Genomic DNA, 57671 nt, shown 5'->3' on the forward strand with positions numbered 1-57671 from the left:
TTGAGTACCGTTGCCGTTGAGGTCATTAAATTTCAGACCACTGATGGTCATGTCCTGGAAGTTGCCGAAGTTGACGGCGGTGGTACCAAAGAGATCCGTAGTACCAATGGTAGGCACAGTGGTAGGGGAAGTTTGCGTCCAAGTGGCTTGTGGTGTTTCTGCGATCGCAGTATTTGCCTTAGTATCGGTGAGGGTGTATTGACCCAAAGTTGCAGCAACCGCAGAGCTAACAGCAGTCTTAGTTCCTGCGGTAATAGTCCATCCACCTAAACCTGGATCTGTCGCAGCTTTAACGCCGTCGCCGTTGAGATCGTTGAATTTCTGACCCTGAACAACTGGCCCGTACTCGTAAGCACCGATGTCAACATTGGGTTTGGCAACGAGAGTATTGTCAATTTTGCGAGGGAAACCAGCGCCGCGTTGGTCGAAAGTAGTAGCGCCCACTGCCGTTGTGGTTGGGTCGCCTCCACCAATGGCAGGGTTGCTGCTGGTAGTTACGGGGCTATTGTCAACTAGGGCAAGGGTCAAAGGCCCGGCTGTTGCGCCGTTTAGTGCGGCAGCGGCGGCTGGTGCTAATACATTTGCGATAGGAACTGCTAATTGCTCAGTAGCCGCAAAACCTGTACTCCCGGTGATAACTCCAATCAGGTTGTTGTTCCCTGTGAATGCTCCTGTAACATCGGTGTTGGTAGCAGCAGTGTTGCCAGCGACGATCGTATTCTTGACCGTGACAGTACCACCGTTGTCAATTCCTCCGGATCTAGCAATCAGACTAGCCGGTGCGCCAACAGTAGCCGCTGTAGCAGAGTTATAGGCGATCGTGTTGTTAGTCAGCGTAGCTGCTGCACCTAAGTTAACGAAAATTGCACCGCCTGCCGCTGTACCCGCACCTGCGGTAGCATCACCAGCATTTCCACCCGTGACTGTATTGCTATACAAGGTGCTGTTGGTCAAGGTCAAGCTGCCGCCACCGACAAAAATCGCACCACCCAAACCAGCACCGCCACCACCTGCGGTAGTGCTACCAGCACCGCCGCCAACACCGCCAGCACCACCAGTGCTACCAGCACCACCGCCACCGCCCAAGCCACCAGCACCGCCAACACCACCAGCACCGCCAGCACCGCCAGCACCGCCACCGCCGCCAACACCGCCAGCACCACCAGCACCGCCCAGGCCAGCAGCACCAGCAACACCAGGAGGACCAGCAGCAGCACCGCCAGCACCGCCAGCACCACCGCCACCACCACCGCCGCCGAAGATTCCGGCACCGCCAATCCCACCAGGACTGCCAGGCCCACCACTGCCGGCGGTGGCTCCACCAGTACCACCAGTACCACCAATGCCACCAGTGCCACCAGGGAAGCCAGGGCTACCATTTCCAGCGGTGCCACCAGTGCCGCCAACGCCATTAGGAACACCACCAACACCACCGATCCCGGCCGCACCAGGAGTGCCACCAGCAACACCAGTGTTTAAGTCGCTGTTGCCACCAACGCCACCGCTGCCAAGAGTACCGTTACCGCCGATCGCCTGGTTGTTCGAGAAAGTCACTCTGTCAACAATTACGCTGCCAGTATTGATAAAAAGTGCGCCGCCTAAACCACCAGCGCCGCCACCACCACCAACTGGTGCGTTGCCACCTAATGCTCTTGCAGAATCAATGGTGAGGTTGGAGATGTTGACTGGGTTTGCACCGCTATCAACTACGAAGGCGCGGAAATTACTACCGCCCCTGATGGCAAAACCTCCGCCAATGATATTGGTGTTGTCACTAATTTTTGGCAGCAGCCCCGCGAGGGTGATATCCGCAGTCAGGGTAATTGTGTCAATCCCAGCATTGATGTTGGCAACATTGATGGCATTTTGCAGTGCGCCAAAGTCGCCAGCACTCTGGTTTAAGTCAGCTAGCACCCCACTATAAGCTTCTCTCGCTTCTTGGGAAAATGCCAATGCCGTCTCGATCTTCCCCGTAGTCACTTCGAGTTCCCAGTCTCCACCGAGGGCTGCACTACCGGTCAAGTTATCCGAAGCCGCAACTTCCGCCCCGGTTAGCTGGCTCAGCCTTTCTACGAAGGCCACACCGGCTTCTGTGGCGGCAACGTTGCAACCGTAAAGCAGAATTTCGGGTTTAGCTGTAGTTGAATAGTTCGAGGTTGCCGAGGCCGCTGGTAAAGCAAACCATGTTTCTAAATAATTGCGGTAGCTTTCAATATTGTTGAGATTGAGTTCTGTGGTTCCCAGTTGCAAGCTGGCTGCTGCGCCGTGAGACAAAATGTGGACGGCTGCAATGTTTTGCCACTGTTTGAGTGTTTCAGCGATTTGCTCGATGCCGTCCCGATCGCCCTTGAGAATAATAACTTCTGTATCTGGATTTACAGTTTCTGTTAAACTTGCCCAATCTGTAACTTGTGAATCTGCAAAAACTATCTGGTGTTTCGGTTCTTTATAAAATTCCACGCTTAAATTCCTCTGGTACACGCACACATCAAATTCATATCACAAACCCCGCACACCAGCGATCGAGCTTTTTCCTGCGCTGGTGTCTATCGTTAGCGAAGCCCGCCTCTACGGGGACTGCGCCAACTAACAGGATAGCCCTTAATTTTTATCAATCAAATAGATATTGACAAAAACTTTATTTTATGCTTTGCCAGCATAAAATGACTTAGTTTGATTGTTTAGAAGTTTTAAACGGGGATATTGTTCCGGCTGTTACAAAAATCTTGGAAAAGAGCGGCGTGCTATTTTTGGATTTTCCCGAGATAGGAACTATACCAAATTTGATAAAAATTGTCAATCTAATAATTAACTGAGGGCGATCGATATTTGTTTGTTAGTCAAGATTCATCAGTCACGGCGATTAGCTGTAAAGTGATGTTACCATAATTTTTTGCGGCTGAAAGATATGGATGCGCGATCGAACAACGGCGATAAAATTGGTTTGTAGTGAGAACCCACAGTTCTAGTTTTATGAGGACTCAAGTCCCCACTACAAACCTTTACCAAGTTTCTTGATCGGGATGATTGGAATTGCTCCATATTTCCACATCTAAATCGTTGAGATAAAACAGAGCACTTTCAATCTGTTGACTTGTACCGTTAAGTTCCAAATCAAACCAACCGTCATCCGAAGTTTTGACACCCAACAAAGCCGCATTAAAATTCACCGTCAAACCGTATTGCGAAATCAGGTTAGAAATAACAGGTTCCTGATGATATTCTTTAGGAACACGAATCCGAATGCGGGTTTGAGTTAATCTGGTGTCTCGTGAATCAGCGTGGGGGATATCTGATTCTTTGGTTTTGTGAAAATTGTCGATCGATTCAAATTGAAAATCGCTATTATTCTGGCTTAACATTTGAGGCTCCTAATGTTTATTTCCGAGGTAAGGTGCGTAGTGTGCACCTACATTTACTGAGAGTTGCGATTGGTTGGCGATCGCAAAAACACATCATTATATTTGATTACTCAACCTCCTTAATGCTAGTTTTCTTTTCCAAAACCTCCTGAAGCACGAGAGTAACAACTGCTAACAATCCGAGAACTACCGCCGCAGAAAAAGCCGATTGCGTCGCATATTGCTTGTAAGCATCTTCTACAAATAAAGGCAAAGTTTGGGTTTTTTTAGCAATATTTCCCGACACCACAGAGACGGCTCCAAATTCTCCCATCGCTCTAGCATTGGTCAAAATTACTCCGTAAAGTAAGCCCCAACGAATGTTCGGTAGCGTGACATTCCAGAAGATTTGCCAATCATTTGCTCCTAACGTTTTCGCCGCTTCTTCTTGATCGGTTCCCACTTCTTCCAAAACAGGAATTACTTCGCGGGCGACAAAAGGTAAAGTGACAAAAGCAGTTGCTAGTACCATTCCGGGGAAAGCAAAGATAACCTTAATTCCGGCACTCTCCAGCAACGGGCCGAACCATCCCAAGCGACCGTAAAGCAGTACAATCATTAAACCTGCTACTACGGGAGATACGGCAAATGGTACGTCTAAAATGCTGATTAAGAGTGTGCGTCCCGGAAATTTGTTGCGGCCGATAACCCAAGCTGCACACAAACCGAATACCGTATTTACAGGTACAACAATCAGAGTAATCAGCAGGGTGAGTTGTGCTGCTGACAGAAAATCTGGTGAGGTTAAGTTGCTCAAAAACGGATCTACTCCCTTTTTGAAAGCTTGGTAAAAAACGTTGAGAGCTGGAACAAATAAGATGAGGCCGAGATAGACGATCGCAATTCCGATCAAAGTTGGTTTTACCCAAGTTTTTTCTTTTTTCCGAGCTGAACCACCTGGTGGAAAGTTGTACTCTTTCGATAAATTAAGATTAGCCGTCATAGCGTCTTCTCCATGATTGTAAGAAATTTATAGCGAATAACATTGTCAGGGAAATACCTAACATGAAAGTGCCAATCACCGTGGCTCCTGCATAGTCGTACTGCTCTAATCGCTGGAAAATTAAGACCGGGGCGATTAAATCTTTAAACGGTATATTAGAAGCTACTATTACAGTAGAACCGTACTCGCCCACCGCTCGCGAAAATCCGAGGGCAACTCCGGTTAAAATTGACGGAAACAGTGGCGGCAAAACTACTCGCCAGAAGGTTTGAAATTGAGAAGCACCCAAGCACCAAGCTGCTTCTTCGATGTCTTTTTCCATTTCGTTTAAAACTGGCTGTACAGTCCGCACGATGAATGGTAAGGAAATAAATATCATGGCTACGCCTACGCCTAAGCGAGTGAATGAAATCTTGATTCCTAACGGTGCAAACAGCCCGCCGATCCAGCCGTTATCGCTGTAAACTGTGGCGAGGGTTAAACCTGCGACTGATGTCGGCAATGCAAAGGGTAAATCTACTGCTGCATCGACAATCCGTTTTAAGGGAAAGTCGTAGCGGACTAATACCCAGGCAATTAATGTGCCGAATACTCCGTTAATTAATGCGGCAATTAATGCGGTAAAAAACGTGACGTTGTAGGCGGAAAGGGCGATCGGGCTGGTGGCAATTTTCCAAAATTCGGCGGGGTTTGCTGTGCTGGCTTTTACCAGCATGGCTGTGACTGGGAGAAATAGCATGAGGCTGAGGTAGCCTATGGTGATTCCCCAAGGTAGGGTGATTTTGCCGATCGCTCTTTTGATGTTGGCGATCGCAGATTGAGGGTTGGTTGCTGGAGATGATACTGTCATAGGGTAATTTTTAACCGCAGATGAACGCTTATTTACTTGCTTCCAGGCAGAGCCTGGGAATGCCGATCTCAAGGCTCTGCCTTGCTTTTTGACGAAACAGCAAGTGAGGAAGATCGGAAAGCTTTACAGGGAGGCAGAGCCTCTGGATATGCGTTTCCAGGCAGAGCCTGGAAACGAGTAAATTCTGATTTGCTTAGCGTTTAATTGAACCTTGGATTTTGTCAAAAGCTGCTCCGTCATCAAAGAATTGCTTCTGAATTTCTCCCCAACCTCCTAAGTCTTGAGCTGTAAATAGGGTTTTGACGGGGGGATATTTTTGGGCAAATTCGGGTTCTTTGGCTACCGTGGCATCTATGGGCCGAAAACCTGCTTTAGCAAATTCTCGCTGGGCTTCTGGGGTGTAGAGAAACTTGACAAATGCTTCGGCGACTTCGCGGGTGCCGTGTTTGTCCACGTTTTTATCCACGATGGCGATCGGATTGTCGATCGACACATTCACGTCGGGAATAGTATAAGTCGGTTTTTCGCCTTTCTGACCTGCCAGAATAATCTCGTTTTCGTAGTTAATTAAGGCGTCACCTTGGCCTTGTTTGAAAAATACGTCGGTGGCTTCGCGGGCATCTTTGGTCAGGATGGGAACGTTTTTGTAGACTTTGCTCGTAAAATCTAATGCTTTGGTTTCGTCTCCTCCGGTTTTGACAACTGAGCCCCAAAGTGCTAGGAAATTCCAGCGAGCCACGCCTGATGTTTTGGGATCGGCGGTAATCAATTTCACTCCGTCTTTGGCTAAGTCTTCCCAATTTTTGATGTTTTTGGGATTGCCTTCGCGGGTGACGATTCCGGCTACGGATTTGCTGACGATGCCTTCGTTGGGCACTTCTTTTTCCCACCCGGGCGCAATGAGTCCGGCTTTTTCGATTTTGGCGGTGTCGAGGGCGAGGGCTAGGTGTACGATGTCGGCTTCTAATCCGTCAATTACGGCTCGGGTTTGGGAACCTGAACCGCCGTAGCTTTGGTTGAAGCTGACGGTTTGCCCTTTTTCTTTTTGCCACTGTTCTACAAATTTGGGAATTATCGCTTCGTGGGCGGCTTTGGTGACGGCGAAGGAAACGAGGGTTAGTTCTATGTTGCCTTTGTTGGCTGCTGGGTTAGCACCGCCAGTGGCTGCGGGGTTGCTGGGGGTTCCCTGCTGGCAGGATACAACGGCCAGACTTAAAGTTATTCCTACTAAAAATAGGGACAGGAATCTTTTGAGTGAAGTCAACGATCGATTTTTGGCTGCTGGTGGCTGTGGCGATCGGTGAAATTGTTGAGTTGGGTGTTGCTGGTGGCTCATTCTATTGGTTCCTATAGGGAAACTACGGTTTTTGGGTCGGAATACCGTAATTATGTTTGTGAAGTACGATTATAAACAGGCGCAAGTAAAAATAGCAACAAAAAAAATGAATTGGGGGAATTCGGGGTCGATCGACTATTCTCAAGTCTTACGCTCGGTGGTTTTGACTCAGATTCGCGGTAAAATGTAAACCGTATAAATACCATGATTGAGTCAAGGTGCTAAGCCTGCACGATACGCCTTACGGATGCGCTGGCTGCTCTCCCAAATAAGCGCGATCGCGGTAAGAGTCCAGCCTTGGCGAATATGCCTCACTCGCGCGATCGCCCTTGAGTTAAAAAAGTTTTGACTGATATGTCCTTACCCCGCCCCCTCTCAGACACGATAATTGAACTGTTGAAGCCTGTAGCTAGCGAATTGGGAGAAAGATTGGGAGCAAGCGCTGTTAACGAACGCTATGCAGAAATTGAGCCTTCGGCTGCTTCTTCGGCTTTGAACCAGCAAATCAAAAAAGACCCCCGCTGGATTAAAGCACAAGTGAAATATTTGCAGCGACAGCACAGCCGCGAACAAGAATTAATCGCGATCGCCAGCATAGAAGAAGAATGGGTAAAGGAAGAACGCGCCAATCGAGTTAAGGCACAAGAATTGAGAGATAAGCGGGCGATTAGCCGGCTTTGCCGCGAGTTAATGCGGGAGTTTCAATCAGAAGCAATTCGAGTTAAGCTGAGCGAAATTCAAACTATTTGGGACAAAGACAACTGGTTTTCTAATTTGAGCAGACAGGAAACCGAACAGATTTTGCAGCAGCAACAGCACCGATTGCTGCTGTTGGTTGCTCCCGCAAAAATTAGCCAAGATTGCCCGGATTCGTTTCGCAACAATCTAAATATCGAGCTGCCGGCTAAGTTGAGATCTTTTTTGAATCAGCACTACCCCCATCACGGAGAATCTTGTCCGGTTCAATTTTACGGAGACTATTTTAAAAAGGCGATTTCTGATATTGATGTGGAGCGGTTGCAGACTGTTTTGTCTCCCGTGCCGACAGCTATATTGTACAGCGATATCAGCGATTATGAAGTCAATTTTCATCTTGGTTTTTGGGGAATCATCAATCAGAGCGTTTCTCTAGTGGCGATGCACCCTTGGAATTGGGAAGAGGTTTATCAGCAGTTGGAAGCTGAGGGCAAAGATGAAAAGGTGAGCCTGCGGATTATTCGGCAAATAATTGTCACAATTCACAAGTTATTAGCGGCTTTTTTAGCGGATTTGTATTATTTAAATATTGATTTTACCCACGAACCTCAGCTATTCAAATTAGAGGCGGAATTTACTCAAGAATGGTTTTCTAAAGATTGGGCTCAACCGTATATTGAAACTCTTAAAGAAATTCAGGAACAGCAGCGAATAGTCTATAAAGGAGAGATGCGGCGGTTGGCGCTGCGAGAGGCGAAAGCTAGGGCAGAAAGGAAGCGTTTGGAGGATCAGGAACTCAAGCACAGAGAGGAAACTGAGGAGGCATCTAAACGAGCGAAGGAATTAGTTCACCAATTAAAAAATCTGAAATGGCGGTGCGTATATACGTTGCCGGGACATTCATCGTTTGTGAATTCTCTGGCGATTAGTCCTGATAGTAAAATTCTGGCTAGCGGTAGTTGGGATAAAACTATTAAGATTTGGAATTTAGAAAAAGGGGAATTAATTGGTACTTTGACGGGACATTCCGATCGCGTAAATTCTGTTGCTATTAGCTATGACGGAAAAATGTTGGTCAGCGGCAGTTCGGATGAAACAATTAAGTTTTGGAATTTGTACAACGGCGATTTGTTGTGTACTTTTCCGGGACATTCTATGGAAGTGAATTCGGTGGCGATTAACCCGAAGGGGCAGATAATTGCTAGCTGCGGCGGGGCAGATAATACGATTAAGCTTTGGAATTTGCGGACTGGTGAGTTGCTGCGGACTTTGAGGGGTCATTCTAACAATGTGAATGCGGTGGTTTTTAGCCCGGATGGTAAGATATTGGCGAGCGGTAGTTCGGATGCGACTAGCAAGGTTTGGGATGTGGAAAGCGGTAAGTTGCTGCGGACTCTTTCGGGGGTGAATGTGGGGGTGAATTCTGTGGCGATCGCGCCGGATGGTCAAATTCTCGCTAGCGTCAGCAATGATTATACGATTAAGCTGCGGAATTTGCATACGGGCAGTTTGTTGCGAATTTTCAATTCTCATTCTGCAAGGGGAAAGGGTGTAGCGAATTTAGGGATGAATGAGGCGCTACATATTTTGCAGAATTATGTAAGTAGGGGCGATTCGGTTGCTATCAGTCGGGACGGTTTGACTTTGGCTAGTGGCTGCGATGATAATACGATTAATCTTTGGAATTTGCATACGGGGGAGCTATTGAGCACTCTTAAGGGACATTCGGGTACTGTATACTCGGTGGCGATCGCACCTTCGGGCAATTTGCTAGCCAGCGGCAGCGCGGATGAGACAATTAAGATTTGGCGCTGCGATTAGTCATTAGTCAGTTGTTTGTTGGCAGTTGGCAGTTGTTTGTTGGCAGTGGGCTGTTGGCTTCGGTAAATTAACCAATAGTCATTAGTCATTAGTCATTAGTCAGTAGTTTAGACGATCTGCTGTGGCTGGGAGTCCGCCCTGTCGCGGCGAGAAGTTCAACAACATTTACCTACCGGGGCGAGAAACCGGGTTTCTGCGACAAATAGGGTTGAGTAACGAGAAATATCGGAAGAAACCCGGTTTCTGAGGTGTGGCTGCGCTCAAAAGACGATAATTTCGGTTTTGTCCTTGCGGGCAGGGGTTTTGGGCGAATTTGAAAAAAAAATGGCTGGGGGGGTTGCGCTAATGACTATAAGTTTGCTATATTAAGTTTCACTGCTGGTGTAACTCAGTTGGTAGAGTAGCTGATTTGTAATCAGCCTGTCGCAAGTTCGAGTCTTGTCACCAGCTTATTTAATGAAATAAAGGCTAGATAAAACTTCTAGCCTTTATTTTTTTGCATCGTGGGCGATCAACTCTTCATACGCTTGTCACCCGCCTCAGCAATTTTGATTATTAACGTAATCTTTTTTCTAAAAATAGAAATATTTAGAGCTATATTGAATCTGGCGATCGCCAACTTGAACATCTGATTATCAAGTTTGATTAAATGTTAGCAGCTAAGGTGAGCAAGCTATTCTAAACTAAATTTGTCAGCACTGTAGCGGAGCAGCGAAATGTCCCCTTGGGTAAAAGATCCACATTCAGGCGGAGTTAAAATCCCTCCGGCAGTTCAAGAACGGGTGAAGCAGCGTATTCTAGATTATGCTGCTGCTAACTACGCTGGTAAGTACACTCGCCTAGGCATCCGCTTTCGCAGTCAGTTTTGTTACATTGATGCCTATACAGAACCTGATGTCCCCGTAGATTTTCCGAGCAAAGAGCTTCGCATATCTCGTGAAGAATATTTAGAACGAAGGCGAAATACCCCCCTTCACCTGTGTCGGCTGCGTTACTTTAGTGATGAAGAAGCTTGGAGTCTGGGGTTTTACGCCTATAGCAGTGAAAAATACGAGCCTTGTATGTTCAGAAATGGCAGTTTCTACGGTACACCTGAAGAAGCCTTTAAGATCTCTTCTATGTACTTGCAATAACCCAAAATGAGCGAATATCAATATTACGAGTTTCAAAGCGTCGATCGACGTTTGACTCAATCCGAACAAGAAGCACTCAGCCAACTCTCTAGTCGCGCGCAAATCAGCTCTAGTAGAGCTATTTTTGTTTATAACTATGGAGACTTACCGGGCCAAGAAAAACAATTATTAATCAAATATTTCGATGCTATGTTTTACATAGCTAATTGGGGATCGTTACAGCTAATGTTTCGTTTTCCCAAAGGTTTGATTGATATCGAACTGATGCGGCAATATTGCGTTGAAGATATAGTTGAGGTTTCGGAAATTAATAATTTTGTCATTTTAGAGATTTCTATTAACGAGGAAGGAGGTTTTGATGGGTGGATAGAGGGAGAAGGAAATTTATCCTCTTTGATAGGTTTGCGCCAGGAAATTTTGCAGGGAGATTATCGTTTACTTTATTTGGCTTGGCTGAAAGGGATTACCTATCTTGATGAATTCGACGAAGATGAAGATGAGCGAGATGATGATGATGAAAAGGACGATGATGAAAATGATGATCGAGAAGGACTAGAGCCACCTGTTCCTCCTAATTTCGGTAAGTTCTCTTCATCGTTACAGGCTTTTATCGATATTTTTGAAGTGGATGAGCATCTACTGAAAACTGCAATCAGTGCGAGTGTTACTAAAGATTCAATTCCCGAAAGTAGCATCAAAAAAGCTATCAAAAAACTTGAACGTTCTGAAGTCGATACTTTTTTACTGCGGTTACTTAAAGGAGAATCTAATCTCTCTATTGAGTTGGGTAAGAAATTATCAGGAATGATAGAAGTTAGGCAAGAGCAAAATCCCGGCAAACGAACAATTCGTCAGCTTTTAGCAAGCGCAAAAAAGGAAGAAAAAAAGGAAGAATACAGAATAGAACAGGAAGCTAAAGCTGCACGAATCAGAGATTTAGAAGCTTTGGCTAAGCGAGAAACGGCTGCTTGGGAAGAGATAGACGCTCTTATTCAAAAAGGAACTTCTAACTCTTACGACCAAGTAGTGCCGTTACTTTTAAAACTGCGAGATTTGGCGGATTATCAAAAGCAGCAAATTAAGTTTTTAACACGGCTTCAAGAACTGCATAATAAATATAGCAGTCGCTCTGGATTGAAAAGACGTTTGCTTAAGGTGGATTTATAATCCAATAGGCTGGGGAGAGGACTATTTCTTGCTCGGAAATCCCCCTAAATTTTCCTGAAAAAGGGGAGTAGGGGTTGACTTTGATGCAGCTATTTTCCCGCCTTTTTAAGGGGGATCTGGCTTAACTGAACCTATTGAATTTTACCTAACGCAGCGCAGGCGGTTTTCAACCATTCAATTGTTGCTGCATTGAGTACGGGTGAGAGTTTCTCGATTACGGAGGCGTGATAGTTGTTCAACCATTGTAGTTGAGTTGTTGACAGCCGATCGACATTTATCAATTTTTGCTCAAACGGAATATACGTCAGCGGTTCAAATCCGTACCAAACCGTAGCGTTTTTTGACGGCATTTCCCTGACAACATAGAGATTTTCGAGGCGAATTCCGCCCCATCCCGGTTCGTAATATCCCGGTTCGATACTTGTTACCATTCCCGCTTCTAGGGGATATTGGACAAATTTGCTGATACCGTTGGGGCCTTCGTGACCGGCTAAAAATGCGCCGACTCCGTGCCCGGTGCCGTGTCCGTAGTCTAGCTGTTGTTGCCATAATACCGCACGGGCGATCGCATCTAATTGCGATCCGGTTGTACCTTTGGGAAATTGCTGCAGCGCACAGTTGATATGCGCGATTAAGACGGTTGTGTAGTGTTCGATTTGCAGCGCCGTCGGTTCCCCGACAATCATGGTTCTCGTATCGTCGGTTGTTCCTGCTAAATACTGCGCGCCTGAGTCCAGCAGCAGCAATTCTCCGGGTTTTAAGGTGATTTCGGGGCTTGGGGTTCCGTAATGTACGATCGAGCTATTTGCACCCGCACCGGCGATCGTTCTAAACGTTAAAGTCTGAAAATCCGTTTCTTGCTGATAAAAACTTTCGATGCTTTCTTTAACATCAAACTCAGTCAAAACCTTACCACTTTCTAGCTGCTCTGTCAACCACATTAAAGTCAGAACTTTCGCTCGACTTGCCTTAAAATTGGCTGATTTCATCTGCTCGATTTCCACAGGATTTTTCCGAGCTTTCATCCCTTCCACCGGATTCGGAGCAAAAACTATTTCAATCTTATTTTCAGTTGTTTGTTGACCTAAAATCAACTTGTACGTGCCTGCTGTGCTGTGCTTCGAGTCTAATAGCACCCGAACTTTATTCGGCAAATTGACGCACGATTCTAAGATTGACGGATAGTCTGCATAGGGAAGCACAGTTACAGCAGGCGACAATTCTTGCTTGATTTCTGCTGAAATGCGATCGAGATTGGTAAACAAAAACGCAGCATCTGCGGTGACAATCGCATAGGATATAAAAATCGGAATGTGGGGAATATCCGAACCTCGGAGATTGAACAGCCACGCTATTTGATTCAGGTTGCTAATTGGTAGCACGTCGATGTTTGCAGTTTGCATCGCTTCCCTGACTCGGACTAACTTTTGAGCAGCGGTTTCTCCCGTCAGAGATACTGGTAAACTAAATATCGGAGATTCGTCAATTGCGGGTAAAATTTCTGTAGTTTGTCGAACTTTGTCTGCTAAATTCTCCGATATCGCTACGAGTTCAATTCCAGCAGTTGCAAATTTTCTGATCCAGTTTTGATATTGCTCTGTCGCGACAGTAAACGGGTCAAAACCAAATCTAATTTTAGTTGACTTTTGGGCAGATTCTACCGCGATTTTTTCTAAGGTTTCAATTAAACTTAAATTTCCTTCTAAGCCGAGTTTCGATATTTGAATCAGTGCAGCATCCACTTGCAATTCCGCTTGTTCGTAATAGCGGGAATCCACAAACAACCAAGCAGCATCTTTCCCAACCAACAAATCGCCGGCCGAACCAGTAAAACCGGAAATCCAAGCTCGCCGCTGCTTGGCTGCTGGAACTGATAAATTTAAGTGTTCGTCAACCGCTGGAATTAAATAGCAATCTAAGTCGTAACTTGCCATCAACTCGCGCAAGTCTTTAAGCTTAGCAGCGGGTAACATTTTAATATTTTTATCTGTTATTAAATTAGTTGTAACCATTTTTTACATCCTATTTTACTTGTTTAAAATTGCCTTTAAACCTTTGACCAACCTGCTAATTCCTGCGGCCGCTGTTTCAGTTTCCAGAGCACCGTAAGCAACGCGCAAATAGCAGCCGCTATCCATGCCGAAAGTTGTACCGGGAAGCACTGCTACGCGATATTCGCGAATTAATTGTTCTACTAATTCCATTGTATCGAGTTCTGTGTCAACTTTTAAGAAAAAGTAGAAAGCTCCGCAGGCTGGGGAAATTGTACACAGATTTTGGATGGTATTGAGTTCGTTTAATACGAGTTGTCGCACGGATGCGATCGCGCTTACATAATTATCGCAGTAAGCTCTACCAACTTGCAAGGCTCCCAAGGCTGCATATTGAGAAATTACCGGCGGACAAATTAAGATAGTATCCTGAATCTTTCTCACGGAAACCAGCAAATGTTCTGGGATTACCATATACCCGATGCGCCAACTCGCAAAACCGTAGGCTTTAGAAAGGCTAAACAGGGAAATTGTATGTTCGCTGCTGTGGGGAAAAGCTGCGGGAGAACAGTGTTTAACGCCGTTATAGGTGAAATATTCATAAGCTTCGTCGCTGATGTGATAAATGTTGTGCTGGCGGCAAATTTCGTTTACTTCGCGCAGTGATTCAAAATCATAAACTACGCCTGTTGGGTTGTTGGGTGAAATGGTGACAATTGCTCGCGTTTTGTGAGTAATTGCTTTTTTGATCGCATCGATATCGAGTTGATAGTTAGCGTCGGTTTCTACTATGACTGGGCGGCAATTTGCCATGATTGCTGCCATTTCGTGGTTGAAATAATAAGGTGATTGGATAATAATTTCGTCTCCCGCCGAGGTGATGGCAAGAATGGCGTTGGTAAATCCCATGTTGCTGCCGGCGGTGACAACAATGCAGTTTTTGTTGTTAATTTCTATGCCGTTATCTGTCTTTAGTTTGGCTGCTATTGCATCTTGTAATTGGGGAATTCCTTCGACGGCTTTGTATTTGTGATTGTCGGGGTTTGCGAGGAATTCGGGGATTTTGTTAAATGATTCTTGGGGCGAATTGTAGTAAACTACGCCTTGTCCTAATGATATTGTTCCCGGATTTTGGCGGATTAGTTCGCCTACTACTGGAATTATTGGCGATTGTACCGATTGCATTCGAGTTTGGTGATTGTTCATTTAATTTAACTCGGTTTTAAGGATTAAATTTGTTTGTAGACGGCGGTTGAAACCGCGCCTACAAAAGGGAAGTCCGCCTTCGCGGACTGAATAAAATAACTGAAAAAAACAGCGTAATTTTAACTGCCTAATCTTCAACCCGCGCACCATCCGGGTTTTGTTTGTGTAGACGCAGTTTGAACCGCCCTGGATTCTAAACTCTTTCAACTTCTATTCTAGAACCTTGGGGCGACTTGAAAACTTTAACTTGGGCGGGCAATCTTTCGCCCAATCCTCGAACGTGGGTAATCACTCCAATTAGCCTTTCTCGCTGCCGCAAAGATTCTAAAATTTGAGTAACGCTTTCGAGAGTTTCTGCGTCTAAGGTACCGAATCCTTCATCGAGAAATAAGCTGCCCAATTGGGCTCCTTGAGATAGTTTTTCTGATAAAGCTAAAGCCATTGATAGGGAAGTTGCAAAGGTTTCGCCGCCGGAAAGGGTGCGGACTCGTCTCGCTTCGCCGCCGTTCCAATTATCTGTTACCCAGTATTCGCCTTCTTGGTTTTTTAGCTGGTAGCGATTGTCGGTTAATTCTTGCAAAATTACGGTGGCGCTGCCGACTAATTCTGCTTCTAAATGTTCTAAAATGTAGGATTGAAATTCGTTGGATTTCAGATTTTGCGCTAATGTGTGGTAGGTTTGCTCTTGTTCTGCGAAATTTGTGATTTGCTGCGACAGTCTTTCGGATTGTTCGAGGGTTTGCGCTGCTACTTGTACCCACGCTAAAAGCTCGGTGCGGTTGTTGTTGGCTTGTTTGAGGTTCTCTTGGGCGGTTTGTTTTGCCGATCGCACTTGTGCTAAAGTATCTTCATCGGTAGTCCGACCCGCGATCGCCTCGCTCAAATCTTTCGCCCGCGTCTCTAGCTGAATTTTTGACTCGCGCACGGATCGAATCGCATTTTCCCACTGCAATTGTTCGTTAACTAATGTCACCGCTGCTAAAAAAGTCTCTTCGGTGAAATCAGCCGCTGTTAATTTTGCCAACCAATCCAGATTTAGCTGCTGTTTTTCCGCCTGAATTCGTGCAAAAACCTCTCCCGCTTGTTGCTCTCTTTCTGCTGCTTGAATAGCAATATTTTGAGCAAGTTGATAAGATTTTTCGGCAATTCTCAGCCGATCCTTTAACTCTTGCTTGTCTGTTTCTAAAGCCTGTGCTAAATTAACATAAGGTTGATATTCGGTAATTTGATAGAGCGCGTTTACACAACTTTGTAACTGCTGCTGTCGGCGGTCAGATTCGGCGATCGCCTCTTGATATTCCTGCTGTTTAGCAGCTTTTGTCGTCGCTGCAAAATTTAATCTTTCTTCGTAATTATTATATTCCAAGGATGCGATTTGGAATTGCTGCTCAATTTCTCGGTATTGGCGATCGCTCTCTTTAAGAATTGCCAACTCCTGCTGTAACTGCGACACTTCCCATTCTCGCTCCTCCAGAATTTCCGATATTTGCTGCTGCAATTCGCCAACTCTTTTCGCCGTCAATTCTAACATTTGAGCAATTTCCGACTGTTTTTGCTCGCAGGATGAAACTGCACTTTTTCCCTCAGCCACGGCCATTTGAGCTGATTGAAAAAACTGATTTGCTGTCGCCAGTTTCCGGCGCAAACCGGCAACATCTACAATCTTAGAAATCGGTAAAGGAGGGAGCAAATCGCTCTCAGGATGCACCCCGCCGCACACCGGACAAGTATCGCCAGAATTCAGCGACATTCTGACAGCAGCAACAGTCTCTAAACGCGCCGCTTCCGCATTAGCAGTTTCCGCCGCTTCTAACTCGTCGCTGCACTCTTTGAGCCGGATTTCTGCCGCTGTTAAATTAGTGACAACTTCGACATAATTCTGTTGAGCGCTTTCTTTTTCTGCCAGAGACTTACCCAACATTTCCTGCTGACTTTTTCCCTGCTTGGCAATAAGCTGAAGTTCCACCAATAAAGGTGCAATTTCCTGCAACTGCTCTAAACGCTTTCCTCCCGGCGAAGACTGTTCGAGCAGTACCGCTGCTCTAGTAACTCGAAAACCCGCATTCTGAATTTTAATGTTAGTAGCTTGCAATTCTTTTTCTGCCGCTTGGAAAAAGCGGAGTTTTTCCTGTTGTCTTTTTTGGGCGATTGCCACTTCTTTTTCTAATTGAGCGCGCTGTTCTTCATATACTTTCGCAGCAGCCAGAGCATCTTCACGAGCCTTAAATTGTGGTGCTAGTGCCTCTGCTTTGGCTTGAACCGCGTCAAGTTGCTGTTGCTCTGCTGCTAGCTCGCAGCGAGCTTTAATTAATTTTTCCCGCGCTGATTTAGCGGCTTTTTCGGCAGTTTCATTTTGACTGCGAGCCGATCGCACTAAAGCCCAATCTCCCTGTAAATGATTGGCAGCTTGCGCTCTTTCCAAACGCTGTGCTAAAATTTCAATCTCGGCGGAACTAGCATTTAACTCAGCCAATTTTTGTTGTAATTCTTGCCAGCGAGCGATTTGTGAAAATAGCTGTTCCTCTTCGTCTAACGTTTTCTGAGCTTTCATCACGGCGCGCTCGAACTCAGGTAACTGCTGCTCTAAAATCCCAAGTTGCGATCGCTTTCCGGCCACCTCATCCGCCGTCGGCGCGCTCAAGTCAGCTAACTGCCTTTCCACCATTTCCCGTTCCTGTTTCAGCAACTTTGCGAGCTCGTTTGCTTCCTTCCGCATCTGCTCAAAAATCTCAAATCCTGCTAGCTGCCGCAAAATTTCTCGGCGCTTAGAAGCATCCCCTTTAATAAACTCATCAAACTTTCCTTGAGGCAGAATAATTGCTCGTGTAAAAGTATCAAAATCCATTCCTAAAATTTGTTCGATCGTATTTTGCACTGCAACAATACTCGTTCCCAAAGTTTCCCACTCGCCGTTTTGCCAGCAGTCCAAAATCACCTTATTTTCAGGAGTTTTTGGACGAAAACGCCATGTCCGCGTCACCCGATACTGGGCAGAACCCACAGTAAAACGTAACTGTACCTTTAAATTTTTACTACCTTGACTTGCTAAATCGCCTACTTGTTTGCCGCTGCGAGTTGTCGTACCAAAAAGCGCGTAAGTCATGGCATCTAGCAGCGAAGATTTGCCCGCACCCGTAGCACCAGTAATTGCAAACAAATCGAGTTGAGAAAAATCTAAACGCTGTTCCCGGCGGAAGCTGGTAAATCCTTCGAGTAAAAGTTCTAGTGGACGCATAAAAGATTTTAGATTTTAGATTTTGGATTTTAGATTTTGGAATTTTTACAATGATGTTTTTCCGAGTGCTATGGCACTTATCAAGTCCATTCGGCATCGGGAGTAATGGCAAAGAATTACCAATTACCAATTACCAATTTAACTATTAACTGTTTCCTTAAACTTCTTGTACAAATCCTGAAATCCCTCCAATACAGCGGGTTGTGGTGTCGTTCCCAAGCGGTTTTGGTAATAGTTGCAGAACTCTGCCGCCGGATCGAAATTGTTGGGATCGATATTAGTCATTTCCGTGGCTTCTAGCGGTGCATCTCGATAGCGCGGTTCAATCAACAACGCTTGAGAACAGATTTGCCGCACGCGATCGGCTAATCCGATTTGCGGGCTGTCTAGATCGACAATTACCTTTAAGAAACCAGGATGATATTGATGAGCTTTTAAAACAGCATCAAGATTGTCATTATCACATTGAAGCACTTTTAACGGTTTGTTGCAAGCCACAGGTTTAAATTCTACTTTTGCCTGACTTCCCGGCTCAACTTCTATCAAACAAAATCCTTTTTCCTGTTCGGCTTCTCCGAAATCTAACTGAATTAAAGAACCGGAATAATAAGCGAGGGAATTCTTAGCAATGCGCTGGTGGATGTGGATGTGTCCGAGGGCGATATACTGGGCTTCTGCTGGCAGAGTTTGCGATGAAAGCAAGTATTTTTCTCGCGTGTAATAAGCGACTTCGGATTTGGCCAAGCGAGCGCCGTCAATGCTCATGTGTCCCATCAGCATATTTACAGTATTGTCGCGAAAATCTGTAGTTAAATCTTGCAGTAAATCTGCTACAAGTTCGCGGTAATCTTGGCGGATTTTGGCATCGCCGGAGTGCCAGATAGCATTAGCATCTAACAGTCTTTGTTCGGAAGCAAAAGGCATCGCTCCCACGCAGAGTTTACCGCTTTTTGTATTAAGAATAATGCTGCCGCCGTCGGCGGAACGCTTGGGTTTGCCTAGGGCGCGAACGCCGGCGAGGGAGAGCAATTGGGCGATGCTGTCGATGCGGGATGCGGAATCGTGATTGCCGGCGATCGCAATTGCGGGAATTCCGGCAGCTTGGAGCTCGCAGAAAAAGTGATAGGCAACGCGCTCAGCGTAAGCTGGAGGGTTGGGAACGTCAAAAATGTCGCCGGCGACGAGCACGGCATCGACATCGAGCTCTTTGGCTTGTTTCAAAATCTGTTCGAGGGCGATCGCAATTTCGGAAGTGCGATCTATCCCTCGAAAACGCCGCCCCAAATGCCAGTCAGCAGTATGAATTATTCGCATAGTAAGAAGAAGGAAGATGGAAGAAGGAAGAAGGAAGAAGGAAGATGGAAGATGGAAGATGGAAGAAGGAAGATGGAAGATGGAAGAAGTCATTAGTCATCAGTCATCAGTGCTGTCGCCTCCGAGCTTTCCGTACAACGTCATCAGGAAGATGGAATATGGAATATGGAATATGGAATATGAAATAAAAGATGCACAGAAAGCTTTTAGGAGAGCCGTATTTTATGTTTAATTAGGTAAATTGATAGTGGATTTATTTGTCAAGTGTGCAAGTTCATTTCATACTCGATGTATTCTATCACTTATCTTCAACCGATGGGCGGTTAACTCGAATCAGCATCCCTCTCAAAGTTTCTAGATTAGAAATAGCCTCATTAATCCGCGCAGCCTGCCGCTCCCTATTTGAATCATCTTTACAAACAATGATACCAGCATGGTCTGGTTGTAATGTATGCAGCTTGATAAAATGACGGCGATTGAGTGTTAAAATAGCGCGGTCAATACTCAATGCAAAAGCTAATACTTCATCATCAGGAATTTTTTGATTAGCATTTCCTGCTTCCTGTACTGTCAGGACATCGTGACCTAAAGTCCTTAGAAATTCCACAACTCGCTTTGGATATTGTTCATCTGCATAAAAAGATGCCACTTTTCAATCATCCTCATTTTCTTGAATTGCTGTTTCAATCTCGTCAGGATAGGCCTCAGCATAAGCCCAAGCATTCGCCAAGTCAGCAGCGCGCAGAGTCGGATAATCTTCTAACAGTTCAGATTCCGAAATACCTAAACGACGAGCATTCACGAGCACCCAAACAGGAATCCGCGTTTGTCTGATGCAAGCATCGCCACCACATACGCCAGGAGTCTTTTGAATTCCAGACCAAAAGTTGGTTAAACTTTGGGCGAGTAATTGTATAGCTTGAGTCTTTTCCTCGGGACTTAACGCTAGGAGTTGCGGTTGCAATTCTTTCAGTGTCATATTCGCAGCTATTGAGTTCATAAATATTAGCTTATTTTGGCATACAAGTATTCTAGCAGTGACTAAATCAAAATTTTCATAGCACTCCTGGATCGATACCAAAGAAACCGGGTTTTTATGGAAATTCAAGGTGGGAAAGCCATATTTTGCACCAAACCCGGTTTCGACGCACTCGCGGGTAAATTTTGTCTCATTCAATAGGTTTCACATCGTGAAACCGAGTATAATCAACCACCCGCCTGCCATCCGGCGTTCTCAAAATAATATCTACAAACCGCATATTCCACATAATTTCCGACGCTATAAAAGAATGTCGCGCGTTAATAGTTTGCGAAACTGTTTCATCAATTCCCGTGAGCGTAATTACAATTTCCGCTTGTTGCTCCATCAAGTCTTTAGCAGTAATTTGGTACAAAGGACTGCTCTCATCAATTGCGTGCATTACCGTCCAAGTTAAGGAAAAAATACGAGATTGATTCCGCATTAATTGCAAATCGTAAAAACGCCGCATAAATTCTCCTTCCGATGTTACTTCGTCGCGGATCAAAGTAACTCCCTGCTGGGCTTCTAAAATTTGATTGAAGCGCTGATTTCCCGCGCGATACATCAGAGTGGGAACGCCGTTGAAAGGAGCGATTACTGCTACGCGGCTGAAGATAACTCTAGCGCTTGGCCGGGAAAATTTTGAAAAAGCTAGTCCCGTCACCATCGCCACTCCCCACAAACCCAAAAACGCTTCGAGCGCGACTATAATATTAGCGTAATCGGTGCGGGGAAACATTGCGCCGTAGCCGATCGTCGCCATTGTTTGCACGCTGAAATAAAAGGCATCTTTCAAAGAACCAGGCCGAGCATTAGCAATGCAATCTCCTCCCGCCAAGTAAGCTAAGGCAAATAAACCATTCATGACTAAATACGAAAGACAAATCAGAATGAAAAATTGCGGCCAAGAAAGAGTTAGCAGCTTGTGGTAGAGGTCGGCAAAATGCAGGCGAGGTATTCCCAACTTCACAATATTTAAGGTGGATTTTTCTTTTCGGCCGACTAAACGAGACGGTTGCGGGCGGTTGCGGTGCATTTTCATTGCGATTTGTAACTGCTGCTGTTTCAATTTGTAACTATTGCTGGAAGCGGGAAAACTTATCCCTTAGACTGATTTTTAATTTCAAAAATTCAGATCGCAGCGGAGTTGAAAATGGTTGAGCTTAACTGGCGTGACTGTGTGGTGATGGTTTCTTTTATGGCTTCAATTGCAGGTCTGCTGTTGCTGGGCGATAAGCGTGAGTCGAAGCTGGCGGGCGATCGTGCTTTAAGCGAAGAAATGCTGATTGAGATGAGCTTTACTTACTGGATAGTGTACTGCATTTCTGTCTTCGGGCTGAAACTTCATTTACCAGAGGATAGCTGGTTATTGCTCAGTTTGAAGCTGACTACTGTTCTTTCTTACTTGTTGACTGCTTCTAGCATCCTCAGCCTGCCGCTGCAACGCATGGCTGTCAGACGAGTTGAAGATTGAAAACTACGGGTTATATCATTTCCGGTGACACCGGAATGATGTTAACTGTTGACTGTTGACTGTTCACTGTCAACCGTCAACAGTCAACTCAAATTTACTATTCTGATGAAGAGAGGATTTGATATTAGTTATTGAGGATTTGAGTTTTTACCGATTGGATTTCAGAAGAAATGAAGTCCTCACTACTAACTTATTTGAGTGATATTATTGCTAGCTGTTAGTTGGATTTAAGAAGGAATGAAGTCCTCACTATAGCCCAATACGGTTTACTTAAGACGATCTCCCTGGCACACCCCTTAAAAAGGGGGGAACAAGAATCCCCTCAAAGTCAACCCCTACTCCCCTTCTTAAGGGGGATGCGAGGGGGATCTCAGGGGCATAAATATTTTAAGTGAACCGTATTGCACTATAGCCTTTCTTAAAAAAGTGAGGTATGCCCTATGCCCTATGCCGCATAGTACCTCATAATATGAGAGCACAGAAAGGCTATACTAACCTATGTTAGCGATATTATTCGCTGAGAACTTGTTTATTTGTTGGTGAGGTGAGGAAGGCTGACGTAACGCGCCCAAAAGGGATCGAGTAGATCGCCCTCGCCCTTGATATTATCTTTTTTCTCCTGCTTTCCTAGGGCTGCGGAAATCGTAGAAAATATCCTTAAACTACCGGTAATCAGGCCTTGGGGATTTCGCAGCGGTAAACTTGAGACACAGACATCGATTAATGAACCGTCTTTGCGCTGCCGCTGGCACTGCTTGGCAACTGGCGCTTTTCCTGCCAATTCTGACTGAAGCATAGCGCTAAAGTCGAGAATTTCATCGCTCGGGACGATCGGCAAAATCTTCCCCAAAACCTCAGATTCTTCCCAGCCCAAAATTTGCTCCGCCGCCGGATTCCACAGCGTCACCGAAGCCGACGCATCGACAGCAATAACCGCCACCGGCAAAGCTTCAATTAACCCTTCTAAAACTTGATTGGTTTCGCACAATTTAGCCTCTACTAACTTGTGTTCGGTGATGTCCTGACAAGCACCGTAAACACCTACAGCGCGATTCTCGGCTTCATCCCACACAACTTGCCGGCAATCCCACAGCCAGCGGATTTCACCGGATTTTGTGACAATTCGATATTCGCTGACTTCCTTGCTGCTGCTGCAGGAGCGAGACTGCATTTGTTCCTGCAGCATTTCTCGATCTTCGGGATGAATGTAGTTGCATTCGGGCCAACCGGAATTTGCGATTTCTGATGCACTATAACCTGTAATCCGAGTAAAAGCTTCAGTCATCCACTCGCAGGCCCATGTTCGATCGGGCAATAGGTTAAAAGAATAGGCAAAATCTGAGGTAATTTCCGAGAGAATGCGATACCGGGATTCTGATTCCCGCAAAGCTGCTTCGGCTGTTTTAAGTTCGGTAATGTCTCTATTTGTAACGAGAACTGCTTCGATGCTACCCTCCGCATTTGCGATCGGGCTAAAAATGTAACTGCAATAATTCCTGCGCCCGGTGCGCGGATTAATAAACTCTGTTTCTGTTGTTAAACTTTCTCCTGTGGCTAGTATATTTTTCCAGCAATTATTGTGGAGTTCGATCAGTTCTGGCGGCCAGCCAATTTCTCCTACTGATTTGCCTAAAATGCAGGTTTTTGACAGCGGAGTTAACTCTAATCCGGCGCGATTGATATAAGTTAACCGCCCTGCGCGATCGAACATCAAAAGTCGGCCCGGTGTATTTGAGAGGACACTATGGAGCAGGTTGGTTTGCTGTAGGAGCTGAGAGTGGATTTTTTGCAGCGCATCTTCTTGGTTTTTGCGAGCCGTGATATTTTGAAAGAACACAGATAAACCTTCTTCCGACGGATAAGCCTCGATTTCCAACCAGATATTTTGCTGCTCGTAATACCATTCAAATTTAACAGCAACATTACGGGAGACGGCATTGTGAAGTTCCTTAAAAAAAATCGTCTTTGCGCTTTCTGGAAACTGCTCCCAAATATTTTTACCTAAAAGCTCTTGACGCTTTCTGTACCAGCAATCTTCTGCTTTCTGGTTGATGTAAGTAAACTGCCAATGGCGGTTGAGCGTATAAAAGCCCTCTGTGATGTTTTCTAAGATATTAACGATTTGCTGTTGCGATTTTTCTAACGCTGCTGCTGAGAGCTTCCGCTCTGTGATATCGCGAGAATTGATTACTATGCCGTTGATGCTGGAATCGTGCAGCAAATTGTTAGCAATGCTTTCTAAATATACCCAGTCACCGTTAGCGTGGCGTTTGCGATATTCTATGGGCGGTGCAATCCCCGGTTGTTTGAGCAAGTTGGCAAAATATTCCTGCCAAGCAGGGGCATCATCTGGGTGGATTAAATCATTATATAATTTACCGATTTTTTGTTCTGGTTTGTAGCCTAAAATCCGCTCTAGCGCCAGCGAAGTTTCGTCTCCTATCCGCCCGTCAGCTTCAATAATTGTGATTAAATCGGAAGAATTTGCGAGGAGAGTGTGCAATCTTACTTCTGCTTTTGTCAGCACCTGAGTCACTTTTTTGTACTGCGCCTGACTTTCGTCTAACTGCTGCTCTAAATTTCTGATTCGAGCACCTTGGTGAGATACTTTAAGTTCTAAAATGTGGTTGATTTTTTCTGATTTAGTTTGCTTTTCTTTTGTTGATAAAATTTGCTGAGTTTCGACTGAAAATTCCTGCAAAGAGCAGGATAAATTGTTAATATTACTGGGAAAATTTTCTTTTTGTTCTAGAGGTAATGGATCGATATGTTGCTGTAATTCATTGAAATGCTTAAATACTTGTGTGTTCATTGTAGTAAGCGCTCAAATTTGCGACTATAAAGTTTTTTAATTTGTTTGTTCATTGTAACACTCGATTCATGTCAAGTGTCAAAAGTAATAAATTTTAAAGTTTAGCGGTATAGCTTGAATGGCGATGCTAGTTCCCTGTGGCGCAGTCGATCGCTAATTTGAGAAAGTTTGAAAAAATATTGGACTAAGTAATATCACTGAAAATAGTTGTATATTTTTTATTTTAAAATTAGTTGGTGATACTTAGTGCTGCCGAATTTGAATGAAAGTTCGATCGAGCTTTGAGTTTGTACCGACTTCGGGTAGGAGTTGAAACCTTGTGATTATCCACATCTCCTGCAAACCCTCACAGCAGTTATACCGCTAGGGAATCAATTCCCTAGCGGTATAGCGTCAGTCGGTTTTAACCGACTAATACCGTTGAGAAAACAATATTGTTTTTAGTCGATCGCCATAAATAAGGTTCATAGCGCAGACTTAAGGATCGAAAACTTAATAACTTAAAAACCTCCTACAGTCTTCTCTCCTGTAAGTTGCCAGATCGAAGGAGGCTCTTCCTCGCCTATCTGCATTACCAGGCATAGCCCGAAGCCCGATGCCCGATGCCCGATACCCGATGCCCGATTCCCGATTCCCGATTCCCATCTTAAATTATTGCCAATTCCCCACGAGTATGAAAGGTGCCCAGTAATAGGGATTTTTATATTCTTGGTTTTGCAGCAAGGTTAATTGAGCGTTGCGGAGGGCTTCAGCTTTGCTGGTTTTAGAAGCAGCAAGCTGCCGATAAAACTCAGTCATAAAGATAGCAGTAGATTCGTCGTTGACTTGCCAAAGCGTGGCGACTGTGCTCCGGGCACCCGATCGAATTGCCGCCCCGGCCAAACCCAAAGCCGCGCGATTGTCGCCCGAAGCTGTTTCGCAAGCACTCAAGACTAAAAGCTCGATCGGCTGTTGGTTATCCCCAGTGCGCGATCGCAGCAGTCGATCGAACTCCTTGACATTCACTTTCTCATCCCAAGTCACAATAAAAGTATCCGCCGCATTCGAGCTAAACTGACCGTGAGTTGCCAAATGGACGATCGGGTAAGACAAAGACTTAATTCGTTCCTGCAACCGCCCGCTAACAAAATCTTCATTCAGCAGGTCAGTAGCGGGAATCTGAGCAGAAATTTGTTGAATTTCTCGTTTCACCCCCGGCAAAGCCGAGAAGCCTTGACGCGCTTCTGAGAGGGCAGCCGCGAGCACTCTTAACTTAACTTCCCTCAGCGGTTTGGGTGTCAGCAATTGCAGTCCTGGTGCCAAAGCAATACTGTACTTTTCTAGCAAAAACTTTTCGCCGTCGTGCAGCACCGCCATCGGCAGATTTCGCAAATAACCGTCGAGTACAAATACCAGAGTTTTAATTCCGCTGGCAGTCAAATCAGCCTCTGCGGGGCGAATTAACCAGTCGTAAACCTGTTGGACGGCGGGCAACCTGTCGCGGGGAAAAGCAGCAGGCCGGATCGTATTTTTGGCTAGTCTGAAGGCTGTTTCTAACTCGGCTTGAGACTTATTGGTAGTGTAGCGGCGCAGTGGTTTGCCGGGAATTGATAAAATCACCTCCAAACGATCGCTCAAAATAATCGGATAAATTACCGCAGCAGCAGGATCGATTTGCTCGATCGACTGTGGTTTAGCATCAGCGCAAGCATCCCGAAAAAAGTTATCCAATTCCGCCAACTGCAAAGATTCCACCGTTTGGCGCGCCAGTTTCAATTTAGCTTGACTCGGAGATTCCTCTGCCAAAAGCAGTCCGACTAATTCCCGATAAACCGGTTCGGCGCTTTCCCGAAACGAAAATTGTACTTCGGGATTCACTGTCACCAAATCGCCCCGCAGAGAAGACAATACATTTACAGCTTGAGTATATTGGGCGATCGCCCCTTCTGTATTTCCCTGAGCTTTCCGAATCCGTCCGAGTTGCCACAATAATTGATAGGCAATATCGGGAGATTCAAACACTGGTGCCAAACTCAAAGCCTGATTTGTCAAACTTTCCGCCTGCTGATGCTGCTGCTGCAATTCCGAAAGTTTGCCCCTAGCTGCCAGAATGTAAGCTTGTATGCGTTTGTCGCCCAAACTATTTGCCGGTGCTGCTGAGCGTTCGAGCATTTTGTCAACATCGCTTAAGCTCAAAGTTTTTGCAGGCGACTGAGCTAATTTCATCAAGCTTTGAGCTAGGTTAATTCGAGCGTAAAGTCCCGCACGATTTGAAGCCAATTCAGCGGTTTGAGGTTCGATGGAACGCCACAAAACCTCTGCTTCCGACCAGTTTGTGCGATCGACCAACAGACTTAATTTGTTCAACTGCGCCTGAATTTGTAGAGGCGTTGCGACTGCGATTGCCGCCGAGCGATCGTAATATTCTAGAGCCGAGGCTTCCAAGTCAGCCTGCTGTCGGGTGTTCAAACCCGGTTTATTACTTTTCGCCCGCGCCGTATTTCCCAGATTGAGATAAATTGCCGCTTCATCTTGTTTGATACCTAATTTTTGGGCTGCTGTCAGTGCCTCTAATAGCAAATTTTGGGAGTTTTCCAGTTGTCCCAAAACCCGCAGCACCCGCCCTAAAGCATGAACTGCCCGGACTTTTTCGGCAGAAATAGGCTGATTTTTTAAAGTTGCCAAATCTGCAGTCGAAACTGCACAAGTTTGGTTTTCCAACATCAAGGAAGTTAACAGAATTTTGCAAGCTCTTGGGTAAAGTCCGAGAGTTTCCCAAGCCCGACTTTGATTGATTTGAACTTGAAAAAGTTGGTTTTTGCGATCGATTTGCTCGAATATTTTAGCGCTTAAGTCGAAGTTATCGATCGCATTTTGAGTCTGTCCCCGTTCGAGTTGCAACTGTCCTTGAATGTTGAGAGTTTCAGCCAAAATCCGCTGCTGTTCGGCAGTTTTGGGTTCGGTTCGCACCACCGACAAACTCGAATTCACAGCTTGTTCTGCTTGTTCCCAAAGTGCTAACTGCCCGTAGGTTGCAGCTAAATTGCTCAAGGCTGTGGCGAGAGGGAGATTTTCGCCTGTTTTCTCAAACTGTACCGCCGCTTGCTGCAAGAGCGGTACAGCTTCGGAAAAACGTTTTTCTTCCCACAGAGTGCGAGCTTGTCGGACAAGCTGCACAGCAGGCGGTGACTGAATCTGAGCAACTGCGGGAGGAATTGCAACGGATAGCAAACAGGAGATCAGAAATAACAGAATTGCTTTTCGGAGCGATCGGGCAAACTTCATATATATAATTCAAGCTGGGTAATTCCACCAGCACGCTGATGGGAGTTTTCTGCCGGTAAGTCATATCATCAAATATGGTTTGGATCATCCACTAGACATCTGGCACTAATTCACTTTCAATTATGGAATTATCTGCGTCCATCTGTGTGTATCCGCTTGACATCTGCGGTTAACCAATCAATCCAATATTTACGCAACTAAAGTCTACTCTTTTTTTTTCCTCTTATTAACGAGCTGGCGGCAGCATTTCCGGCTTACCAAAAAACATTTTCTTAACTCCGTGGAAGCTGTCGCCCTCGATTCTTTCGAGTTTACCTTGTATCTCGCGCCAGACTTTCTCTGGTTGTCAGCACCCTAAATAAGCTGTTGTGCAAATAAACATTGTAGATTTTGATGACAATCAAAAATTGTCAAATTCTCTCACCCTCTCCCCCTCAATTGCCATACACAATCTATATGAGCAACAGCTTACTAAGTAGTGGAGTGTCGTTTTTGATGCCACTGCCAAGCGTGAATTAAAATATCCTTAATGTCGGGATATTCTGGACACCAACCCAAAATTTTGATAGCTTTTTCGCTGCTACCAACTAAGGCTGCTGGGTCTCCCGGACGGCGATCGCACTCAACCGCTTTAATCTCTTTTCCAGTCACTTCGCGAGCCGTTTGTATCACTTCTTTTACCGAAAATCCGCCGCCATTTCCCAAATTAAAGAAATCAGATTTGCCGTCATTTAACAAATATTCCAATCCTAAAATGTGAGCCGATGCCAAATCGTTAACGTGAATGTAATCGCGAATGCAACTACCGTCGGGAGTATCGTAATCTGTGCCAAAAATTGCGATCGAATCCCGCTTACCCAAAGCAGCAAACAACACCAACGGAATCAGGTGACTTTCTGGATTGTGATCTTCTCCTAACAACCCGTTCGGATCTGCCCCAGCCGCGTTAAAATAGCGGAAACAAACTGATTTAAAATTGTACGCAACATCAAAATCGGACAAAATTCGTTCTACCATTAACTTAGTAGCGCCGTAGGGATTTATCGGATTTTGCGGGTGGTCTTCTGTGAGCGGAATTTTATGCGGTACACCGTAAGTCGCGCAGGTTGAAGAAAACACAAATTTTTTCACTCCCGCAGCGATCATTGCTTCCAAAAGTGTAATTGTGCCGATGACGTTGTTGCGGTAATATTTAGCTGGATCAGTAACAGATTCGCCCACGTAAGCATAGGCTGCAAAGTGCATTACTGCTGCAATTTCGTGAGTAGCGAACAGGTTGTCGAGCAAGGCGCGATCGTTCGTATCGCCCACCACCAACTTTACTTGCAAAACCCGGTCTACTAAATCTTGGTGTCCGTAAACTAAATTGTCCAAAATTATCACGTCGTAACCAGCTTTTTTCAGTGCTAATACTGCGTGAGAGCCAATATATCCAGCTCCGCCTGTTACCAAAATTGTTGGTTTTTTTGTGATCATTTTATTCTGCTTTGTTTTTTGTAGTTGGATAGTCGATTGTATTATTTTAGGGTTGGGTTAAGTCTGTTTTTTTGTCAACTGTCAACTATCAACTGTAAACTAAAAAGTTTAATCGATAAACTTAAGGCGGCCAATTTGAATATAATCAAAGATGCGATTGATTTGGTGCCGGTCTTCTTCAGAAATTTTATCATCAGATAGGATAGTGGAAGTCAAAACTAAATGTTCGCGGCGAGCGATTTTGCCAGACGCTACAATCCGATCGACCATTTGAGAAATTGTCAAGTTCGATTTGTTGGGAGATGTTCGCATTTATTCGATCGCCTTTATGTCAGAATAGTTAAAGATGCTGGGAATTCTTAACTCAGAAATGATGCAAATCGATTTGTGGAACAGCAGAAATAATCTATCATATCATGTCCGCTCGATTACGATAACAAAAATGGTTGCTAGTACGGACTCGCATTCCGCACTACGAACCCGTCGCGCCTGCGGTTAATCGATCGGACACAAGATCGAGGTTATACTCCCAAAGATAGATGCGGGGAGTCGAGAATTCTGAAATAACCCTGCGTCTGAAGTGCGATCGCACTAAGTTTAATTCTATAATAATTTTTATCCAGAGGCAATTTTCTATGCAGGTCGATCGAATTCCGGTACTGTCCGACAATTACATTTTCTTGCTGCACGACCCCGATCGCCAGACAGCAGCAGTCGTCGATCCAGCCCGAGCAGAACCGGTCTTGCAGCAACTGAGCTCGCTCGGAGCCGAATTAACAGCAATTTTCAACACGCACCACCACAACGACCACATAGGCGGCAACCAGCAACTGATCGATCGCTTTCCCCAAATTAAAGTTTACGGCGGCGCACAAGATAGAGGCAGAATTCCTGGACAGCAAGTGTTTTTGCAAGCGGGCGATCGAGTAGAATTTGCCGGCAGAACCGCCGAAGTCTTCTTCGTACCAGGCCACACAAAAGCTCACATAGCCTACTATTTCCCCGCGCGCAACCAAGGCGAAACCGGCGAATTGTTCTGTGGGGACACTTTATTCGCTGGAGGCTGCGGCAGACTGAAAGAAGGCAATCCCGCTCAAATGCTAGCTTCTCTAGAACAATTGCGAAACTTGCCGGACAGTACCAGAGTTTGGTGCGCCCACGAATACACGCTGCAAAATTTGCAATTTGCCCTGACTGTGGATGGAGACAATCCCGATCTGCAGCAGCGCTTAGCCGAAGTTAAAGAAGCACGCAGCCGATCGCAACCTACCATACCATCCTCGATCGGCATCGAGAAAAAGACCAACCCATTTTTGCGCTGGGATTTTCCCAACCTCCAACGGGCCGCCAACACCCGCGAACCCGTCCAAACCTTCGCTCAATTGCGCGCCATGAAAGACCGATTTTGACAATAGCAACGTCAGCCTTACATACCTGCATCACATCAAATGTTTGTAACGAGCCACAGCCGTTGATAATATGCAGCCACCAAGAAAACTGATCGGGCTTACCCCTCCTTTGAAACAGCCAAAAAACTACCTTTGGCCTTTGCTCTGTGGCGGCAACTGGTTAAGCTCAGGGACTGTGCGATACAATAAATTGTGGCGATATCAACATTCCAGCAGGACGATCGACATCCCTCTTAAGTTTGAATTGTAACCCTGTTTAAAGTAATACTTCCTCGGAATGATTTCCGTATAATTATTTAACGATCGCGATTGGCTTAGCCAAAACTCAAACCGTTGTTAGAAATTGATGAAAAATCTAGGCAGCAATACTGAACCCCAACAGCACATCGACCCCTGTGTTTCAACGTATTCTAACAACGCGCTTTACCCGGGCGCGCCTTTACCAACAGATATAGGCATGGTTTTGCAATTGGCAGACGGTAGCATTCAGGGGTGCAATGCTCGCGCCGAAAAACTGTTGGGGATGACAGCACAACAAATGCAGGGCAACTCTTCGATAAACTGTCCGTGGCAGACTGTGCGTCAAGATGGCTCGGATTTTCCCGGCGAGATGCACCCGCCGATGGTGGCGCTTTCAACCGGGCAGCCAAGCTCAAATGTTATTATGGGCTTTTATCAACCGCAGGGAGAATTGATTTGGTTGAATCTCAATTCTCAACCTTTATTTCAGGGAGATCGATCGACTCCCTACGCGGTAGTTACAACCTTCACCGAAATTGCTCAACCTCAACCGGAAGTAGTATCTGACACCCTTGCGCCACAACTCTCAGACACCCTAGAAAGCATTTCCGACGGGTTCTTTGCTTTGGATCGAGACTGGCGATTTACCTACCTCAATTCTCAAGCGGCGCAGTGGCTGAATCGACTCCCGCAAGAGCTGATTGGTAACAGCGTTTGGGAAGAATTTCCAGGCTCTGCGGGCAGTTTGTTCGAGCAGGAATACCTGCGCTGCGCCAGAGAGCAAGTTACGGTTAGTTTTGAATCTTTTTATGAGCCGCTCAATGCTTGGTATGCAGTACGAGCTTATCCGATCGCCTCGGGAATTGCGGTTTATTTTCAAGATGTCACCCAGCAGAAAGCGGATCGGGCTGCTTTTATTCAACAAGCCCAAACTGCGCGGCAACAACTTGCAGAAATTGAGGCGATTTATGCTAGCGCGCCGATCGGACTTTGCTTTATCGATACCGAATTGCGATTTGTCCGCATTAACGATCGCCTAGCAGAAATTAACGGAATTCCAGCCGCCACCCACATCGGTAAAACATTGCGCGAAATCTTGCCAGAAATGGCAGATAATTTAGAGCCGCTTTACAGACAAGTTATTGAAACTAAAATTCCGATCGCGCAGATCGAAGTTCGCGGGAAAAATGCAGCACAGCCGGGAGCAGATCGCGCTTGGCTGTTGAGTCTCTATCCGCTCTCGGCCCAGGACGATCGCGTTTTGGGCGTGAATGTGACGGTACACGAAATTACCGATCGCCAAGCTAGCAAAAAAGAAATTCAACGGCTCAACCAGGAACTAGAGGGACGAGTTAACGAACTGCAATCAATTCTTGATGCTGTACCTATTGGCATTACGATCGCCCGCGACCCAGAATGTAAAGTAATTCGCGCTAACAGATTTGGTGAGTCGATGCTCGCAGTACCGCCGGATGCCAATGTTTCTGCAACCGGAGAGCAAGCCGAAATCCTTCCGTTCAGACAACTGAGCAACGGAAAGGAAATCCCGCCAGAACAACTCCCAATGCAGCGGGCTGCGGCTTCGGGTGTCGAAGTGCGGGATGTGGAAATTCAAATGGTGCGATCGGACGGCGCGGCCTTTGATTGGTTGGTGAATGCGGTGCCGTTATTTGACGAACAGGGCGCAGTTCGCGGCTGTGTGGGAGTGTTTGTGGATATTAGCGATCGCAAACAAGCAGAAGAAGCTTTGCGCCGATCCGAAGAACGCTACCGCACTTTGTTTGAATCCCTAGACGAAGGTTTTTGCGTCATCGAAATGCTGTTTGACGAAAACGAAAAGCCGATCGACTACCGCTTTTTGGAAGTCAATCCCGCCTTCGAGAAACAAACTGGACTCGTAGAGGCTGTGGGGAAAACCGCGCGCGAGATGCTCCCAGACCTCGAAAATTATTGGTTTGAGATGTACGGGAAAGTGGCGCTGACAGGGGAACCGCTGCGCTTTGAACACGGCTCGGAAGTGATGAACCGCTGGTTTGAGGTTTCGGCGTTCCGCACTCCAGAGCCGCAGAGCCGCAAAGTCGCCTTGCTTTTCAAAGAAATCAGCGATCGCAAACATTCGGAAAATCTTTTGCGCGAACACTACAGCAAGTTGCGGCTGTTTGTCAAACATTCGCCTGTGGGGGTGGCGATGTTTGACCGCCAGATGTGCTATATGCTGGTGAGCGATCGCTGGCTGGCTAATTACGGGCTCGGTACTCAAAACATTATCGGCCGATCGCACTACGATATATTGCCAGATTTGCCCGATCGTTGGAAACAAATCCACCAGCGCTGTCTGGGGGGAGCAGTCGAAATCTGCCCAGAAGAACAGTTTCCCCGCGCTGATGGCTCGATCGACTGGGTGCGCTGGGAAATTCACCCTTGGCAAACCCACAGCGGTGAGATTGGCGGGATCATGATTTTTTCTGAAGTAATCACCGATCGCAAAAACGCTGAACTCGCCATCGCCGAGGCCAATCAGCAAGTCACTAATATTCTAGAAAGTATTACCGATGCCTTTATGGCGATCGATTCACAATGGCGCTATACCTACGTTAATGCGACTGCTGAAAAACTGCTGGATCGATCGAGAGCCGACTTGCTAGGTCGATCGATCTGGGAGCAATTCTCCGCCGAGTCAGAATCCAATTCGAGGCTGTATCAAGAATTTCATCGAGTCGTTTCCGAACAAGTTTCTGTCAAGTTTGAAAAGTTTTCGCCGTCGCTGCAAATGTATGTAGAAGTCAGCGCCTATCCCGCAGCCGAAGGACTTACGGCTTATTGGAGCGATATTAGCGATCGCAAACGCACAGAAGAAGAACTGCGACAAAAGAATGCGATTTTGAATCTAATTAATGAGTCAGTACCCACCCCAATTTTTGTCAAAGATCGAGAAGGACGGATTATTTATGCAAATCCAGCCACGCTGGACGTACTGGGAAAACCTGCTGCTGAAGTAATTGGCCGGCGCGATATCGATTTATACCCAGTAGTAGAACTTGCAGTCACAGTCACGGAAAACGATCGGCGCATTATGGAATCTGGACAAACAGAAGTCCTCGAAGAATCTCACGATGGCATTCGGACATTTCTGGTAATGAAAGCTCCCTACCGCAATCAGGCGGGAGAAGTGATCGGCTTGATTGGCATCTCCAGCGACATCACAAATCGCAAACGAGCAGAAATCGAGCGGCAAGAACAAACAAAGTTACTACAAGTAATTATTGACAGCATTGGTGACGGTTTAATTCTTGCCAACCAACAAGGGGAGTTTGTGCTGTTTAACCGAGCCGCCGAGGGGATATTCGGTCAGCTATCGAATGAAAAATCCCCTGAGGAATGGTCGAGCACCTACGGGCTATTTATGACTGACAAAAAAAACCTCTTTCCCGACGCTGAACTACCTCTAGCCAGAGCAATCAAAGGTGAATATGTCAATGATGTAGAGGTATTTGTCCGCCGCGAAAATTCCGAAGATCGCTGGATCAGTATCAGCGGTTATCCGGTAGTTGATGCTAGCAGCGAAATCAAAGGCGGAGTGATTGTCTGTCGGGATATCACAGAACGCAAACAAGCAGAAGCAGCGATGCAAGAAAGCGAAGAACGATTCCGCAATATGGCTAACAATGCTCCATTTATGGTATGGGTAACAAACTCCACAGGCTATTGCACTTTCTTGAGCAAAAGCTGGTACGACTTCACAGGTCAAACTGAGGAAATAGGTTTGGGATTGGGTTGGGTAAACGCACTGCATCCAGAAGACCGAGAACAGGCCAAGAAAGGATTTTTGACCGCCAACGAACGCCAGGAATCTTTCCGCGTGGAATATCGCATCGGGCGTAAGGATGGCGGATATTCTTGGGCAATAGATGCGGCTGCTCCCAGATTTTCCGAAAGCGGACAATTTGAGGGTTATATCGGTTCTGTCATCGACATTACAGATCGCAAACAAGTGGAAATCGAGCGCGAGATGGTTCTGGAATTGGAACAAACTGCCCGCGCGGAAGCCGAGCGAGCTAACCGGATTAAAGACGAGTTTCTGGCGGTGCTTTCTCACGAGTTGCGATCGCCCCTAAATCCGATTTTAGGCTGGTCGCAACTGCTGCTAGCAGGCAAGCTGAGCCCGACTCAAACAGCCAAAGCGTTGGAGACAATCGAGCGCAACGCCAGACTGCAATCTCAATTAATCGAAGACTTGCTAGATGTATCTAGAATTCTGCAAGGTAAACTCAGATTGACTGTGGCTCCGGTGAATGTGGGAATGATTATTTTGTCTGCTTTGGAAACGGTGCAATTAGCAGCCGAAGCTAAAAAAATTCAAATCGAAACAATTTTAAATCCCGATGTCGGACTCGTTCTCGGCGATACCAGTCGCTTGCAGCAAGTTGTGTGGAATTTGTTATCGAATGCGGTAAAATTTACGCCCGAAGGCGGTAGAGTTGAAGTTAGATTAGCGCAAGTCGGGCGCGAAGAAGTGGAAATTCAAGTCGCCGACACGGGTAAAGGTATTATTCCCGATTTCTTGCCCTATGTTTTCGAGCATTTCCGACAAGAAGACGGCGCGACTACTCGCAAATTTGGGGGTTTGGGATTGGGATTGGCGATCGTCCGCCAACTGATTGAACTGCACGGCGGGACGGTATTTGTAGAAAGCGCTGGAGAAGGTCAAGGAGCGACGTTTACGGTGAGATTACCGCTATTAAATGATGATTCTAGAGCGCAGCGGTTAGAAGCGGTCAATTCGTCTGGTAGTTGCGATATTTCATCTTTCCCGCTCTCGGGATTGAGAATTTTGGTGGTAGATGATGAGCTCGACTCGCGCGATTTTGTCGCCTTCGTCCTCGGCCAAGGGGGTGCAAAGGTGATTGCGCTGTCTTCTGCTGCTGAGGCGCTGCAGTCGATCGCCCAAACTGCACCGGATTTGCTCGTCAGCGACATCGGAATGCCCGAGATGGACGGATATATGCTGATACGTCACATCCGCACTCAGCTTGCGCCAGAGTATCGAGATTTGGTGGCGATCGCCCTAACGGCCTATGCTGGAGAAGCGAACGAGCGCCAAATTTTGCAAGCCGGATTTGACCAACATTTATCTAAGCCGATCGATCCGAGTGAGTTATTGGCCGCTGTAGGGCGATTGATGAGCCAAAAGCTAAAAAATCCATAACAGGTTCGCAGTCAGTTGACAGTTGACAGTTGACAGTTGACAGTTGACAGTTGACAGTTGAAGGATGAGAGATCATTTTTGGTGGGTTCATCCGTCTACAGCGAACGTGGTGCAGAAATCGGAGAGGACTCTTCGTCCTTACTAAGCTGCTACGCATCTAAATTGAATACAGAGACGGGTTGTCCTGCCCATCCCACAATAATTGTATAAAAATTGACTGTTAAATTAGATGCAAAGCAGCTTACGAACCTGATTAAGAAGGATTCTTCGCCCTGTCAACCGTCAACTGCTCACTTTCAACTGCCCACTGCCCACTGCCCACTGCCCACTGCCCACTGCCCACTGCCCACTGCCCACTGCCCACTGCCCACTGTCAACTCTTCCTTCTTCCTTCTCCCTTGCGATCGTCCTTCAAACTTCGCTATTATAGAAAGTTGCAATTAAAACCCCACAAGCAACGATCATGGCCAAGCGCGTCCAATTAGTATTAAACAAAGATGTCAGCAAACTCGGCAAAGCTGGCGACGTAGTAGAAGTAGCCCCAGGCTACGCCCGCAACTACCTAGTACCCCAAGGAATGGGATTTAGAGCCACTCCGGGCATTCTCAAGCAAGCAGAGCGCCGCCGTGAAGAAGAAAGACTGCGCCAGTTAGAACTCAAGCAGCAAGCTGAAGTCCGCAAAACCGCCTTGGAAGCAGCCGGGCCTTTCATCATCTCCAAGCAAGTCGGCGAAGGAGACGCGATTTTTGGTACTGTCACCAACCAAGAAGTAGCAGAACTGATTTTCAACTCTACCAGTCAAGAAGTCGATCGGCGCGGCATCACCCTACCCGAAATTCGCGAAACTGGTACATACAAAGCTGAAATCAAACTTCACGCGGAAGTTACCGCCGAAGTTAATATTCAAGTTGTCCCGATGTAATTAAAAGTTGTCAGTTGGCAGGAAAGTTGTTGGCAGTTGGCTATTATTTGTTATTTGTTATTTGTTATTTGTTGGTTCTAATTCCGAATCACCCATTTCTACTGACAACTAACAACTCACAATTCACAATTGTAGCAATCCTCGCATCAGTTGTACAAATATCTAACGGTAGTGCCTTTCTTTGCCTACCTCCGATAGCGAGGATATTCAGGATAGGGACAGCTACCCTTCGGGAACGCTTCGCGAACGCACGGGCGTGGGGAAATTGCCCCTACAATAAATTATACAATTCATTTAGGATTGCTATAAAAACTAACAACTGCTGCCAACCGACAACTGCAAACTGACTGAGGACTATTGACTAATGAGCGATTTGATGCCGACAAATATAGAGGCAGAAGAAGCAATTTTAGGCGGGATTTTAATTGACCCCGAAGCGATTTCCCGAATTGCCGAACTTCTGCGACCGGAGTTTTTTGCCATCACCGCTCATCAAGTCATTTATCGATCGGCATTAGGGCTATTTTTGCAAGGCCAACCGACAGATTTAATGACGGTGACAACTTGGTTGACAGATCGCAACCAGTTAGAACAAGTCGGAGGATTAACTAAATTAGCACAATTAGTCGATCGCACAGTTTCAGCAGTCAACATCGACCAATATGCAGCCTTAGTTGAAGACAAATATCAGCGCCGCCGATTGATCGAAGCTGGCAACAACATAGTACAATTAGGTTACGAGACAGCAGCACCGCTAGAAACAGTATTAGACCGCGCCGAACAAGAAGTTTTTGGCATCACTCAAGACCGCCCGCAACAGGATTTAGTATCGATCGGCGAAACCCTAAACCAAACATTTCAAGACTTAGAAAATCGCAATGAAGGCCTCACGCTTCCCGGTATTCCCTGCGGTTTTTATGATTTAGATGCCATGACAGGAGGCTTTCAGCGATCGGATTTAATCATCGTTGCTGCTAGACCGGCGATGGGGAAGACGGCCTTTTGTACCAACATCGCCCACCACATCGCTGCTGGACAGCAAAAATTGCCGGTTGCCGTTTTTAGCTTAGAAATGTCTAAAGAACAGCTAGTGCAGCGTATCTTGTCCAGTGAAGCCAAAATAGAAAGTAACAGGTTGCGATCGGGCAGAATCAGTCAAAACGAATGGGAACCAATCAGTACAGCCATAGGTAACTTATCAGAATTGCCGCTGTTTATTGATGATACTCCTAATATTACCGTGATGGAGATTCGCTCCAAAGCCCGCCGCCTTCAAGCGGAACAAGGCGGATCTCTCGGATTAATCTTGCTAGATTATCTGCAATTAATGGAAGGTAGCAGCGACAACCGCGTGCAAGAATTATCTCGAATTACTAGAGGCCTTAAAGGTTTAGCCCGCGAACTCAACGTGCCGATTATTGCTTTGTCTCAGTTGAGTCGCAGTGTGGAAGCGAGGACAAATAAGCGGCCGATGATGTCTGATTTACGCGAAAGTGGCTGCTTAACAGGTGATAGTTTAGTTACGCTGGCGGATACTGGTATGCGCGTACCAATTCGTGAATTAGTAGGAAAATCTGGCTTCACAGTTTGGGCGCTCAATGAAGCCACTATGCAGTTAGAAAAAGCCGTTGTTAGCAATGCCTTTGCTACAGGTGTTAAGCCTGTACTACGACTGCAAACTCGTTTGGGACGGGCAATTAGAGCCACTGGCAATCATAAGTTCTTAACCATTCACGGCTGGCGACGATTGGATGAGTTAAAAATGGGCGATCGCATTGCCCTACCTAGATACGTATCAAGTTCCTTGATCCAATCGATGGACAATGCCGAAATAGCCTTGCTAGGACACATGATTGGAGACGGATGTACTCTACCTAGACACGTTATTCAATACACTACTAGAGAGGAAGATTTAGCCAATACTGTTGCAAACCTTGCCATAGAAGTATTTGGAGAGCGAATCATACCTCGTATTTGTAAAGAACGTGATTGGTATCAAGTTTATCTTCCTGCCGCCTATCATCTGACACATAATGTGAGGAATCCTGTAACTAAATGGCTAGATGCTTTAGGTGTTTTTGGTCTGCGTTCTTACCAGAAGTTTGTCCCCAATCAAATATTTGAGCAGCCTCAAGAAGCAATATCTTTATTTTTACGCCATCTTTGGTGTACTGATGGTTGCATAAAAACAGGTAGGGGTAAATGTCATTACCCTAGTGTTTATTATGCTTCCAGTAGTGAAAAATTGGCAAGAGATGTTCAGTCACTCTTACTCAGACTTGGTATCAATGCCCGCTTATTTTTAAGCCCCCAGCCAGGGAAAGGGCGAGATCAACATCAAGTTTGGGTAACAGGAAGACCTGATTTAGATAAGTTTATTCATTTGATTGGTGCAGTAGGTAACTACAAACAGCAAGCTCTAACAGAAATTGCAGAATACATTGAAATTCGTTCTAGCAATACTAATAGAGATGTCATACCGCGTGATGTGTGGAAAATGTATGCTGTTCCTGCTATGCAGCAATTTGGTTTAACTACACGCCAGATGCAAGCACAGCTAGGCAACTTATATTGTGGTACAACCCTTTACAAACACAACCTTGGTCGGGAACCAGCATTCAGATTAGCTACAATTGTTAAATCTGATGAACTTGCGCTCTTATCTAAAAGCGATATTTACTGGGATGAAATCGCCTCAATAGAAGTTGATGGTGAAGCTGAGGTTTACGATTTAACAGTGCCTGCACTGCATAATTTTGTCGCTAATGACATCATAGTTCACAACTCGATCGAGCAGGACGCCGATTTAGTCATTATGCTGTACCGAGATGAATATTACAACCCCGATTCGCCCGATCGCGGAATTGCCGAAGTCATCATCACCAAACACCGAAACGGCCCCACAGGCATCATCAAACTATTATTCGATGCCCAATTTACCTCATTCCGCAATCTAGCATCTCCAAAGCGCTCTTAAGAAGGAAGAAGGAAGAAGGAAGAAGGAAGTTCGGCAACGAGCAATGTACGGGATGTAACGGATGTAAGTCCGTCGGAAGAGGGAAGAGGGAAGAAGGAAGGAGGAAGAAGGAAGAAGCAAGAAGGAAGAAGGAACACACAGCAAGCTTTTTCGCGATCCGTATTTTACGTTTAATTAGGTCGATGTACTTAAATGAACCAAGACTTACGCAGAAACCCGGTTTCTTAATAAAAAAACCGGGTTTCTAAACAGCGTAAAAGTTTAACACTTAGTTAGGTTGAGCTACCTAGCCAGCAATTTTCAATAATTCCACATCAAAAATCAGCGTAGCATTAGGAGGAATCACCCCGCCCGCACCGCGAGCACCATAACCTAATTCAGGGGGAATAATCAACTTGCGGCGTTCTCCAACTTTCATTGTACCGACACCTTCATCCCAACCCTTAATTACTTGGCCTACACCAATTTTGAACTGAAATGGAGAATTGCGATCGCGCGAACTATCAAACTTCGTGCCATCCTCCAAAGTGCCAGTGTAGTGCACCACAACCGTCTGACCAGTTTTTGGAGTCGCCCCATCACCTTCTTTCAATTCAACATATTTCAAACCTGAAGCTGTGGTGACAGTTTTCTCAGTATTATCAGTCATGTTATTGCCAGCGATAGTAGCTGGTTCCTCCGGTAAATTAGCATCAGCTACGAGCAAGCTATCTTCAGTGAAAGACTTCGCTGAGAGGATCTCAAGCGCAGCATCGGTTAAAGGATTATTCACTTCGGAGGCAACTGCTTTGGGCACATAACCGCTCATTTGAGCAACTATCAAAAACACAAAGCAAACCAGCATTACCCCCAAGCTGACCAGAATTCCTTGCAAAATTAATCCTCCTGATACTTTTTGTAACCGCGATATCTCAGATATCTAAGACATCTTGTACAACAAGAACTACAAAATTTTATCTGAACTTTTCCGCCAAAAATGGCGGATGCCAGTTAATTTTAAACGCAAAAGAAACTTTGAAGTCAGAATGTTTGTAATTCTAGCTTCTGCTTTCTACATAAGTGCCTTATTGAGCCTTCTGCGTTCGGGTGACAATTTTATCACAAGATAGCAGCAAGCGCGCGATCGCCCGCGAGCGCGAAACTTGCAGAAAAGGATCGTGCTCAGCGCCAGTTACGGTTTTCTAAATCGCGCATCTGACGTTCGAGACGATCGAGCCTGCCGCGCAACTCATCCATTTCCGACTGTCGGGGAACGCCCATATCTTGCAGAATATTCCGCAGTTGGCGCTGGAACTGAGTATCCCAACTTCCCTGCTCCGACTTCAGGTGCTCTGTCATGTCATCGACAAAAGTTTTGGCTTGCTCGGGGTTGATTTTGCCATCTTTAACCCATTGCTCGCTGACTTCCTGCAATTTCTCCGCCACCAAGGAGGTAGTACCAATGCCCAGCATCACCAGTTGTTTGAGTAAGTTGCTATTGTTATCCATAGATTTTTCCTACTGTTTGGCACAAAATAGCCGATCGGCTCAGGTCGCCTGCTGTCGCTGCGAAACCATCTGTACAATTTAAGTTACATCAGCGCTGACCTACCTTTCTATTTTGGAGCATTCAGCCGCCTGATGGCGTTCGGAAAACCCGCTAATGAGCTTACCGACAACATTACCCTATCACCCAGCCGTCAATGCCTGATTGCCCCCGCTGTCACAAACCTGTAGACGCGCGAGCCATCGCCTGTCCGCAGTGCAAAATCCCTCTCAAAGCTTTCGGTCATCCGGGTATCCCCCTTTATCGATCGCCATCTGCAGAATTTCTGTGTACAACCTGTATTTACCACGAAGACGACACCTGCAACTACCCGCAGCGTCCCTTGGCGAAAGAATGCACGCTTTATCACGACAAAGCCGAGCCGCTAGTGCCACAGACGAGCCGTTACATCAGCGGCGGCCTGCCACAATCCATCAAAAATTGGTGTCAGCGCAATGTTATTTGGTTGGCTTTATTTGGTTTAATTATTATTAGCATTGCTCTGTCTGTTTGAAAGAATTGTAGGGAGCATCTCAAAAAATGCAAAAAGTATTATTTTAACGTCTGGGGAGCGTCCCCGCTCGCTTGGCGACAAGGTTTCGCCCATCTTGTATGAGATTTTTAGGCTGGCGAGACCACAATACTTTAAATAAAAATTACTGTACAAATTAGATGCACGCCAGCACAGCCGCATTGTGTCCCATCCGTCAAGATATTAGTTGACAACATACAATACAAATTAAAAATTTTGCCATGACTTACGTATTCGGCATAGACGGCGGCGGCACTAAAACTATTTGCGTTTTAATGGACGAAAACAACGTTGTTTTGGGACGCGGGGAAGCAGGGCCTTCAAATTATCAAACGCTGGGAATTGAGCAAGCAAAAGAATCGATTCAATTGGCGATCGAACGAGCAGTTTTTTCCGCGAACATCGATCCAAATATCAATCTGAAGATAGAAGCAATTTGTCTGGGACTAGCAGGCGTGGGGCGTGCCAAAGATATTGAAATAGTACAATTTGTAGTGCAGAATTTGGAGTTGGCGAATACTTTACCCGTAACCCGATCGCTCTTGCCGCGAAATATCGTAATTTGTAGCGATTGCGCGATCGCACTGGTTGGCGGTACTGGCCATCCAGTTGGTATCGCGGTTATTGCAGGAACTGGTTCGATTGTTTTCGGGCAAAACCGTCAAGGGGAAACTAAACGAGTCGGCGGTTGGGGATATATTTTAGGCGATGAAGGCAGCGGATATGACATCGCTGTTGAAGGTTTGCAAGCTGCTTTGAAGTTCTATGACGGACGAGGAGACGTTACCGCGCTGGCGGAAAAATTTCAAGGGCATTTAGGCTTAAATAACCTAGAAGAATTGGTAGAAGTTGTTTACCGGCGCGGTTGGGGAGTCAAAGAAATTGCGGCTTTAGCGCCGATTGTCGATCGAGCCGCAGCAGAGGGCGATCGCGTCGCTGACGGCATTATTGACAATGCTGTGGCAAAATTAACATTTTCAACAAAAATAGCCATTTCAGCGCTATTTAAGCCCACAGAAGAATTTGAAATTGTGACGGTGGGAGGTGTGTGGGGCGGTGATGCAAATTTTCGGGGTCGGTTTGAAACTGCCATAGGTGCGATCGCGCCAAAAGCTCAGCTAATTTCGCCCCGATACGAACCAGCTTTCGGTGCAGCGTTGTTAGCCTTAAACTCATTCAACCATTAATATCGTTGAGAGAGTGCTTCCCGCTAGGACTTCATCTTCATGACTAAGGCAAAAAATGGCTTGACGCACTATTTATGGGCGCACCCTATCTGTAGAGGTTTTGCAATTGCAGACTGTTTATCTTCCTTATCTTCCCGATCGCCCCAGTCCGGTCGATTTCTCAATTTGGCAAAATGTGAAAATTCTTGATTATCTACCTTATCTTCCCAACTTGTCTAATTCTCGCCTGCCATAATGAAAACATCAAATGAATGCAAAACTAGAAACAAATTTAGCAGTAGTGCGTTCCTAAGTAAAACAAAACCGAAAGAAGGAGACAAAATATATGATTACTTCTCAAAAATTGCGATCGGCAACAGCAGCAATCCTCTCACTGGGCATTACACTCGGAACCAGCGCGCCCCTGGTAGTAGCAGCGCCCGCATCAGCTCAACAACGAATTTCACAATTTGATAGCATCCGAATTCCGTCCGGTAGTGTAATTCCAGTTAGCTATGAAAAAAACAAAATTGTTGTCACGCCCGATGAAACTTCACCTTTAACATTAACAGTAGCGCGAGACGTCCGCACGGCTCAAGGCAGAGTATTAATCCCCGCAGGCAGCCAGATTGTCGGGGAATTGCGACCTGTCAAAAGGGGCAATCAAAGGGGTACTCAATTTGTTGCCAGCGAGTTAATTGTCAGCCGCCGCCAACGCTATAGGATTGATGGTTCTTCGGGAATTATTACCAGAACCGAAAAAGTTCAAAAAGGTGCTGGAACAGGTTCAGTAGCGCAAGGTGCAGCATTGGGCGCGGCAGCAGCAGCAGCGCTAGCAGGCATTACCGGCGACAAGGCGATCGCCACTGAAGAAGTATTGGGCGGTGCTGGAATCGGTGCATTAGCCGGAGTATTGTTGGGGCGGCGCAGCGTTGACGTGATCGTGATTCGCCCGGAACAAGATTTGGCAGTGAGATTGCGATCGGACATCGTGCTGCGGTAGTATTGGAATCTCGCGATTAATTATTTGCCGTAAAACATTGTCGATCGATAACTTGTGGTCTCCCGATAATTGGCTGGGCATACTGTTGAGGTTGTGTCTGGCCATGTTCGTGGGCGGAATGATTGGATGGGAGCGCCAACTCAAAAACAAACCAGCGGGATTGAGGACTCATATGTTAGTAAGTATGGGTGCTGCAATGTTTGTTTTAATTCCGCTGGCAATAGGTAAAAATGAAAACGGACGAGATGGTGTAGAGCGCGTAATTCAAGGCATTGCTGCCGGGATAGGATTTTTGGGGGGCGGAGAAATCCTGCGCGAATATCAGCAGGAAATCGGCAAACCAAAAGTTCACGGGCTCACGTCGGCCGCTGCTATTTGGTTGTCAGCAGCTTTAGGAAGTGCGGCCGGATGCGGGTTGTGGCAACTTGCATTAATTGGTGCTTTCATGTCGCTGTTTGTTCTGAGAGTTATCAAAGAGTTAGAGCGTCGGAGTCGGAAATAGTCGATCGCGAAGGTTTTATATAATTAATATTGAGCTAAATTAGACGTGCTACTTATGACGATAAGGTGCGGTGTTCCCACCCGACCTCTCAAGGTTTTACATCATTAAATGTTTAATAAATTAATCTAGATTAAATTCACAGCAAGCAATAATATTAGAATTACTAGACAATAAGCAGGGTAGATTAAATTATTATTTTAAATTTTACATAAACGCAAATAGATCTTTATATCGCCCAAGAAACCAATCAAAATGATTAATTTTGTTCCGAAAGATTCGGCGAATTTATCGATTCCAAAGACTCTTGCCTTACGCGACCAGCCATCGCGGCTAACTGCAAGCTCATAAAAGCATTTAAATCTTCCAAATCGCACTTCGCCGAGGCAAAAATATCCTGCATTTGATTTTCGGCTTCCCAACTCAGATATCCCGTGGCAATAGCTTGATTTACAACTTCACGAATGACCATAATTTAAATTTCCTTACTAAATTTGAAATAATTAAAAAGCTACTAATTATTAACAGGGAATTTCCGTGGCTGTCTCGCCAAAAATTTCCAATTCTTTTACAATGCGAGACTCTTGTTTCACCAAACCGGACATGGCTGCTAGTTGCAAAGTCATAAAAGCATTTAAGTCTTCCAAGTCATAGTTGGTGGTAGTTAACATCTGCCGCAGTTGATTTTCAGATTCTAGAGTTAAATAACCTAGGGTCAGAGCTTGTTGGGCGAGGTCGCGAATAAGTACCATAATATTTTTGGGTTTTATTACTTGAATATCCTCAGTATCGACGGTTTTAACTGACTCCGCAGTGACGGCTATTGCTCGGTTTGTGTGACATTTTTAGGGGTAGCCTGTGACAGCCTGACTCGCAGAGTGTGACTCAGTGTTTGCACGGATGTGACGAGGATCACTGGGGCGAGGAGGAGATGCCGAGGGTGGGAGATGCCGAGGGTGGGAGATTCCGAGGGTGAGAGATTCCGAGGGTGGGAGATCGGAAAATATTCCCTCTTCCCTCTTCCCTCTTCCCTCTTCCTTCTTCCTTCTTCCCTCTTCCTTCTTCCTTCTTCCCTCTTCCCTCTTCCTTCAGAAGCCTTCTACCTTCAGAAGACGCTCAACGTCTATAATCAGCAAGTTAAATATTTACTGCAAGACCTATGGAAGCAACACATAAAGATTTGTTACAACAGATAGCCCAACTATCGGAAACTTATGGTAATTTAGCCGATCGACTCTCCCAAGCCGCCAAACAACTGCAAGACTCCGGGCTTCCTCCCTCTGACAGCTTACTGCAAGAAATTGCCAGCTACAGCCGCAACTTTGCAGAGGTCCAAAAACAAGCTCTCCAAGTCAACAAATCCGCCCTCGCCCCCGGAGAAATTACTTCCCTCAAAGATATTCAAAACTTAGTCGAGACTGCAGCAGCTTCCGAAGGTAAAGCAGAAATTCGCGACGCAGCTTTGAAAGTGCTCGATCGAGTATTGGCGATCGCCCACCGCGAACAAAGCGACTTCGCCCCCTTACAATCAGTGCATGGCAAAGCCCGCGAACTCCAGCGCGCCATTTCCGAATCAACCGCAACTCAACTGCATTCCGACGCAGAATCCCTAGTAAGTGGCAAACACCCCGTTGCCGCAGTGCTAGCCCTCGTGGAACAGCAAGACAAATTAAACGACGAAGAGTGGGTAATCCTCGAAGAAACAGTCAGCGCCGCTTTTGGCAAACAAATAGCCGTCGCCATTTCCAGAGGCAAATTAACCGTTGTCCAGATAGTAAAAGCAGAACCTGCAAAAATCCAATCCGTAATTAAAACAGCGCCAGAACCAAAAATGGGCGCCGAACCTCTACCCGAAGTGATTATCATCCCGTCGGGGAATGTGGCACCGAAACAAGTTACAGTTGCACCGCAAATCAAAATTTTGGAATTCCCCGCTGCGACGGCCCCCATGCACGAAGTGATTATCGTTCCTAGCGTGGAAGTACCTAAATCTCTCCCAAAAACAGGCTCTGGGAACATTGTTTTTGGGGCACCTCGCGAGATTCAACAAGCGCCTGTAGAGGGCGGTTTGGGATTGAAAGTTTTGGCGCACATTCAAGGAATAGGCGATCGAACTTTCGGTGCTGGAGAATACGCCGGTACTAAAGCGCGCGGGCTGCGCGTCGAAGGTTTTCAAATTAATATCGAGCCACCAATTCCCGGCTTAAAAGTTGAGTACATGGCTCACGTCGAAGGTGTTGGGGATACTCCTTGGATCGGCGAAGGAGAATTGGCTGGTTTTCGGGGTCAAGCGAAACGAATTGAAGGATTTGCCGTGCGGTTGAGCGGGCCGCAAGCTGATAAGTATGACGTATTTTATAACGCTCACATCCAAAATATCGGCGACACCGATGTGTCTTCCAACGGCGATTATTGCGGCACTCGCGGCAAAGCTTTGAGAATAGAAGGCATCAAAGTTTGGATCGCACCGTCTGCGAATTCTCAAGTTGCGGCGGCTGTGGGTTTAAAAGTTTTGGCGCACATTCAAGGAATTGGCGATCGCACTTTTAGCGGTAAAGAATACGCCGGTACGAAAGCTCAAGGCCGCCGCGTCGAAGGTTTTGAAATTAAAATAGAGCCTTCGGTTCCCGGTTTAAATTTGGAGTACATGGCTCACGTTGAAGGAGTTGGTGATACTCCTTGGATCGGCGAAGGGGAACTGGCAGGTTTCCGGGGGAAAGCCAAGCGCATTGAAGGATTTGCCGCGCGGCTGACTGGGCCGCAAGCTGATAAGTACGATGTATTTTACACAGCTCACATTCAGAATGTAGGCGATACTCCTGTTGCTTCTAACGGTCAATATTGCGGCACTCGCGGCAAAGGTTTGAGGGTTGAAGGCATGACTGTTTGGGTTGAGCCTAAAGCGTAAATATTCAGGTTTCTGGTCGCCCAAGGAATTTGAGAAACCGGGTTTCTTCCTAAATTTTTGGTACTAACCGAAATTTCTCGCAGAAACCCGGTTTATGGCTAATTTCTGTCTGTCCAACGAATTCAATAAACCCGGTTTCTTCCTAAATTTTTGGTATTAACCGAAATTTGTTGCAGAAACCCGGTTTCTGTCTGTCCAACGAATTCAATAAACCCGGTTTCTTCCTAAATTTTTGGTATTAACCGAAATTTGTCGCAGTAACCCGGTTTCTGGCCACCTAACGAATTTGAAAAACCGGGCTTAGCAGGTAATTGAAAACTTTACAAAACTTACCATCGGTTACAAAAAACACCGACATCGAATCAATCGACAATAAATCGCCAATAATAGGTCTCAACTTGTGAAATTGATGTTTTTGCTGTGGCTGTATTCTCTGTAATTACACGGTTGCGGAACGGTAAACGATCGGCATAGAATATATTCGTAGGTTGGATATGTGTGAGTTGACAGGAGGGTATAATTTGAGTTAGCCTCGCCTCGTAGGATAAAAATTTACAGCAAAAAACACAACATTCAGATGCTGGCGATCGCGCTTTAGCCTGAATTGTTAATTAAAAGAAGTCTTAAAAATCCGGTAACACTTGCTCAAAAGTTTTTAGTTCAATAGTCGCAGGTAAGTATGTCTTTGCAAGCAGCAGACCATCCCCAATCTGTAGCAACTGATAGCGAATCTTCCTATCAACTTTCACCGATCCAGCAGGGGATGTTGTTCGAGGGCCTTTCGGGTCAACAGTCAGGGGTAGATATCGAACAGGTACTGTGCAGCCTGGGCGAAGAATTGAATGTTTCAGCTTTTGTCGATGCTTGGCGCCAAAATGTCGATCGATATCCAGTTTTGAGAACGAGTTTTAGTTGGTTGGATCGAGAGGTGCCGGTGCAAACTGTACACCAAAAAGTCGAAGTACCAATTGTAGAGGGAGACTGGCGTTGTTTTTCCCAGGGCGATCGCACCCGCCAACTCGCAACATTTTTACAAGCCGATCGCCTGCAAGGATTTGACCTAACTCAACCGCCGCTGATGCGTTTGGCTTTGTTCCGAGTTGCGGAAACCGAATACAAACTCATCTGGACTTATCACCATATTTTGCTTGACAGTACCTCGGCAATAACTGTTTTGCAAGCAGTTTTTACCTTGTACGAAGCCCTGACTGGCGATCGACAATTAGAATTAACACCGCCCAGTGGCGATCGAGATCCCAGCCATCGAATGCAGCAAGATATCTCAAAAACAGAAGCATTTTGGAGGCAATACTTAAGCGGTTTGGGCGATCGTACCCCTTTGGTTGGCGGTGTTTCCCCGGTAGGGAAGATAGCAAACCCGCAAGAAAATTTATCATCACCAGAAATCCGGCTTTCTAGCAGTGTTACCGCAGCTTTAAACTCTCTAATTCAAGAACAACAACTAACCCTGAATACCCTGCTGCAAGGAGTCTGGGCTTTACTTTTGAGCCGCTGTTCGGGTTCGCAAGATGTAGTATTTGGATCTATTTGCAACAGCCGATCGCCAAATAGAGAAAAAATAGAACCAGCAGTAGGATTGTTCATCAATACTTTGCCACTGAGAGTAATTGTCACTCCAGAAATGCCAGCCATCGATTGGCTGAAACAACTACAAAATCAAGGGAATGCGCTGCAAGAATACAGTAACGTACCGCTGGCCAAAACTCAAGAATGGAGCGAAATCCCCCGCAGCAGCGCTTTATTTGAAAGCTTGCTAGTCGTTGAAAAGTGCCAGTTCAATTCTGCCCTGCAATCTCTAGGCGATGACTGGAAAAACCGAGAATTTCAGCTTTTAGAACAGACGAGTTTTCCCCTAACCGTTTACGGCTACGGGGGAGACGAACTGCTGCTGAAAATTGCGGGCGATCGCCAGCGGTTCGATGAAAACGCCCTTACCCGAATGTTGGGACACCTGCAAACTTTGCTCGAAAGTATAGCCGCGAATCCCCAGCAGAAAATTAGCAAATTGTCAATGCTGACAGCAGCCGAAATTTCGCAGTTGCAGCAGTGGAATCAAACTGAGGCAAATTATCCCGACAACAAATGCGTTCACCAATTATTTGAAGCGCAAGTCGATCGATCGCCCGATGCCATTGCCGCCGTTTTTCCCCACAATTCCCGACAGCAGCTTACCTACCGCGAACTCAATTCGCGATCGAATCAACTAGCCCATTACTTGCAGCAATTAGGAGTCGGGCCCGATGTTTTAGTCGCGATTTGCATGGAACGTTCCTTAGAAATTGCGATCGCCGTTTTAGGCATTCTCAAAACAGGCGCAGCTTACGTGCCGATCGATCCAGCTTATCCCAAAGAAAGGCTGACTTTCATGTTAGCCGACACCAAAACTCCCGTTATACTCACACAATCTCACCTAGTGTCCGGCTTGCCGGAACATCAAGCGCGAACCGTTTGTTTGGACGCAAACTGGCAAGAAATAGCCAATTACAGCACCGAAAACCCCGCCAGCACCGTATCTCCCGACAACTTAACCTATACAATATATACATCCGGTTCCACCGGCAAACCCAAAGGAGTTCTCCTCCCGCACCGCGCCCTAGTCAACCTAATTGCGTGGCAACTGCAAAACTCCACCTTGGAAGACGCAGCCAAAACCCTGCAATTTGCCTCCCTCAGCTTCGATGTCTCATTTCAAGAAATGTTTTGTACTTGGTGTGCGGGCGGCACTCTCGTTTTCATCACCGAAGAAATGCGGCGAGATGCGCGGAGTTTGTTGCAGCTAATCGACACAGAAAAGATTCAAAGATTGTTTCTCCCTTTCATCGCCCTGCAACACTTAGCCGAAGCCGCCGATAGCTATCAGCTAGTACCAAAATCGCTGCGCGAAGTAGTCACCGCCGGCGAACAGTTGCAAGTCAACCGTTACATTACCAGCTTCTTTCAGCAGCTAGAAAATTGCACCCTGCACAATCAATACGGCCCCTCCGAGAGCCACGTTGTCACAGCTTATACCCTCAGCGGCCCGCCGGAAAATTGGCCCGCACTGCCTGCGATCGGCCGCCCTATTGCCAACACGCAGATATATCTGTTACAAAAAGATGGTGAGCCTATACCTTTAGGAGTAGAGGGAGAACTATACATCGGGGGTATCTGTTTGGCCCGGGGCTATCTCAACCGCCCGGACTTGACTGCTGAAAAATTTATTCCTAATCCTTTTAAACACAATGAAATAAGCACGATCGAGGATAAAGAAGATCGCCTTTACAAAACTGGAGATTTAGCCCGCTACCTGCCCGACGGTAATATCGAGTACATCGGACGGATTGACGGCCAAGTCAAAATTCGCGGCTTCCGCATCGAGTTGGGAGAAATTGAAACTGCACTCGCAAAACATCCGGCAATTAAACAAGCTGTGGTGCTAGCGCGGGAAGACACACCGGGGGACAAACGATTGGTGGCTTATTTAGCAGTCAATCCACAAGAGCAACTAACAATTGCTGACCTCCGCGTCCAATTGCAAGGACAACTCCCCGATTACATGGTGCCTGCGGTGTTTGTGACTGTGGAGGCGATGCCGAAGACACCCAGCGGCAAAATTGACCGCCGCGCCCTGCCGCCACCTGACTCACAGCGACAAGAACTGTCCCAGGGTTACGCGGCGCCGCAAGGCGAGTTGGAGAAAGTGCTAGCGGGCATTTGGTCTAAGTTGCTGAAGCTCGATCGCGTGGGGATTCATGACAATTTCTTCGAGATTGGAGGTAATTCTCTGATGACTCTGCAAATTGCCGTGCAAGTGCGGGCTCTATTAGAAAAAGACTTGCCAGTTGTCAAATTGTTCCAGCATCCGACGATCGCCCAATTGGCCAATTATTTAAACCAAGGAGAGAGCACGAATCAGTCTAGTAATAAATTTCAAGATAGGGCCGATCGACAAAAAGCTGCTTTTGGTCGATCGAAGCAGTTTACAAAAAGACGGTAGTTAGTAGTTATTGGTTAGTAGTTATTGGTTAGTAGTTATTGGTTAGTAGTTATTAATTGTTTGTTTTAGTTGTTTAAAAGAGGAGGATAGACAGAATAAAAATGTAACGAGCTGTTGAATATTAGGTATTTTAGGTTTAATTATAGGAGCTTACTTATGACTAATTCACAGGAAAACTTAGAACTTGACGGGATTGCAATTATTGGCATGGCCGGTCGCTTTCCCGGTGCTGCAAGTGTCGATGAATTGTGGCAGAATTTGTGCGGCGGAGTCGAGTCCACAACGCTGTTCAGCGACGCAGAACTAGACCCCAGTATTGACCCCAATCTCAGACAAGATCCGAATTACGTCAAAGCTAGAGGAATTATTGACGGGGCCGATCGCTTTGATGCAGCATTTTTCGGCGTGAGTCCCCGCGAAGCCGAAATTACCGACCCGCAGCAGCGCGTTTTTTTAGAAATAGCTTGGGCCGCCCTAGAAAATGCCGGCTGCGATCCGAATACTTTTAACGGTTCGATCGGAGTTTACGCCGGCACGGGCAACAATACCTATTTTCCCAACAACATCGCCGGACGATCGGACATAATTTCCCGCGCGGGCGAGTTTCAGGTAATGGTAGGAAATGAAAAAGACTACATTGCTACCCGCACTTCTTACAAACTCAATCTCAAAGGGCCCAGCGTCAGCGTCCATACCGCTTGCTCTACATCATTGGTTGCAGTTTGTCAAGCTTTTTATGCCTTAATGAGCTATCAATGCGATTTAGCTCTCGCCGGCGGAATTTCAATTACAGCTCCCCAAAATAGCGGTTATTTGTATCAAGAAGGGGGGATGTTTTCCAGCGACGGACACTGCAAACCTTTTGATGCTAAGGCTGAAGGAACCGTATTCGGCAACGCAGGCGGGGCTGTGGTACTGAAGCGTTTGGAAGAAGCGATCGCTGACAGAGATACAATTTATGCCGTAATTCGCGGCGTCGGCCTCAACAACGACGGGGCAGCCAAAGTCAGCTTCGCAGCGCCCAGCGTAGACGGGCAAGCAGACGCGATCGCGATGGCGCAGGCGATGGCAGGCGTAGATCCAGAAACCATATCCTACGTCGAAACCCACGGCACGGCAACTCCCCTCGGCGATCCGATCGAAATTGCAGCTTTGACACAAGCCTTTGCCCTCAAAACCTCAGCCAAACAATTTTGCGCGATCGGCTCCATCAAAAGCAACTTCGGACACACGATCGCCGCCGCCGGAGTCACGGGGCTGATTAAAACAGCTTTAGCCCTCAAACACCAACAAATACCCGCCACTCTCCACTACCAAACACCGAATCCGGCGATCGATTTTGCCAACAGCCCCTTCTACGTCAACGCTGAACTTGCGGAATGGAAAGCAGGCACAACGCCCAGAAGAGCCGGAGTCAGTTCCTTTGGAGTCGGCGGTACCAACGCTCACGTCGTCCTCGAAGAAGCCCCCGCGCTGGCACCGTCAAGTCCTTCTCGCCCCAGACAGTTGCTGCTGCTGTCGGCAAAAACTCCATCTGCTTTAGACGCAGCTACCGCAAATTTGCGATCGCACTTCGCCGAAAACCCAGAACTCGATCTCGCCGATGCTGCTTACACCTTGCAAACCGGGCGGCAAGCCTTTAATTACCGCCGCTTCGCCGTTTGCAGCGATCGCGCCGATGCCGTGCAGCTACTCGAATCGCTGCCGCCGCTGCGTACAGCAACCCGCTGCACCGAAGCCAGAAATCCGGCGGTAATCTTCATGTTTCCCGGACAAGGCGCGCAATACGTCAATATGGGCTTGAATTTGTACGAATCTGAGCCTTTATTCCGCGAAACGGTCGATCGCTGCGCCGAAATTTTGCAGCCGCACCTCGGCCGAGATTTGCGCGAAGTGCTGTATCCCGGTAGCGATGAAGCGACAGCCGCCGAGTCGCTGCGCCAAACTTTCTTGACTCAGCCTGCGATATTTACCGTAGAGTACGCGCTGGCTCAACTGTGGCAGAGTTGGGGCGTAACTCCCCAAGGTGCGATCGGGCACAGCATCGGCGAATTTGTCGCGGCAACTATCGCCGGCGTGTTTTCCCTGGAAGATGCCTTGATGCTGGTGGCTGCGAGGGGGCGCTTGATGCAAGATTTGCCCGGTGGTTCGATGCTGTCGGTACGGTTGCCGGCGACGCAAGTCGAAGGGCGTTTGAGTGGGGATTTGGCAGTGGCTGCGGTGAATGCGCCGGATTTGTGCGTGGTTTCTGGGCCGACAGATGCGATCGCACTTTTTGAACAGCAATTAACCAGCGAAAAGATTGTTTGCAAACACTTGCACACTTCCCACGCTTTTCATTCGCCGATGGTAGATTCGATCGTCGAACCATTCGCCGAATACGTGAAAAAAGTGCAGTTGTCAGCGCCAACCATCCCCTTTGTTTCGACTGTAACTGCTAGTTGGATAACCGCAGAACAAGCAACAGATCCGATGTATTGGGCGCGGCATTTGCGGGCGACAGTGCGTTTTGCCGACGGCATTAAAGAGCTGTGGCAAGATCCGAATCGCGTGCTTTTGGAAGTTGGGCCGAGAACAACGGCTGCTACTTTGGCTCGCAAACAATCGAAGGATTTGAAACAGCAAGTCGCGATTTCTTCTCTAACCGATAATCCAGATAACAACGCTGAATGGACTGCTTTGTTAAGCGCAGTCGGACAGCTTTGGCTCTGCGGAGTGGCGATCGACTGGCAGAGTTTTTATCAGGAGGAAACGCGCGATCGCCTTCCCTTGCCAACTTATCCTTTTGAAAGCAAACGCTTCTGGATAGAACCCATGCGGAGAGAGGGGGAGATGGGGAGACGGGGAGAGGGGGAGAGTGGGAGAGGGGGAGACGGGGAGAATTCCCAACTCCCAATTCCCGATGCCCAATCCCCAATTCCCGATGCCCAATCCCCAATTCCCGATGCCCAACTAACAACTATCAACTCATTACCAATGTCAAATTCACAAGTCGCAACCCAACAACCAGCTCGCAAGGAAAGACTCATTCCCCAAATCAAAAATATCTTAGAAGAAACTTCTGGTGAAGATTTAGGCAGCGTCAGCGACGATATGACCTTTTTAGAAATGGGTTTAGATTCTCTATCTTTGACTCAAGTAGCGCTGAACCTGCAAAAAGAATTTAAGGTTAAAATTACCTTCCGCCAGCTACTAGAAACTTTCCCCAGTCTCGAAACTTTATCTGAATTTATCGACGGATCTTTGCCGCCGGAAGTTTTGCCCGCACCAATGGCCGCACCAATTGCAGCACCAATGGCCGCACCAATTGCAGCACCAATTGCCGCACCAATTCCTGCACCAATTGCAGCACCAATTGCCGCACCAATCGCAGCCAGCGCCCCGGTAAATCTGCCCGCCCCGCAACCTCACCTCTTGCAACCCTTACAGTCGAGCAACCTCGAATACTTGATCGGCCAGCAGTTGCAGATTATGTCGCGACACCTAGAATTGTTAGGTGGCGGTGTTCCCGCACAGCCGACACCGACAGCCCCACCTCAAATGGTGCAGCCCCCCGCACCGGTGCAACAGATCCCGCAATCCCACAATAACGGCAGCACGATCGCCCCAATCGCCCAACCTGCACCATCCGCCGAACCCACAGCCGAACCCAAAAAAGTATTCGGCGCGGCCGCCCGCATCGACACATCCGATCGCGGTGCCTTAACTCCATCGCAAAAAGCATATTTAGAAACATTTGTCAAGCGGTACACGGCGCGAACCCAAAAATCGAAACAGTACGCTCAGAGTCACCGCCACCACCTCGCCGATCCGCGCGTAGTTTCCGGCTTTAACCGGACGATGAAAGAGTTGGTTTATCCAATTGTCACAGTGCGATCGTCCGGTTCTAAACTTTGGGATGAAGACGGTAACGAGTATGTCGATTTAACCAACGGTTTCGGGTCGAACTTTTTCGGATATTCGCCTTCATTTATTACAGAAGCGATCGCCGCTCAAATGCAATTAGGCTTTGAAATCGGGCCGCAAACACCGCTAGCAGGGGAAGTCGCCGAACTCGTGTGCGAAATGACCAAGCACGATCGCGTGGCCTTCTGCAATACCGGTTCTGAGGCAGTTTTGGGTGCAATGCGACTCGCGCGCACCGTCACCGGCAACAGTACGATCGTCACGTTTACCGGAGACTATCACGGAATTTTCGACGAAGTAATCGTGCGGGGGACTAAGAAATTGCGATCGCTCCCAGGAGCACCGGGAATTCCCCAATCCGCCGTTGACAATACCCTGATCCTGGACTACGGCGAACCCGAATCCCTGGAAATCCTCAAAGCGCGGGCGGGCGATTTTGCAGCCATCATGGTAGAACCGGTACAAAGCCGCCGCCCCGACTGGCAACCGCGAGAATTCCTCCACGAAGTGCGCCGGATTTGCGATCGAGCCGGTTGCGCCTTCATCATGGACGAAGTGATTACCGGATTCCGAGTAGCACCGGGCGGCGCTCAAGAATATTTCGGCGTACAAGCCGATATCGGTACCTACGGCAAAGTCGTCGGCGGCGGAATGTCGATCGGGGTAATTGCGGGCAAATCTGCCTGGATGGACGCTTTAGACGGCGGATTTTGGCAATTCGGAGATGACTCGTTCCCCGAAGTTGGCGTTACCTATTTTGCCGGAACTTTTGTCCGCCATCCCCTGACTTTAGCAGCCGCCAAAGCATCCCTCGAATATTTGAAACGGGGCGGGCCTTCCTTGCAGCGCGATCTCAATGCCAAAACTGACCAATTAGTTGCAGAATTGAACGCCATGTTCGATCGCGAGCAAGCACCTTTCACAGTCAAAAACTTTGGTTCCCTGTTCAAAATCTCCTACCCGCAAGATTTTCCTCATGGAGAATTGCTGTTTTACTCGCTGCGGGAAAAAGGAATTCACATTTGGGATAACCGCCCGTGTTTTCTGACGCTAGCCCATTCCGACGCAGATCTTGCTTTTATCAAAGAAGCATTTAAAAACAGCATTGCCGAATTACAGTCAGCCGGATTTTTAGCCGGTGGATCTGGGGAAGCTGTGAGGGCGATCGATTTCAACAAAAATGGCAATACAAATGGATCGAAATCGTCAATTGCTTTCTCAAACAATTCTCCCGTACCCGGTGCCAAATTAGGGCGAGATCCTAATGGCAATCCAGCTTGGTACATAGCAGATCCAGAGCGTCCCGGAAAACATTTACAAGTAGGAGATAGTTTGTCAAATTGACGGTTAGCGTTAGTAATTAAATCACGTAGGGGCGGGTTCACCGATCTTAATTGCCGCAAACCGATAGTCTCGCAAACCCGCCCCCACTAACCGTGATGGTTGACAATTAAATCCTGTAGATACTAACCAACGCATAGCCAATGAAAATAGCCGCAGATTTACAACCAAAACTAACTGCTGTAGACTTCGATCCTTTCGCCGGCGGAGAACTTTTTGCTTGCGTACCCGCGACGGAATCGCAAAAGGAAATCTGGATTGCCGTGCAAATGGAAGACGAGGCAAATTGCGCTTACAACGAGTCGATGTGTCTGCGATTGCAAGGAAATCTCGACGTTGAATCTCTCCGATTTTCCATTCAAGAATTGGTGCAGCGACACGAGTCGCTGCGGACAACATTTAGCCCTGACGGATCGACTCTCTGCATTGCGTCGTCGATCGAGATTGATATTCCTTTGATAGATTTGTCAATTTTGGACGATCGCGAATCTAAATTAGCACATTTGCGCCGCCAAGAAGTCGAACAGCCTTTCAATTTAGTGCGCGGGCCGCTGTTTCGCAGTCAAATTATCAAGCTGCAAGAACAGGAACACATCGTTATTCTCACCTGTCACCACATCGTTTGCGATGGCTGGTCTTGGGGCATATTATTCCCTGATTTGGGTGAAATTTATTCTGCAAAAAATCAAGGCTTAGCGGTCAATCTTCCACAGCCCGAAAGTTTTATAGAGTACGCAATTTCACAAGAAGAACAAGCAACAAGCCCCGAAGTTATTGCCGCTGAAAAGTATTGGTTAAATCAGTTTTCAGGCACGATTCCAGTGCTGGATTTGCCGACAGACAGAGCGCGGCCTCCTTTGAGAACTTACAAGGGTTCGCGGGAAGATTGGGAACTCAAGC

The 57671-nt window shown here is 46.7% G+C and carries 36 protein-coding genes and 1 tRNA gene (2 of these 37 running past the window's edge); 17 read left to right on the forward strand and 20 right to left on the reverse strand.

Annotation, left to right across the window (positions count from 1 at the left end; genetic code table 11):
• From QUB13_RS02550 to QUB13_RS02570, 5 genes are all read right to left on the reverse strand, one after another.
• Positions 1-2460: the beginning of an SdrD B-like domain-containing protein gene (locus QUB13_RS02550; RefSeq protein WP_333378617.1), read on the reverse strand. The gene continues 2886 nt to the left of window position 1, outside the view; the window shows 2460 of its 5346 coding nt (coding positions 1-2460); it begins with the start codon at positions 2458-2460; the stop codon falls past the left edge of the window.
• A 542-nt stretch (positions 2461-3002) separates the two neighbouring features.
• Positions 3003-3362, reverse strand: a complete 360-nt coding sequence (locus tag QUB13_RS02555) for an NIL domain-containing protein (RefSeq protein WP_333378620.1) — start codon at positions 3360-3362, stop codon at positions 3003-3005.
• Between the two features lie 106 nt (positions 3363-3468).
• Positions 3469-4344 carry a sulfate ABC transporter permease subunit CysW gene (gene cysW, locus QUB13_RS02560; protein ID WP_333378622.1) on the reverse strand — a complete coding sequence of 292 codons (876 nt, stop codon included), beginning with the start codon at positions 4342-4344 and terminating at the stop codon, positions 3469-3471.
• Positions 4334-5194 carry a sulfate ABC transporter permease subunit CysT gene (gene cysT / locus QUB13_RS02565; RefSeq protein ID WP_333378625.1) on the reverse strand — a complete coding sequence of 287 codons (861 nt, stop codon included), beginning with the start codon at positions 5192-5194 and terminating at the stop codon, positions 4334-4336. Before cysT ends, cysW begins: the two co-directional genes overlap by 11 nt.
• Positions 5195-5387: 193 nt before the next feature.
• A complete protein-coding gene (locus QUB13_RS02570; protein WP_333378628.1) occupies positions 5388-6530 on the reverse strand; it encodes a sulfate ABC transporter substrate-binding protein in 1143 nt (380 codons plus the stop codon).
• 354 nt (positions 6531-6884) lie between these two features.
• Here QUB13_RS02570 and QUB13_RS02575 point away from each other — a divergent pair, with 354 nt between their 5' ends.
• From QUB13_RS02575 to QUB13_RS02590, 4 genes are all read left to right on the forward strand, one after another.
• Complete coding sequence (locus tag QUB13_RS02575) at positions 6885-9047, forward strand: serine/threonine protein kinase (RefSeq protein WP_333378631.1); 2163 nt, start codon at positions 6885-6887, stop codon at positions 9045-9047.
• Between the two features lie 377 nt (positions 9048-9424).
• Positions 9425-9497, forward strand: a tRNA-Thr gene (locus QUB13_RS02580).
• A gap of 266 nt (positions 9498-9763) precedes the next feature.
• Positions 9764-10180 carry a hypothetical protein gene (locus tag QUB13_RS02585; protein WP_333378633.1) on the forward strand — a complete coding sequence of 139 codons (417 nt, stop codon included), beginning with the start codon at positions 9764-9766 and terminating at the stop codon, positions 10178-10180.
• A gap of 6 nt (positions 10181-10186) precedes the next feature.
• Positions 10187-11347, forward strand: a complete 1161-nt coding sequence (locus QUB13_RS02590; RefSeq protein ID WP_333378636.1) for a hypothetical protein — start codon at positions 10187-10189, stop codon at positions 11345-11347.
• A gap of 131 nt (positions 11348-11478) precedes the next feature.
• Here the strand turns inward: QUB13_RS02590 and QUB13_RS02595 are convergent, their stop codons facing one another.
• The 7 genes from QUB13_RS02595 to QUB13_RS02625 all read right to left on the reverse strand — a co-directional run bounded on the left by QUB13_RS02595 (position 11479) and on the right by QUB13_RS02625 (position 21156).
• Complete coding sequence (locus QUB13_RS02595) at positions 11479-13359, reverse strand: aminopeptidase P family protein (RefSeq protein ID WP_333378639.1); 1881 nt, start codon at positions 13357-13359, stop codon at positions 11479-11481.
• A gap of 15 nt (positions 13360-13374) precedes the next feature.
• Positions 13375-14544 (reverse strand): pyridoxal phosphate-dependent aminotransferase, encoded by a 1170-nt coding sequence (locus tag QUB13_RS02600; RefSeq protein WP_333378642.1) that lies wholly within the window; start codon positions 14542-14544, stop codon positions 13375-13377.
• A gap of 193 nt (positions 14545-14737) precedes the next feature.
• Entirely contained in the window at positions 14738-17779 is a 3042-nt protein-coding gene (locus QUB13_RS02605) for an SMC family ATPase (protein WP_333378644.1), read from the reverse strand.
• Between the two features lie 138 nt (positions 17780-17917).
• The gene (locus QUB13_RS02610; protein ID WP_333378647.1) at positions 17918-19093 is read right to left on the reverse strand and encodes a metallophosphoesterase family protein; all 1176 of its coding nucleotides are present in this window, start codon (positions 19091-19093) and stop codon (positions 17918-17920) included.
• A 298-nt stretch (positions 19094-19391) separates the two neighbouring features.
• Complete coding sequence (locus tag QUB13_RS02615; RefSeq protein ID WP_333087520.1) at positions 19392-19742, reverse strand: DUF5615 family PIN-like protein; 351 nt, start codon at positions 19740-19742, stop codon at positions 19392-19394.
• 3 nt (positions 19743-19745) lie between these two features.
• Positions 19746-20072 carry a DUF433 domain-containing protein gene (locus QUB13_RS02620; protein ID WP_333087521.1) on the reverse strand — a complete coding sequence of 109 codons (327 nt, stop codon included), beginning with the start codon at positions 20070-20072 and terminating at the stop codon, positions 19746-19748.
• Between the two features lie 190 nt (positions 20073-20262).
• On the reverse strand, positions 20263-21156 hold the full coding sequence (locus QUB13_RS02625; RefSeq protein ID WP_333378652.1) for an ion channel: 894 nt from the start codon (positions 21154-21156) through the stop codon (positions 20263-20265).
• Between the two features lie 156 nt (positions 21157-21312).
• Here QUB13_RS02625 and QUB13_RS02630 point away from each other — a divergent pair, with 156 nt between their 5' ends.
• On the forward strand, positions 21313-21588 hold the full coding sequence (locus QUB13_RS02630; protein WP_228042393.1) for a hypothetical protein: 276 nt from the start codon (positions 21313-21315) through the stop codon (positions 21586-21588).
• Positions 21589-22117: 529 nt separating this feature from the next.
• On the opposite strand, the gene QUB13_RS02635 is transcribed toward QUB13_RS02630, so the two are convergent.
• The 4 genes from QUB13_RS02635 to QUB13_RS02650 all read right to left on the reverse strand — a co-directional run bounded on the left by QUB13_RS02635 (position 22118) and on the right by QUB13_RS02650 (position 29452).
• Positions 22118-24400, reverse strand: coding sequence for a PAS domain-containing protein (locus QUB13_RS02635; protein WP_333378657.1), 2283 nt, complete (start codon positions 24398-24400; stop codon positions 22118-22120).
• 651 nt (positions 24401-25051) lie between these two features.
• Positions 25052-27664 carry a CHAT domain-containing protein gene (locus tag QUB13_RS02640; protein ID WP_333378660.1) on the reverse strand — a complete coding sequence of 871 codons (2613 nt, stop codon included), beginning with the start codon at positions 27662-27664 and terminating at the stop codon, positions 25052-25054.
• Between the two features lie 471 nt (positions 27665-28135).
• Positions 28136-29140, reverse strand: coding sequence for a UDP-glucose 4-epimerase GalE (gene galE, locus QUB13_RS02645; protein ID WP_333378662.1), 1005 nt, complete (start codon positions 29138-29140; stop codon positions 28136-28138).
• A 108-nt stretch (positions 29141-29248) separates the two neighbouring features.
• A complete protein-coding gene (locus QUB13_RS02650; protein ID WP_194009879.1) occupies positions 29249-29452 on the reverse strand; it encodes a hypothetical protein in 204 nt (67 codons plus the stop codon).
• Between the two features lie 323 nt (positions 29453-29775).
• On the opposite strand from QUB13_RS02650, the gene gloB reads away from it, so the two are divergent.
• The 4 genes from gloB to QUB13_RS02670 all read left to right on the forward strand — a co-directional run bounded on the left by gloB (position 29776) and on the right by QUB13_RS02670 (position 39894).
• Complete coding sequence (gloB, locus tag QUB13_RS02655; protein WP_333378665.1) at positions 29776-30549, forward strand: hydroxyacylglutathione hydrolase; 774 nt, start codon at positions 29776-29778, stop codon at positions 30547-30549.
• 346 nt (positions 30550-30895) lie between these two features.
• A complete protein-coding gene (locus tag QUB13_RS02660) occupies positions 30896-35995 on the forward strand; it encodes a PAS domain-containing protein (RefSeq protein ID WP_333378670.1) in 5100 nt (1699 codons plus the stop codon).
• Between the two features lie 463 nt (positions 35996-36458).
• Entirely contained in the window at positions 36459-36917 is a 459-nt protein-coding gene (rplI, locus tag QUB13_RS02665) for a 50S ribosomal protein L9 (RefSeq protein WP_333378673.1), read from the forward strand.
• A gap of 364 nt (positions 36918-37281) precedes the next feature.
• Complete coding sequence (locus QUB13_RS02670; protein WP_333378676.1) at positions 37282-39894, forward strand: replicative DNA helicase; 2613 nt, start codon at positions 37282-37284, stop codon at positions 39892-39894.
• A gap of 286 nt (positions 39895-40180) precedes the next feature.
• Here the strand turns inward: QUB13_RS02670 and QUB13_RS02675 are convergent, their stop codons facing one another.
• Positions 40181-40768: an FKBP-type peptidyl-prolyl cis-trans isomerase gene (locus QUB13_RS02675; protein ID WP_194070826.1), complete on the reverse strand. Its 588-nt coding sequence runs from the start codon at positions 40766-40768 to the stop codon at positions 40181-40183.
• A 287-nt stretch (positions 40769-41055) separates the two neighbouring features.
• The gene (locus tag QUB13_RS02680) at positions 41056-41382 is read right to left on the reverse strand and encodes a phasin family protein (protein WP_333087535.1); all 327 of its coding nucleotides are present in this window, start codon (positions 41380-41382) and stop codon (positions 41056-41058) included.
• A gap of 194 nt (positions 41383-41576) precedes the next feature.
• Here QUB13_RS02680 and QUB13_RS02685 point away from each other — a divergent pair, with 194 nt between their 5' ends.
• The 4 genes from QUB13_RS02685 to QUB13_RS02700 all read left to right on the forward strand — a co-directional run bounded on the left by QUB13_RS02685 (position 41577) and on the right by QUB13_RS02700 (position 44622).
• Entirely contained in the window at positions 41577-41933 is a 357-nt protein-coding gene (locus QUB13_RS02685) for a zinc ribbon domain-containing protein (RefSeq protein WP_333378678.1), read from the forward strand.
• Positions 41934-42172: 239 nt separating this feature from the next.
• The gene (locus QUB13_RS02690; protein ID WP_333378682.1) at positions 42173-43138 is read left to right on the forward strand and encodes an N-acetylglucosamine kinase; all 966 of its coding nucleotides are present in this window, start codon (positions 42173-42175) and stop codon (positions 43136-43138) included.
• Positions 43139-43463: 325 nt separating this feature from the next.
• Entirely contained in the window at positions 43464-44120 is a 657-nt protein-coding gene (locus QUB13_RS02695) for a hypothetical protein (protein ID WP_333378685.1), read from the forward strand.
• Between the two features lie 91 nt (positions 44121-44211).
• Positions 44212-44622 carry an MgtC/SapB family protein gene (locus QUB13_RS02700; protein WP_333378904.1) on the forward strand — a complete coding sequence of 137 codons (411 nt, stop codon included), beginning with the start codon at positions 44212-44214 and terminating at the stop codon, positions 44620-44622.
• Positions 44623-44878: 256 nt separating this feature from the next.
• Here the strand turns inward: QUB13_RS02700 and QUB13_RS02705 are convergent, their stop codons facing one another.
• On the reverse strand, positions 44879-45094 hold the full coding sequence (locus QUB13_RS02705; protein WP_194070835.1) for a hypothetical protein: 216 nt from the start codon (positions 45092-45094) through the stop codon (positions 44879-44881).
• Positions 45095-45140: 46 nt separating this feature from the next.
• Positions 45141-45371 carry a hypothetical protein gene (locus QUB13_RS02710; RefSeq protein WP_333378687.1) on the reverse strand — a complete coding sequence of 77 codons (231 nt, stop codon included), beginning with the start codon at positions 45369-45371 and terminating at the stop codon, positions 45141-45143.
• 407 nt (positions 45372-45778) lie between these two features.
• Between QUB13_RS02710 and QUB13_RS02715 the strand changes: the two genes are divergently transcribed.
• The 4 genes from QUB13_RS02715 to QUB13_RS02730 form a co-directional block, all read left to right on the forward strand.
• The gene (locus QUB13_RS02715; protein WP_333378690.1) at positions 45779-47527 is read left to right on the forward strand and encodes a hypothetical protein; all 1749 of its coding nucleotides are present in this window, start codon (positions 45779-45781) and stop codon (positions 47525-47527) included.
• A gap of 679 nt (positions 47528-48206) precedes the next feature.
• The gene (locus tag QUB13_RS02720) at positions 48207-51524 is read left to right on the forward strand and encodes a non-ribosomal peptide synthetase (RefSeq protein ID WP_333378692.1); all 3318 of its coding nucleotides are present in this window, start codon (positions 48207-48209) and stop codon (positions 51522-51524) included.
• A gap of 156 nt (positions 51525-51680) precedes the next feature.
• Entirely contained in the window at positions 51681-56774 is a 5094-nt protein-coding gene (locus tag QUB13_RS02725) for an aminotransferase class III-fold pyridoxal phosphate-dependent enzyme (RefSeq protein ID WP_333378695.1), read from the forward strand.
• Between the two features lie 140 nt (positions 56775-56914).
• Positions 56915-57671: the start of an amino acid adenylation domain-containing protein gene (locus QUB13_RS02730; RefSeq protein ID WP_333378697.1), read on the forward strand. Its footprint extends 6545 nt past the window's final position; only the first 757 of its 7302 coding nucleotides appear in the window; its start codon is at positions 56915-56917; its stop codon lies beyond the right edge, outside the window.

The sequence above is a fragment of the Microcoleus sp. B4-D4 genome (assembly GCF_036705185.1).
In the GTDB taxonomy this organism is placed as follows: Bacteria; Cyanobacteriota; Cyanobacteriia; order Cyanobacteriales; family Microcoleaceae; genus Microcoleus.

What these genes read in the sequence shown, in the direction of transcription:
- QUB13_RS02555 (WP_333378620.1), bottom strand. Translation starts at nt 3,362, where the DNA reads ATGTTAAGCCAGAATAATAGCGATTTTCAATTTGAATCGATCGACAAT.
- cysW (WP_333378622.1), bottom strand. Translation starts at nt 4,344, where the DNA reads ATGACGGCTAATCTTAATTTATCGAAAGAGTACAACTTTCCACCAGGT.
- cysT (WP_333378625.1), bottom strand. Translation starts at nt 5,194, where the DNA reads ATGACAGTATCATCTCCAGCAACCAACCCTCAATCTGCGATCGCCAAC.
- QUB13_RS02570 (WP_333378628.1), bottom strand. Translation starts at nt 6,530, where the DNA reads ATGAGCCACCAGCAACACCCAACTCAACAATTTCACCGATCGCCACAG.
- QUB13_RS02575 (WP_333378631.1), top strand. Translation starts at nt 6,885, where the DNA reads ATGTCCTTACCCCGCCCCCTCTCAGACACGATAATTGAACTGTTGAAG.
- QUB13_RS02585 (WP_333378633.1), top strand. Translation starts at nt 9,764, where the DNA reads ATGTCCCCTTGGGTAAAAGATCCACATTCAGGCGGAGTTAAAATCCCT.
- QUB13_RS02590 (WP_333378636.1), top strand. Translation starts at nt 10,187, where the DNA reads ATGAGCGAATATCAATATTACGAGTTTCAAAGCGTCGATCGACGTTTG.
- QUB13_RS02595 (WP_333378639.1), bottom strand. Translation starts at nt 13,359, where the DNA reads ATGGTTACAACTAATTTAATAACAGATAAAAATATTAAAATGTTACCC.
- QUB13_RS02600 (WP_333378642.1), bottom strand. Translation starts at nt 14,544, where the DNA reads ATGAACAATCACCAAACTCGAATGCAATCGGTACAATCGCCAATAATT.
- QUB13_RS02605 (WP_333378644.1), bottom strand. Translation starts at nt 17,779, where the DNA reads ATGCGTCCACTAGAACTTTTACTCGAAGGATTTACCAGCTTCCGCCGG.
- QUB13_RS02610 (WP_333378647.1), bottom strand. Translation starts at nt 19,093, where the DNA reads ATGCGAATAATTCATACTGCTGACTGGCATTTGGGGCGGCGTTTTCGA.
- QUB13_RS02620 (WP_333087521.1), bottom strand. Translation starts at nt 20,072, where the DNA reads ATGACACTGAAAGAATTGCAACCGCAACTCCTAGCGTTAAGTCCCGAG.
- QUB13_RS02625 (WP_333378652.1), bottom strand. Translation starts at nt 21,156, where the DNA reads ATGAAAATGCACCGCAACCGCCCGCAACCGTCTCGTTTAGTCGGCCGA.
- QUB13_RS02630 (WP_228042393.1), top strand. Translation starts at nt 21,313, where the DNA reads ATGGCTTCAATTGCAGGTCTGCTGTTGCTGGGCGATAAGCGTGAGTCG.
- QUB13_RS02635 (WP_333378657.1), bottom strand. Translation starts at nt 24,400, where the DNA reads ATGAACACACAAGTATTTAAGCATTTCAATGAATTACAGCAACATATC.
- QUB13_RS02640 (WP_333378660.1), bottom strand. Translation starts at nt 27,664, where the DNA reads ATGAAGTTTGCCCGATCGCTCCGAAAAGCAATTCTGTTATTTCTGATC.
- galE (WP_333378662.1), bottom strand. Translation starts at nt 29,140, where the DNA reads ATGATCACAAAAAAACCAACAATTTTGGTAACAGGCGGAGCTGGATAT.
- QUB13_RS02650 (WP_194009879.1), bottom strand. Translation starts at nt 29,452, where the DNA reads ATGCGAACATCTCCCAACAAATCGAACTTGACAATTTCTCAAATGGTC.
- gloB (WP_333378665.1), top strand. Translation starts at nt 29,776, where the DNA reads ATGCAGGTCGATCGAATTCCGGTACTGTCCGACAATTACATTTTCTTG.
- QUB13_RS02660 (WP_333378670.1), top strand. Translation starts at nt 30,896, where the DNA reads ATGAAAAATCTAGGCAGCAATACTGAACCCCAACAGCACATCGACCCC.
- rplI (WP_333378673.1), top strand. Translation starts at nt 36,459, where the DNA reads ATGGCCAAGCGCGTCCAATTAGTATTAAACAAAGATGTCAGCAAACTC.
- QUB13_RS02670 (WP_333378676.1), top strand. Translation starts at nt 37,282, where the DNA reads ATGAGCGATTTGATGCCGACAAATATAGAGGCAGAAGAAGCAATTTTA.
- QUB13_RS02680 (WP_333087535.1), bottom strand. Translation starts at nt 41,382, where the DNA reads ATGGATAACAATAGCAACTTACTCAAACAACTGGTGATGCTGGGCATT.
- QUB13_RS02685 (WP_333378678.1), top strand. Translation starts at nt 41,577, where the DNA reads ATGCCTGATTGCCCCCGCTGTCACAAACCTGTAGACGCGCGAGCCATC.
- QUB13_RS02690 (WP_333378682.1), top strand. Translation starts at nt 42,173, where the DNA reads ATGACTTACGTATTCGGCATAGACGGCGGCGGCACTAAAACTATTTGC.
- QUB13_RS02695 (WP_333378685.1), top strand. Translation starts at nt 43,464, where the DNA reads ATGATTACTTCTCAAAAATTGCGATCGGCAACAGCAGCAATCCTCTCA.
- QUB13_RS02710 (WP_333378687.1), bottom strand. Translation starts at nt 45,371, where the DNA reads ATGGTACTTATTCGCGACCTCGCCCAACAAGCTCTGACCCTAGGTTAT.
- QUB13_RS02715 (WP_333378690.1), top strand. Translation starts at nt 45,779, where the DNA reads ATGGAAGCAACACATAAAGATTTGTTACAACAGATAGCCCAACTATCG.
- QUB13_RS02720 (WP_333378692.1), top strand. Translation starts at nt 48,207, where the DNA reads ATGTCTTTGCAAGCAGCAGACCATCCCCAATCTGTAGCAACTGATAGC.
- QUB13_RS02725 (WP_333378695.1), top strand. Translation starts at nt 51,681, where the DNA reads ATGACTAATTCACAGGAAAACTTAGAACTTGACGGGATTGCAATTATT.